Source organism: Aureimonas sp. AU20, from assembly GCF_001442755.1.
GTDB lineage: Bacteria > Pseudomonadota > Alphaproteobacteria > Rhizobiales > Rhizobiaceae > Aureimonas.
Window position 1 is genome coordinate 1,302,793 of record NZ_CP006367.1, and the last position, 57,671, is coordinate 1,360,463.

Genomic DNA, 57,671 nt, shown 5'->3' on the forward strand with positions numbered 1-57,671 from the left:
TCCTCGTAAGCGTCCGGGAAAAGAGCCTGCAGTTCGCTCAAGATACGCTGCGTGCGCCGTCTCGCTGCTTCCGTTCCCCCGCCCCAGCGTTGGTCGATCTCCGAGAGCGTCATGCCGCTGTGGCGGGCTGACAGGTCAAGGGCGAGACGGAGCAGTTCGCCAGCCTTGGCATAGCTCATGAAGGTGTCCCCCGTCCTTCAGTGATGGGACGACCATTTTCGTCGCCCCTATCCTCTATCTCTCCACTGGCGGACAATTCAGTCGGAGACAAGGTATGGAAGGGCTCTACACCAGCGGTCACGCGGCAGCACGCATGAACCAGCGGGGTATTCGCGAGGAGACCATCGAGACCCTCCTGAGCTTTGGCGAGCGAAAGCGATCGCATGGCGCCGACCTTTACTTCATGGACCGGACCGCCCGCCGGCGGGCTCGCGACGAGCTCGGCGCCAAGGTTTTTGCCCGGATCGAGAAGAGTCTCGATGCCTACGTCGTCGTCGGCGACGACGGGACGCTTGTCACTGTGGCCAAGCGCCTGCGTCGCCTACGCGACTGAGCGCATCCTCTAACCGGCGTTCCCACCACCTTAGACGGAGATTCCATGCCGCTCAGACGTCATCGTGCCCGACGTTCATTCGCTGCTTCCCTTGGCGGATTCGTCGATCTGCCGTTCGGTGCGTACGAGAAGCATGTACTGCGGAGCTATGCGCTGACGGTCTTGCGGCCCGGTCGGGGCAAGACCAAGCTCGAGATCACCGACGAGCTGATCGAATGGTACAAGTCGCACCGTCGCCTTCTCGGCTTCCGCGTGGGCCCGATCGATACCTGGATCCGGGAGGCCGAAAGCGCTCGACGTTCAAGCTTTGGCAACACCTTGCGCTTCACTCCGAGCAACCTGCCAGAACTCACGGAGGCAACGCCCAAGGTATCGGCGTTCCAGTCCCGCGTCGACTGGATCGGTCGAACGCTTATCTTGGAGCCCGCCGAAGTCTCTCTTCTGGGCGCCGTAGCGCGGCTGACGCAGGTTCCGAGGTTCCGTGAACTGATCGGCGCTGCGTCCGGATGCATGCGCGATGATGACGAGGTGCCGATCAAGAATGCCGCGCACATGGCGGGGTTGTCGGAGCGCGACACACAACTCCTCGGTGCCTGCCGGACAGCGCTTTTCCAACTCGGTCTCCTTGAGGACCGAGGCGGCTTCGACGTTGCTCTCTCTGCGCCCGTCGCGGCGATCCTTGCGAGCCGCACGACCAGCGAGGAGGCGATGAGACGCTCGCTTTTCGGCGAACTTACCCCGTCCAGCCTCAACATGTCGGACTTCAACCATCTGGGCTCCGCGCGAGAACTTTTTCTCTCCTTGCTCGACGGCGCCGTTCAGAAGCAGGTGTCGGGAGCGAGCTTTCTCTTCCATGGCGAACCGGGTACAGGAAAGACTGAATTCGCCCGTGCGGTCGCTGCCGAACTCGAGGCGCAGGTCGTCTTCATCGGCGAGGTGGGTTCCGATCGGCGCGGACCTCATCGGATGGCTGAGCCGACGCGAGCAGACCGTCTTGCCCATCTCTCCTTCGCCTCGGCTCTCGCCAAGCGTGCAGGGCGAACCATTCTTGTGATCGACGAAGCCGACGATATTTTCACCGGAGTCGATGACGAGGAGCATTCGAATCGGACCGGTTCGAAGGTCTTCATGAATCGTGTGGTCGAGACCTGTCCGGTCCCGATGATCTGGATCACCAACCATCCCGGCCGCATGGGACCAGCGGTGCTACGCCGCATGCTGACGGCCGTGGAGTTCCGCGAGGCGGACATGACGACGCGCCGGCGAATCGTCGAGCGTCACGCCCGGGCTCATGAGATCGCTTTCGCGGATCATGACATCGCCGCGCTCGCCGCTCTTCCGGCGTCACCTGCGCTGCTGCAAGCCGGCATCCGTGCAGCGTCTCTTGTGGGGAATAGCGGAGCGGCTTCTGGGGAAGCGGCCGTTGCTGTCACGCGTTCGCTCCTGCGGGTCGCCGGTCGCGACAGGCCCGCGCTCGCCATTCCCGGACCAATCGGGTTCGATGCCTCACTGACGAACGCGGACCAAGACCTTCCCGAGATCGAAAGGAGGGTCGTTCTGGTCGGACCCGGCGCGCTTTCGTTCCTATTCTCGGGCCTTCCCGGCACTGGAAAGAGCGCGTTTGCACGTCATCTCGCGGCGCGCCTCGGAATGGAGATTCTGGAGAAGCGCGCCTCCGACCTTCTCGGCATGTTTGTCGGGGAAAGCGAGAAGCAGATCGCGGACGCGTTCCGCGAGGCCGCCGACACCAGGTGCTTTCTGATCTTCGACGAGGCGGACTCGCTCTTGAGCGACCGCGCCGGCGCGCGGCACGGCTGGGAGGTCAGCCAAGTCAACGAGATGCTGACCTGGATGGAAAGCCATCCGCTGCCCTTCGCCGCGACCACCAACCTTGCGGCCCGCCTCGATCCTGCGGTTCAACGCCGCTTCCTGTTCAAGGTTCGGTTCGAGGCGATGACACCCGCCCAGATCGCCTCGACCTTCGCGCGCATTTTTGGAGCTCCGGCTCCCGCCGCTGTGGAGAGACTGCATCCCCTGACGCAGGGCGACTTTTCAATCGTCGCGCGTAAGGCCAGGGTCATGCGCGAGGGGTGCCCGGCGCTGATTGGTAAAATGCTGGCCAGCGAAGTCGAGGCCAAGTACGTCGGCTGTAGCCGCATCGGGTTTTAGGGGGGAACGGCATGACAATTTGGCGGCTTCACTTGCGTCCATGGGACCTCGATCCACGCGGAGTCGTGGAACACTGCGTCGAGAACCGGATCCTCGGCGTTGGATACCGCGGGGAGGGTCTGGTAGAATTGAAGGATGAGTCGACGGAAGACTATCTCAAGCGCCACATCGCCGACCATGACGGGAAAAAGCACTCCTCCGTCCACCTTATGATGCGCGAGGTTCGAGAGGGTGACTTCATCTGGACGCGTGACGAGAAGGGAGCTTTTCTTCTCGCTCAGGTAACGGGCTCACCTCATCGCAGATATGGCGATTGGGCAGAACTGCAGGATATGTTTCACGTTGCGCCGGTTCGTTTTGCCGTCGAGGGCAGCGGTAGGCTCGATGACGTCGAAGTTCCCGGCAAGGTGAAAGCAGCCTTCGGATCCCGCGGTCAGTCCCTGTGTCGTATATGGGAGCCGTTCGTTTCGGACTATACCTCTTGGCTGTTCGCATCGAAAACAGGCGGCGTCCAAGTTGCTCGTCCGAAGGGTAGGCTCGTCAACACGCTGAGTGCTTTTGAGCTTGAAGACCTCGTGCTCCTTTTTCTTCAGGAGCAGGGCTGGCGGGTCGTCTTGAGCAGCCATTCGCCCAACACGCCTCGTTACGAATGCAATCTCATTCGCGCCGACGGCCGAACGGCCGGCGTTCAAGTCAAGAATGGTGATACCATTCTGCCGGCCGCGCAGTATGCGTCGGATAAGCAGGTCGATACCGTTCTGCTCTTCGCCGCTTCGGAAAATTATGGAGAGGGCCCGCTGCCGCCCAATGTGCAGATTATTTCGGAGGCCGACCTCCTCGCTTTCACGCAGACTAAGCCCAACCTTCTGCCAGGCCCGATCGCAGTCTGGTCCACGCTGGAAGCACCGAAATGAACACAACTGGCGAAGTCTGGAGTTCGGAATTACGGGAGCAGACACGCAAGGCAGTCGAGGATTTCGATTTCGCGTTCCTTGGGGATTCGGTCGCGTTCAAGAATGTCGACGGGCGTTTCGGAGCGATTACGGTCAGCGATCTGCTCGGCGAGCAGTTCAAACTCACCGTCCGGCGCTCAGGAGACATCGAGACGTTTGCCGACGCGCAACAACTCATCGATGCAGGCTGGGCCATTGACTGACCGACCCCATCGCCTGTCACCAACGCTAGCCTCGGACGTTCGCCCTGGATCGGCTACGCCGATTTCCTCGTCCGGATCAACGAGCCGAGCGCGCGCTGGGCCTGGTCTTGCGAGCCGTGGGATGCGAAGCTCTCGCGTTCGGCCAAGCCGGAGCAGCTTCTTTAGATCGCGCTCTACGCCGACATGTTGGAGGACGCGCAGGGTCGCGTGGCCGAGCGGGGCGATCTTATGCTCGGTACAGGTTCGGGGGCGGAGCCCTACGCCATCGAGAGTTTCGATCTCGCACACGTTCGCCATTACGTCCGGCGAGCGGCAGGGCGCCTCAAAGCCTTTTCGTCAGCCCCTTTTCCCATCTTCACCCCCGAAGTTCAGAGACGTCGTCATGTTGTAGGAGGGAAGGTGTTTGACACGCGCGATCGGAACCGTCGCCGGCGGCTCCTTCCATCCGCATCGTCTGGTTGCTGTCGAACCCTGAACGAGATATCGCGGTGATTGGGATCGGCCACGATCACTCGGACGAAGCCCATCCGGTCGCCTCGTTCCTCCGATACGTGCAAGACGAGGAGGAGTTGAAGGCGATCGCGGCGGAGGGCAAGGCGTCCTAGGCCGCCCAAGCAGACACTTCCCCACCACACGAACCAGCGTTCACCTTAGGCCTGGCTGGGCCGAACCCCGGCAGAGCAGTGACAGCTTGTGAAGCCAGCCCTCGTATTGCATCCTTACGGTGTGGAAGAACAGTTTCGATATGACAATTTCCAGCACTTCAATGACAGGCCGATCGCTCATCAATGTTAGGCATATGGAAGCTGTGGATCAACGCCTTCGCCCGCATCGACCGGCTTACCGGGGAGGAGAGCCGCGCCTCACAGCTCTTTGCCCGTTTTGAAGAGCGCCTTCTTGCCAAGTTTTCTTTAGCGATCTCATTCCGCCGGGACAGCAACGGCGAACCCGCCGCCACCCTCCTCACCCGCATTCGCACCAAACAAGCCGTCAAGACTTATCGAACGCGGTCGCCGAAAGAAATCAAATTATGAGCGAACACAATCAAAGTGCCGAAGCTCACGTCGAAGAGGATCTCGATCGCGATCGCGTTCTTGCGATGGCCGTGCTCGACTATTTCAATGCGGCTACGGCAACTGCGGAGAGACTTCTCACGTCGGACCGTGCGGTCGGGACAGCGGTATTCGCGAATGTCCATACACTCAACCGCGAGAAGGCACTGGAGAACCTCGGCAATGTTTCCTCTGAGAAGCGCACGGCGCTCGCCGAGCAGATGAGGGAGCCTGCAATCGCACGGCTTATCACTGTCGACGAGAAGGGTAATAAGGAAGAACTCTTCATCTTCCGCGGAACGCCACATGCCGACAACATTGGTCATCGTGTCGCCAGTTATCGCTCCGTCTTTGGACGACTCGCCGCGCTCGATGTCGGAGACGAAGTTGAGCTTAAGGTCAAGCAGCGCGGCGAAAGCCAGACTCGCTACTTCGAGTCGCTCGAGAAGGCTGAGCTGCATCCTTGGAAACAGAACGGGGAATGGGATTCTAAGGATTCGGTCGTCTACAGAGTCGATGAGCGACCGTTTACCATCGTGTCGCTTCTTGACTTGCTGCGAGAGGTTGGCGTTCCCGCAGACGAGCTGGACGCGCTGGACGCGATCCTTCGCGAAGGTGCGGCATCGGACAACATCATCTCCGGGTTGCGCCGATTGGTCGTCAGCAAGATGGCGCTTCGCGACCGGCCGCTGCTCGACAAACTGCAGGATGAAATTTTCCGCCTTCCGATTCAGACCCGGATCGCATTGCTCGGACCTCCAGGCAGTGGAAAGACGACGACGCTCATCAAGCGGTTGGGTCTGAAGCTCGATACGGCCTATCTGGAAGAGGATGAGCAGCAACTGATCCAGCAGTCAGATGTCGGTCTTGCAGGACACACCAGCAGTTGGATGATGTTCACCCCCACCGAGCTGTTGAAGCTCTATGTCAAGGAAGCCTTCGCTAAAGAGGGTGTTCCAGCACCCGAGTCCCGTATGAAGACTTGGGACGATTACAGACGCACGATCGCACGGAGCAGTCTCGGCATACTGCGGAGCGGCGCATCGACTGCAGGCTCCGTTTTACGTTCGGACTTGCCGTCGCTGAACGCTGAGGCCATGGACGATGCCATCGCGTGGTATGAGGATTTCGATTTCTGGCAGCAGGTGGCGTTCTGGGAGGATCTAGAAGCCGCCGCGAAAGCGATTATGAGCTCGCCAAACCTACGGGATCAGAAGGTTGTAAGCCGCATCGCTCGATTCTTGCGGGGGAGCTCTCGCTCGCCATCGTTGCGCACGCTCGTGTCGCTGCAGCAACTCTCCGGCGATCTCGAACCTATCCTTCGCGACATCAACAGCGAGATCAATGAAACGCTAAGGCGGTCGTTTACACGTTATGTCGGTCCTGCCGTTCCCGCTCTCGACGAACTTGCGGCTTTTCTCGATACAGTCAAAAGCGATAGCAGCGATGAGAATGATGAGGTCGACATCGATGAAGACGAGGAGATTGATGTTGCTCCATCGCGCGATCGCCGCAACCAGGCGTTCGATGCCTATTTAAAGGCTATGCGGACGATCGCTCGCGCGTCCATCCGAGGTCGTAAGCCGGGGGCGAACACGAGAGCGGGCCGGATCTTGAACTGGCTCGGTGACCGAGTGCCGCCGCGAGATGAGATGCAGAAGCTTGGACAGCAGATGAACGAGCAGATTGCGATCCGGCGGTTTCGTAATCCCACTCGTCGCTACATTACGCAGATGAAGACTCGCTATAGGGGCTTCCGTTTGGCGAGGCGTACCGAAGGAAGATGGTATGCTGTCGATGGGTACCAAAACCACGAGCTCGCACCGTCCGAAGTCGACATCATCATCTTAGCGATGCTAAGAAGCGCCGGTGAGCTACTGGCGCAACCTGCCATCGCTAGCAGGCTCGACGATGACGGATTCGAGATGCTGCTTACGATGCAAGGGCTTCGCGTCAATCAGGTCGTGGTGGACGAGGCTACAGATTTTTCGCCGATTCAGCTGGCTTGCATGCGGTCACTTGTCGACGACGCCATAGGTGGTTTTGTCGCTTCTGGTGACTTCAATCAACGAATTACCAGCTGGGGAAGTCGCTCGGTCGAGCAGTTGCAATGGGCCGTTCCGGGCCTTCAGATGCGACCGATTCGCATAACCTATCGGCACAGCCGGCAGTTGAACGAACTTGCCCGTTCGCTAGCCAAGCTGTCCGGCGCTGTCGATACATCGGCCGAGCTGCCGCCGAATGTCGATAACGAGGGTGTAGCCCCCGTTTTGGGATTAGGCCTAGAGGATGCAGCGGAAATTGACTGGCTCGTGGTGAGAATAGGAGAGATCGAAGACCTTACCGGAGCGCTCCCCTCGATTGCCGTCCTCGTGGACTGCGAAGGTGAGGTTCAGCCGATGGCAGCGGCGCTAAATGGCGCTTTGCTAGACCGCAACATAAAGTGCGTTGCCTGCCCGAATGGGCTCGTAGTAGGCCAAGATAACGACGTGCGCGTATTTAGCGTAGAGCATATCAAGGGCTTGGAGTTCGAGGCAGTATTTTTCTCAAAAATCGATAGGCTTGCGAGCGCTTACCCCGGCGTTTTTGACAAACATCTATACGTAGGAGCAACTCGAGCTGCCATGTATCTAGGGATAACTTGTGAAAATGCAGAACTTCCGACCAAGCTCAGCTCGCTGAATTTAGACTTGTTTAAGGGGGATTGGAGGCATTAACGCTATGCACTTAAGCGCTAATGCAGGCAAAGAAAACGGAGGCGTGAACACCGCCGGCCGGTCGCTATCCCGCCAGAGGAGCTCAACGGTATATCTCTACAACCGAGATCCCGTCAGCTCCCCGCTTTAGAATGAACGCCTTTTGTGCGCCCGAAAACTGTGATGCCTTCATCGTCCTCTACTCCTCCCGGCCGAGGAAGCTACCGCGGAAAACTTTGGGTCAAATCAATACAATTTCGTGAGAGCAGATCACCTCGCCTTGTGCCATGCCCTTCGATCTGAATTGCCGTTGGTTCATAAACTTCCGAAAGAACCCTTCCGGTTTCATTGTTAAACGACGTAGACAAGACCGTAAGCAGGGGCATTGGAGTTACGGAGACACCTCTCCTAATCTGAGGTAGGTCACTTCGAAACCCTTCACCTGCCGGTATGCCTGAAGGCGGTTTGGCAGGCTAAAGGCGTCGTTCATCTCGAACTTTTGGAAAATGTCGAGACCGCGATCGAGACTAATCTTCCAGCCCGTGTCGCTGTTGATGTGCCGCGCGTGAATGGTGTTGGTCCCGTCGAACTCCCAGGAGAAGGTGATGCCAGCGGCTGCGCCGGCGGCCTCCACGGCTATTAGATTGGACTGCTGCTTTTCCGGATAGGTGTCGTCAAGGCAGGTCACTAGGTGAATAGCGACCTCGTCCTCGGGTGCCTTGCGCAGGGCGATCATCTCGACGAACTCCATCACGTTCCTGACCTGATGGAACATGCGGATGTACGGATCGGTGATAACGATCTTTTTTGCGCCCTCGACCCAGGGCCAGAAAAGATCCGCGAATGTCACCCCCTTTTGATTTTCGCTGAACACTCGATGCCCGTCGCGCGGGGCGGCCGGCGCAGCCTTGCCGACAAACACAGGTGACGCGATCGATGTCTCAGGCGCAATAGTCGCGGGGGACGCCCTTTCCGAGGGAGTCGGCTCGTCGTGCGCTGGGGCGCGCTTGTGATAGTGATCCGGGTATTCCGTTTCCTCCAGCGTCGTCACGCTAATTTTTCGGCCGTCACGGGCGGTGAACGAGAAATCCGTGTCCGGGTAGGTGCTGTCGATCCGGAGGAGCTGGTCTTTAACCCGCTTCCGGCCCTCCATGGCGAGATGTAGGATCTCTTCGACCTCGGCCTCGCTCGCGCCATCTGCTGGAAACAGCAGCTTCATAATGCCCGAAAAGGTCTTGTTCACCCCGTCGCGGTCGCGCGTTGAGATATCTGAGGAAAGGCTGAACAGATCTCCATAGCGGTTGGAATAGTCGTCGTTACGCATATGGCGCAGGATTTCGGCAAGGTAATCGACGACAAATCCGTAGCCGGTGGCGAACATTTCACCGCGGATGACATCGATCTCCCAGCCCGGCACATAAGTGTGGAGGCGATCGATGAACGCGGAGTCGTAATACTTATCCGGCAGCTCCTCGAACAGGTCACTGTGCTTCAGCATGTAGGGTACGGTGTGCTTGGTGTTCCCCACAAAGACCATGGATGCCTCAGCCCCGAGCGTCTCGACACCCCGGGAGAAGCTCTTGTTGGCCATGTAGTTTTTCATGATGTCGACAAGCGCCTTATCGACACGCTTCTGCCGGCCCGCGAACTCGTCGAAGGCGACGACATCCCAGTAACCGACCAAGCCGATCTTGCCTGAGCTGTTATTGACGAACAGCTTGGGCACTGTCACCTCGCCGCCGGAAATCAAGATCCCGTGCGGAGAAAACTCTGAGAAAATGTGCGACTTGCCCGTCCCCTTTGGGCCAAGCTCAATAAGGTTGTAGTTGCGCTCGACGAATGGAACGAGGCGCATCAGCTGCAACAGCTTGCTGCGGCGCCCGAACATCTCGGGATCGAATCCCACTGTTTGGAACAGCAGGTCGATCCACTCGTCCGTCGTGAATCCGGCCCGCGCCTGAAGATAAGTGTCGTAATCGAATTTGGAGAGCTGGATTGGTTTGATGCTGCCGAGAACCCAGGGCGCGACGTTCTTGTCCTCACTGTGCTCGTACTCGACATCGGCAATGCACCAGATGCCGCTGACGAGCAGCTTGGGATGGGTCTTCACCGTCCCGGAATCGATGATCACCTTCTTGATGCCGAGGTTGGAGAAGGTGGCCTCGTAAACATCCCTATCGGTGTTTAAATCGACACTGATCTTGTCGATCACCTTCCACCGGCCCTTCTCTCGGATGTTCGATCGGATCAGGCCCGCCTCGTTGCGATGAACGTAGTGCTTGCGCAGGATTTCCTTGACCGTCTCGATCCCCGACTGAATCGAGGCGTCGTCATTGGTGGCGCAATATTGGCCGAGCAGGAACTCCAGCACATAAGAAGGGACGATGGCGTTGCCCTTTACGGCCTTAACCAGGTCCTTGCGCACTACAAGTCCGGGGAAGCGTTCGTTTATCTTGTCGTCCAGCGCATTCATCGCTCTTCCCTTCAGAAGTCGAAATCGTTCGAGAAGCTGCGCTTCAGCCGATAGCGAGCAGTGCGGTACTCCCGGAAGTGAGACGTCTCGCCATGTCGCTCTTCGAGTTTCAGGATCACCTCGTGATTGTTGAACGCGTCGGCTTGACGCGACAGCAGGAACCGAACCAGAATTTCGCGCTCGCGGGGATTGTCGGAGCGGAAATCGAAGACCAAGTCATGGCGATCGGAAATCAGCTCGCCTGATTGGGCGTAGATGCCGGCTCGCAGCTGGCGCGACTGAGCTTTCTCGGTCACCGCAGTCGCTTGATAGAAGCGCACCGAGATTTGGCTCGAGGTGATCATCTGGTTCGAGCTGCCAATGATTTCGACCTCGACCGCCGAAGTGTCGCTCTGACGCTTCTTGTTGATTTTGACCACCGGGACGACGAGCTCCTGTAGCGTCGCCCCGCCATGGACGAACCGGCTCCCCGAACCTTGCCTGCGCAGCCGGTTGATCGATTTGGGGATCAGCATTTCCACCGAGCCCTGAAGATTGGCCTGCGCAGGCGTGAAGCGCCGCAGGCCATGATTGGCCTTCAAGCCATGCCCCAGGATGAACCGGCGATCCCGATACAGGATCGTGTCGCCCTCCACCTGGGCGGAGGAGAAGTCGCTCTCCTCGATCGGCCTATGCTGATAGATGAAGCCGTGGTCGGCAGTGACGATCATGTTGCCGGCATTGGCGCCGTTGAGCTTTTTCATCAGCCGCACGATCTCTTCGATCGTGTCCTCCGCAGCCTCGAAAACCCGCTCCTCCGAAACCTGCTTGTCGCCGATTGCGTCGATCAGGTTGTGATAGACAAAGATGACGTCGTGGTCCCGGACGAGCGCTCGCGCTTGATCCTTGTCCAAGCCCATCAGCTCCTCGGCTTTCAAGGCCGTGGTCCTGTCACTTGGGCGACCTTTCGCCAGGATCTTTTTCCGGTTCTCCAGTCCCTGTGAGCTCTGGCCATCTACCAGGACGGTGGCGGTGTCATTATCGGCGATTTGCAGGTCGCCGTTGGGCAGGAGCGAAGCCATGCCGAGCTGGGTGTAGCTTGGCAGACTGCCAAACACTGGCTGGATAACCGCCTCGTAGCGGTCAAGGCTCCGAATACGTCCGAGGAGCTCCTCGGCAACTTCGTAGCGGAGTGCGTCGGAGATGATGACGCAAATCTTCTGATCACGACGCCGAAACTCACCAACATGCTCGCGATAGAAGCTCCGCTGTGCCGGGATAGGTGCGGCTGACCAGGTTTCTGCCACGTCCACATGGGTCTGCCACGCCTCGTTGAGGCGCAGCAGATAACTGTTCACGTAATGGTTCTCGACCTGCTCTGAGAGTTCGCGCGTCAAAGTCGCTTGCCCGGACTTTTGCATGTGCCAGATGAATTTCCGGTAGAGCTGGTCGATCCTGAACCAGCTCTTTGCATAGCGCTGCACGCCCTCAGCCAGGCTGGTCATGCCGAGTGCTACCTGCGCCATAGCCTGCTGGAATTCGGCGGCGAAACCGATCGCCTCATAGAGATCGCGATAGGCGCCGTACCAGTGGCTTTGCCGCCGTTGGCGAACCCAGCTCAGCACGTCAGCCTGGGCAACCGTCTGGGCGCTGACCTCATGAACTAACGCACGGATAATCGCTCGATCGACCTCCTCGAAATAGTCGATCTCGATCAACGTGCGGAAATCGCGTTTGGCCAGATCCTCGGCGATGCCCAAGGCCTCGGCATAATCGGCCGACAGCTTGGCAAAGACCTCCTCGGCATTCCGGTTGTTTTTCCACCGTCGGAAAAACACCAGCGCCTCCGGCGTCAGGATCGGCTCCCCGCCGACGGAGCTCTGGTAGCAGGATTTGAATAGGGTGATCGCGAAATCGCCGATGCTGGGGCGCTCGGCGCGATAGCCAAAGACCCGCGCCATCTGCTCCCAGAGGAAGACGTCCAGTCCGACGTGCCCGATCACCCGCAGGCCGTCCTCGCGGCCCTCGGCAAGCTCCGTCAGCAGCGCTTCAACCACGGTGTCAAAGCCACCCTCCGCGCCGGCGCATATGGCCAGCATCTTCAGACGCAGGGCGAGTTTGGTGTCGTCGGCTCGGATAGCCGACCTTAACTTCTCCATCCGGCGACTGGACCGGAAGAACTCCTGATGCTCACGCACCAGATCCTCGAAGCCGACTGGCAAACCAAGGTCGCTCAGCCAGATTGCCACCTGGTCGGTCTTGAACACCACGTTGGCCAGTTCGACGTCGAGCAGCCAATTGTCGATGTCGGCCGGCCGCGGCTCGTTCCAGTAGAGTAGGAACCGATCCTTTGGGAATTCCCGAAGGACCCGGTGCTTCACGGCGAACTCCGTGTTGACCACCTCGATCTTCGTCACGCTGTTCAGCGTTAGCCCATCGAATGCGTCGCGGAACTCGCGCGCGGGATCGTACCAAAAGACGACGCGGTGCTTGTCGAAGTGGCCTTCAAGACCCTTGGCGATGCGGTCCAGCATGGTCAGTCGTCGGCGTCATTTAGGCCCTTGATGGGCTTCAGGGCTGCACCGAACCTGGGATAGTTGGCCTTCACGCCGTCATCGAGGTCGATCTCGATCTTTTGCGTGGCCAGCGGGAACAGGACGTCGCGCTCCCACGCATCGACCTCCTCGATCTGCCTACCCGTCGCCTCGATCTCTTTCAGGGCCTTCGTTTTCTGCGTGGGCGAAGCATCACTGCTGATGCTCAACGCCTCCTGCGCGCGGCGATGACCCTCTAACTTGTTGCGGAACTCGCGCAAGTAGTCGTTGAGCACCACGCTCACGGTGTCCGGCCGATAGCGGTGCATGTAAATCAGCGCGTTGAACGTGCCTTTGGGGCTGGAGAACAGCCAGTAGATCGGGCGCTTCTTATAGCGCCTGACGTGGTCGGCATAAAAATCGCGGGTGAAGTAGGACCGCAGCTTTTTGCCCAAAGCCTCCTCGATGAAGACGAGGTTCTCCTGGAAGTGCGCCTCACCGAAGGTCACGCGCAGGAACTTGCGGAAGCGTTCAGTGATGTCGTCGGGGAACCAGTCGCCGTCGAGAATGGGGATGACATTGTCGGCGTCTGGCGGGAAAGTCGGCTCCGGCACCTTGGCCAGATACTCCTCGATCCCCTTACCCTGATTGGCGAGGATCAGCCCGGGCGCATCGGGGCTGTAGCGGCCGAACATGCAGCCGACGGCATAGCTGAGGAACTCGCGCATCGTGTCGGAGCGCAGCAGGTTCCCGAGCTCGGCCTCGCTCTTGTTGCCGCCATAGCGATAGGCGGGGTTGCAGGTGAGGGTGATCTCCTCGATCGGCACCTCGGGCGTCAGCTCGTCTTGCAGCCCATAGGCGTCGATGAAGATGCGGTTGTTCTCTTCCTCCAGCCGCTGCATTTCGTCCGTCATGCCCTGCCAGTGGGCGCGCAGGCGGGCATGTGTAGCCTTGAGCGTCTCGCCACGGTGATCGGGCGAGAGCAGCGGGAGGCTGGTAAAATCCCACGAGGTTTCGTAGGCGTCCCAGTCGGATTTTGCCTGGCTGAGGCAAGTCTGAACATTCGTCCTAATGCTGTCGGAAGTATTTTGCAGCTTTGGCAGACGGATAATATCACCCGACAGGAAGTTTACAGTCTGGGAACGAAGCCTCAGGAAGAAGGGACCCAGCTTTGAGTTTAGGTAGCCGAGATACTCTGGCAGATGTCCTTGCCGCTTTGGGAAAATGCATAGAGCAGCATTGTTGGCAACTTCGGACTTCGCGAGCCTTCTGAAACCAGACTTGCCTCCCGATACTGCCGACCACGAAATGCCTTCGAGATCCCACAGTTCCTCATTCAGAACGCGAGCAATTGGATCTGTACGGTAGTGTGATATAGTTGCTCTGTCCCACTTAACTACACACTCTTGATTTCCTTCCCACTTTCGATATTCTCCGCCTTTAGGATGATCTCGCCAAGGTCCAGTGGCTGAGCGTTTACCCGCGTCCACCTCCCAGAACAGCCTAATAAACTTTTCATTGTTGCCTGTCTTCACGTAGCCGTCACAGATAAAGTCTTCCTCCAAGGTTCCTTTCGAAAAAGCGGCAATTACTCGCTCGGAAGCAGTATATACAATGGGTCTCCCCGCAATCTTCTCGAAGTCGGATTGGGCGGCTTGGTATCGTCCAACGGAATTTGACCCAGATGCTATGAACTTTAGCTTGGTTCTTTTCTCTTTTTCATTTCGCCCGTCGGTTAGATCAATAAAGTCACCGGGGTGGTTCGACGAAACAGACTTTCCAAATACGAACGCTGTCGTTGAAACGATTGCGCCGCCGATACTGTCGAACGCACGTTCCCCCAAATGCGCCATAGCCAATACTGCACCGGTTTCTGACAGCTTGGCGCGTAATAATTCAAAGGAAGAAAGGAACATCCAAGACTGCATATTGATCATCGCGACCATTCCATGTTGGTTTGCCAACCAAATTGCTCGCTCCATGAACATCGCGAAGAGATCAGATTTACTATTGGGGTAGCGCGATTTTGAGTGATTCTGAAGGTCCGCGTTAAGCCCGCTTGTTCCCGCATAGGGGGGATTGGCCACTACCACGTGATACTTCGGAGACAGCGCCTCGGCCATGCGCAGCACGGCGACGACGCGGACCTGCACCTCTTTCAGCAGCAGGTCGGAGCCGAAATCCCGCGCCTCCACCACCCGCAGCGTCTCTGCCGGATCGCGCAGCTTCGGCACGATCAGCGAGCCGAAGTTCTTCGCCTGCTCGAACTGTAGCAGCGTCTCGCGTAGCTCATCGGTGAACAGGTCGCGCCCCACCACGGCGGCCACGTCCTGCATCTCGGCCGGGGTGAAGGTCACGTTCTGCAGCACGACGATGTCGGGCTTCGCCTCCATCCGCAGGAACCGCCGCCGCCCCAGCCGCGCCGCCGCCTTCATCGCCAGTGCAAAGGCCGCTAGCGCCCCAGCTCGGTCGTCGATCTCCACCCCCGTCAGGTTATGCTGCAGGATAAGGGCGGGGATCCGGACGGGATCGTAACCCTCTTCCTCGTAGATCGCGTAGAGCAGGTCGAAGGCATAGGTCAGCATGTGCCCCGAGCCGCAGGCCGGGTCGCAGACCATGATCTCCTCGGGCTTGACGATGCGCAGGAAGTCCGTCTCAGGCTCTTCCGGCGCGATGTAGTAGTCCATCCGCTCGGCCAGCTTCGACCCCGGTCGGTTCAGCAGCCAGAGCCGCCCCAGCGAGTTCTCGACCAGGTAGCGGACGATCCAGTGCGGGGTAAAGAGCTGGGTGGCGGCCGGGATGTTCTCGGCCGTGATCTTCTGATTCTTCTTCAGCCCCGCAAAGACCTGGTCCTTCTTCTCGGATATGTAGAATTGGTACAGCCAGCCGATGATCTCCACATCCCGACAGGCTTCGTCGGTCATAGCCTCGCGAAGCCGGGCAAGGATCGAGGTCTGGCTTAGCAGATCCTTTGGCATCAGAAGTTCAGAGAAGTCGTCGATCTTCTCAAACATAAACGGCATCGTCGTGTGCCAATAATTGCAGGTGGCCACCAGCAACCGGTGATAGGCCTCACCCTGAGGATCCGGTGACGGCGTCCGGCTGTCGAGCAACGCCCGTAACTGTGCGGCCGCCGCTTCGGAAACTTCCTCACCGATGACGCCCGCCATCGCCTCCGACAGAATTTCGGGTCGCGTCTGTCCATCAGCCGGAGTCACCACCCGAACGGCCGTATAGCCATTGGCGTCCATGAAACGCAGCGCGGTGAAGCGGTTGAACCAGGTGTAAGCTACGCGTTCGATGACCTGGTCGCGCGACGTGCGCCCGATCTCGCTCTCGAGCTGCTGCACGGCCTTCGGCGCTTCGCGCCGCGCAGCGCTGTTCTCTGCCAGAACCTGGACGAGCTTCGCCGACACCTGGTCGCGCAGCGTCCGGCGGGCTTCCTGCGCGAATTTCTTGAGCGCACCGGTATCCATCGTACTGCGCTGCGGGACACTCGTCGGGGTAATCGCATCCATCAGATCGTGATCCTTTTGCCCGCGCGGATTTCCGCGATCAGCGTCTCACGCAGGGTATCGAGGTAGGCATCCACGTCCTGCTCGTCGGCAAGGAAGGGCTTGGCGTAGGCGACGCGTAGCCCAGTAGCTGCCACGTATTGGGTAGGCGGCAGAGGTGGTGGCGCGACGGGCCTTTCATCACCGGGCGCGCCCTGCTGCTCAGAGCTGGCGCCGACCCCCTCGTCGGCAGGCTGGGGGGGCGGCGTGGTGACTCGGCCAAGCAGCGCCGGAAATACGGTCGACTTGAAGCCCGTCACCCGCTCGCGGATCACAGCGATCAAGCCACTGCTCCCGATTGTCTCAAGGACGCCCGTAAACCCCGCCTCGATTTCCCGGCGCACAGGTTCGGCCAGGGTGGAATATTCCGGAAGCACCCGGAGCTTTTCTCTCAGATCTTCAATTTCAGACAGCGCCGCCTTGCGCTCCGCGACGATCCGCGCATCGACCTCGGCCTTGAGCGCATCAAGGGAGCCCTTCATCTGCTGAATGGCATTGCCCTTGAAGCAGGTTGGATTGTCCAGAACGGCTCGGATGGCGCCGGCTCGATCGTCACCGCCATAGCCGAAGTTGGCGCCCTGATCGGCAAGGTAGGTGCGCGCTTCGTCGTAGATCGCCTTCTGCGACCCGCCCATGAAGCGGCGAACCGGATCGAGGATGCTCTCCTTGAGATCGAGCAGGCGCTCCTCGTGGCGACCGAGGTCCTGCACGTACCATGCATAGGGTTTGCCGGTGACCTCGCGCACCGCCTCCTGCACCTCGGTCAAGGCGGCGAGGAACGGATAGCGCGCCGACTGGGCCTGCAGCACTGCAAGTTCATTCTTGAGCGCGGCGAACGCTTCGGCGGTTTCGAGACCCAGCGCCTTGCCTTCCGATCCCGCCGGCTGCGAGTCGAAGAACTCGCCGTAGAATTCCTTCAGCTTGCGCGTCTGCGCCGCCGTGAATTCCACCTGCAGCTCCACCACGATGTTGCCATGCGCGTGGGAGTTCTGAAGCCCGCGTTGCAAGGGCTCGCCTTCCAGCGGGCTGCCGTCCTGGCGCGCCTCGATCTTGCCGCGCCCGATCAGGCTCGCGGTCGTGGACAGGATCGCGGCGTAGGACCAGCCGTAGGGCTTGCGCTCGAACCGTTCGAGAATGGCCTTGATCGTCGTGCGAATGCCCGTGCGAGCATTGGCCTGGGCGAAGTTCAGGATCTCTTGCTCGGTCTCCGTCAGATTGACGCCATCGCCGCCGAACATGCCGTCGTTGCCATGCGTCAGGGACTTGGCAATATCGCTCTCGGAATAGGCGACGCCGCGCAACATGCCGAGATTGACATGGACCTTATCGACGAGCGTCTGGAATGCGCGTTCGATCCTCGCTTGCGGATCCTCCGACCGAATCTCGATCTCCTCGCCACGCACGAACAGCCGCGCATCCGCCAACAGTCGTTGAGCCCGCAGCGTCATATCGCGCTGGCGGCTGCTGTTCTGCTCGCCTTTTTCGCGGACGATCCGCTCGATGGACGGCTGCTGCGCCACCGCGCGAGCTTGGCGCACATATTTGTCGGTCCGCTTGAACATCATCAGGTCGCTAACGAAGCGGACATCGGCGTTCAGGACGACGGCCAACTCGTCGCGCGACATGGTGCGCATGGCAATCGCTTCAGCATTCCCGCTCTGCTCGTGGAACGGCGTGACGACGTTGATGGCCAGCTCATAATCCCGGCCCAGCAGCCGATCATCCAGATAGCGGGCGAAGCTATAGTCCTGTGACGACGCTTCGTGCCGGAGCTTCCGGCTCTTGATGACCCCATCGAAAATCAGGGTTTCCAGTTCCTTGGCGATCTCCGCCGTATCGACCTCGATCGCCTTGATCTCCTGTTCGACATCCTTTTCTTCGTCGGTCAAGAATTCGAAGAAGTCGCCGTTGCGCTGAGTGTAGGTGTTCTGTTCGAGAAGGCTTAGCGCTTCCTCCACATGCCGTTTGTGCTTGGCCAAATCGGCGTCAAATCGATCGAGCATCAAGATCGAAATGTTGCGCGCGGTCGGTTTGAAGCCCTTCACGTATTTGACGAGGAACAGCGCTTTGAGGACCCGCGTGGCGAACTCGTCGCCAAGGTTCTTTTCCGCGATCAGGATCGATTGCTGGACGTTGGACTTGAGCGCCGTTCGGATCCCCTCGAACATCTGGTCGAAGGTTGCGACACCGCCGACCGGAATGTCCGCAAGCCTGACCGCGACCTCCTGGAAGACGCCGAGCATCGACCGTTCACCAACCGAGCTGTGCTTTCCCTCGAAGGCGTTGTGCTGCGACAGGTTCTGGATCGCCTGCTGGAAGAGCGGGTATTGGTAAGGAACGAAGGGATAGCTGTGAATGAAGTGATCGCGGTCCCGAAAATTCTCGAGGCGCATTGAGCCATCCGCGAAATCGAACAGCGTCTTCAGGTTGTTGGCTTCGCGGTGATACAGGTCCGTTAGCGACAGGATTCCGGCTTCAGTCTTCTTCAGCAGGCGCTTCTGGATCACCTCCGCCACGTCCGCGCTGTTAAGCGGCATCCGGTTCGCGAAGCGCGCCTGGATCTTGGAAAAATCGTTTTCCTGCCGCTGCGTCATGTCCCCAATGACAGAGCCCATGTCCTGCTGGGCGGTCACAATGATCCACGCTCGACCGCGGCACTTGGTGTTCAGGCTCTCCGCAATGGTCTGCAGGTTGGTCATCAGCTTGACGTTATCGGCGATATATTGGCCGACCTCGTCGACGAAGAAGTTGAGCCTGAACCCCGGCTCCTGGGCATCGACGTAGGTCTTCACCTTATCGGCGAAGTCCTCGATCGATGACCGGAAATCTTGCCGGTACTGGGTCAAGATTCCCTGGGCCGTTGACGGATCGCCTCCTGTCGCCTCCGCATAGGCCTTGGCGACGTTCGCACTTTCTAGCAGGGCCTGTTCGCGCCCCCGCTCCCAGGGCTTGCCTGCGACGGCCTGGTAGGCCGTCTGGAATTTTTCGAAGACGCCGCGGCTGTCGAGATCGCGCTCGAACTGGGCGATATGCGGCTGCTTTCCATAATAGCCGCACATCTCGTCGAAGACTTTTTGGAACACCGAAAGCAGGGCGTCGATCTGTTCTTTCGAGATCACATCGGCCTTCTGGTCGATGTTGAACAGGATGCTCCGCGAGGGAACCGAGACCGCCTTGCGCAGATCGGCTGCCAGGATTTCGTTATCGGCGCACTTCTGTTTGAAAAGCTCATAGGCGGACGTTCCGTCGACGTCCCGGTTCTCCAGGAGGAGCGCCAGCATCTTCAGCAGATGCGATTTACCCGACCCGAAGAACCCTGAGATCCAGACGCCGTTGGCCGTCTCGTAATTGTTGTAGGCGTCGAGAAATTTCTCGAGCTGGCGCTCGATCTCGTTGGTGATCACATATTCTTCGAGCTCGACCCGGAGGCCGACTTCGTCATCGGCCTTGATGACCCCTTCGATCGCGCGATCGACAGGTTTCTCGAAAATGTCGCGAAGTTTGGTCATGCGCCCCTCAAATCTCGTAGTGCATGATATTGAATGCGCGGTAGTATTTGTCGTCGTGTAAAATGCCGAACAGATCGAGCGACGCCCCCGTGGCAAGTCCATGGGTGTAGGTTCCGGGGAAGAACATCACCGTCGGCTTCTCCTTGGCGGTGCTCTGCAAATTGTTCAGCACATTGTGCGACCGGATATAGGGGTAGACCTCTCCAACCCCGGACAGGAACAGAACATCGAATTCGTGCCGCGAAAGGCGTGCACGTATTTCCGGCACCAAGTGCGTCTCGGGATCAAGAACCCCCTGGAGCAACTCCTTGAGCTCGGCCTTGCTGATATCGGGCTCGGCCGCGAGGATCTCGTCCCAGATTCCCCGCTCGCGCAGCAGCGTGATGCCCACATCGTACAGGTCGATCTCGAAGGCGCGGACTCCTCGGCTTTCCAGCTGATTGATGAGGCTTGCGCGCGTCGCATCCATGGCGACGGCTTCATCGGCCGGATAGGGGCAGATGAAGAACGGCACCTCGTTGCCCAGCCCCTGCTTTTTCAGGAAGCGCTCGCTGGCAATCACCTTCAGGAGGTGATCAAACCGATCCTTCGGGGCCATGGCTCCGCCCGTTCGCGGCATCATTGATCTTCCCCCATCTGCCGTTCGGCGCCCGGGAAGAACCGAAGCTCGTCGGGATTGCCGGCGTGAATCAAAGCCAACACCCGGCGCGACAAGATCGAGCCGAGGATACGGTCATCCGGGGATACAATCTCCGCCTCTCGCATGAGACGAAAGAGAACCGCGCGCAGCTTGGCCTGCGTCGTGCTCGACAGGCTCGCCAGCTTCGGGGACCACTCCGCCTTCGACGCCAGGAGTGTGTCGAAGTCGTCATAGGTGAGGTCCGGGCGGAGAGAAAGGAAACGCTCGTTCAGCACCTCCACCGCAAACTCGCCGATGAATCTGTACGCACGGCAGGCGGCGAGCCACAGCAGCGCTGCCCGCTCGCTCCGCTCACCCTCAACGAGCACCTCGAGTTCTTCGTCAGACAGCCATCTCAATCGGTTGACGATCTCGCGAATCGAACGCTGCGCCGAACTCGCCTTCCGCACTTGGAACGCGCCGGCCTCCCTGGCAAAGGCAGCGGTGACATCCCAATCGGCTCCGCGGCGATGAAGTCGAGCAACCGCGACGCTCTCATTCACGTACAGCCCGCCGGTCCCGAAAGACATGAGATAGGAGTTGTCTTTGGCCTTACTCATTGATCACGCCGCCCACGCGGAAAGCCGCGCCCATGAATATCGAAACCGCCCTGACGGCCAAAGATTCCCTTCCAGGCCATTGCGGCCTATGCCGTTTCCCCCTGCCATACATCACGCTGCAAATTCAGCCTTCTCCAGGGCCGCCTCGGTTTCTTCCCGATTGACGACAACAATGTGCTGGCTGCGCGCGGGCTGCTTCGCCGCATCGCCCAGCAGGCCGAGCCGCTTCAATACATAAAACAGCATGGCGTAGCGCACGGTGAGGATGGCGGAGCCGCCCTCCATCCCGAAATCCTTGGCGACGACCGCCTTCTGGCTTGCGGTCAGGTCAGGATGCGGGCCGATCTCGACCTCGAACCGCTCCTGCCACAGTGCGTCCTCCAGCGCGTCCGCGCCTCCGTCGCTCATCTCGCCGACGCCGAGAATGCGTGGCAGGAGGAAGTCCTTGAACCTGTCGGTGACGTGGCAATAGGCGCGCATGTGCCAGCGAAAGCCGTCATAGCCGAAGGCATGGGGCGTGATCCGCCGCCAGATCGGATCGGGGCGACCCTTGCTCATCGACTGATAGTGGACATCGATCGAACGGTGATCACGCACCGCGCCCAGCACCGTCCTCAGCACCTTCGCATCAATATCTCGACGTGGCGTCAGCGCGATGTCGGTGTCGGGAACCTCGGTGATCCATGAGTCCGAGAGGTCGATCAGGCCCTCAGCCACCGAGCGGAGGCGGGACAGATAGCCGTAGGGATCGGGCTTCAGAAAATGGGGCTCGAACTGTAGGCTGGCGACATAGCGCTTGGCGCTCTTGTCATAGAGCGCGTTGTGCGGTGCCCGCTCCTGATAAAGCGTCAGATCCTTCGAGGCCTGTGGCACCGACACGTCGAACATGTCGATAATATCCGAGCGATTGACCCCGCCTTCCCAGAACAGGCGGAACTCGATGAACTCGAGTCGGCGCTCCACGCCCCACTTCAATGTGGTCAGGCCATCCATCAGAAATCGTCCTCTAGCGGATACAGATAAAAACTATATGGACATATCTGCAAGACGCATTCATTTTCTATTCCCATCGCGGAGTCGCGTCAAGCGGAACCGTGCCGGGCACCAGGGTGGAGCGACGCGACGATGACCAGCATGACCGACCGGCGGACCATCGTCGCCCACGGGCGCTTGGCGATGCGGGAGCTTCGCCTCGACGCCGCGCGCCATCGGCGTCACGGCCTGCAGATCATGTCGTTCGAACAGCTCGCGGTTCGCCTCGCCGGCGGCTTTGCCAGGCCGATCGACGACGAGAGCCTGCAGACCGCGATTCAGGCGGTCCTCTCCACTACGCCGCTCGGCGAGCTCGAAAGCATCAAGCTTCTGCCTGGAATGGTCGACGCCTCAGCCGACACCCTGCACAAGGCCTGGCGCGCCGGCATCGACCTCGCGTCCCGTTCGCACGAGCATCCGCGCCTCGATTCCGTTGCGCGTCTCCAGTCGGCCGTGCTGGCTCAGCTGCCGCCGGGCATGATGCGGCCCTGCGACTTGGTCACGGCCGCTTGTCAGCGCCTCGATCACGCCAAGGCCGTTCTGGGTCCGGTCGAGATTGTCGGCATCACCGAGCTGTCGCCGTGCTGGCGCCCGTTGCTTGCGGCGCTGACCGGCCACACTCCGGTGACCTGGACGGCGGGCCCCCGGCCGACGCCGCCTTGGCTCGAGGCGACCGGCATCACCATCGCCCGCGACGCGCCGCAGGTCCCGGCGGTTCGGGCGGCAAGCGCCGCTACGGCGTATCATGAGGCCATCGAGGCGATCCGCTGGGTGCGGGCGCTGTTGGTGTCCCGCGAGGCCGAGCCGGCGGACATCGCCATCGCCTCCGCCTCGACGGCGGACTATGACGACCACTTCCTGTCGCTTCGCGCCGACGCGAACCTCGACCTCAACTTCATCCACGGGATAAAGGTCACCACCACCCGCGAGGGTCAGGCGGCCGCCGCGCTCGCCGACATCCTCGTCCGCGGCATGTCGCAGACGCGAATGCGCCGTCTGGCGGCGCTCTGCGAGTCCGAGGCCGGTCCGTTCCAGACGCTGCCCGCGGGCTGGCTGCGCATTCTGCCGACCGACGCGCCGCTCGCCTCGCTTTCGGCCTGGACGCGTCTGCTCGGGCGCCTGACCGATGCGGACTGGCCCGATGGGCAAGACCACACCCCCGCCTTGCGCGGCATCGTCGAGCTTCTGGGCAAGGGCCACGACGCCGCCGAGGAGATCGGCGCGGCGCTACTCAGCGGCCGCGCCTCGGCAATCTGGCGCAAGGCGCTGCTGGCGGGGCCGACCGGGTCGCTCGACACAACGCTGGAGAATCTCAAGCAGGACGACGGCCTCGAGGCGTGCGTCTCCGTCGCCTGGATGCCCGCCAGCGCTCTGGCCGCTTCGCCGCGCCGGTTCGTCCGCTTGATCGGGCTGAACTCGTCGCGCTGGCCGCGGAGCATCTCCGAAGACCGCCTGATCTCCGACCACGTCATTCCCACTGCCGAACTCGATCCCCTGCCGGTCGCGGCGGCCGATCGCCGGGACTTCGAGACGATCCTCGCCACGACCGAACGCCAGGTGGTGCTGTCGCGCGCGCGCCGCGATAGCGAAGGACGGCTCCTCGGCCGCAGCTCGCTGCTCGGCGCCTATGGTGAGGAGATCTACGTCCGCCGCAACGCAGTCCCGGCACACGCCTTCAGCGAGACCGACCGGCTGATGGCGCGCCCGCAGGAGTTTGCCGGTGCGCCCCAGGCGGTCGCCGCCACGGCCTGCTGGCGCAACTGGCACCGCAAGGAGATCACGCCCCACGACGGCCTGGTGCGCGCCGACCATCCGCTCTTGCTGGCCATCCTCGACCGCACCCAGTCGGCGAGCTCGCTTCGCCTGCTCCTGCGCAGCCCGCTCGGCTTCGTCTGGCGCTACGCGATGCGGCTGCGGATGCCCGAGAGCGGCGCCGATCCGCTCGTTCTCGACGCCCTTGGCATGGGCGACCTCGTCCACATGACGCTCGATCTGGCGCTCCAGAAGCTGGAGGCGGGCAGCGGTCTGGCCAAGGCCGACGAGGCGCAGATCACAGCCACCGTGCAGGAGGCCGCGCGCGAGGTCGCCGGGGTCTGGGAGAGCGAACGCGCTGTGCCGCCGGAGGTGATCTGGCGCCGGACGCTCGACGACACCCGCGTCCTGACGAGCCGCGCGCTCACCTATGGCGACGAGCGGCTGCCGGACGCTCGTTCCTATGGGGAAGTGGCCTTTGGCGGCTTGGAGCCCAAGTCAGATGCCGACAGTCCTTGGGATTACACGATTCCGGTCGAAATCCCCGACGCGTGCTTCCGCATCAACGGCTACATCGACCGTCTCGACCTGTCGGGCGACGGCAAACGCGCCCTGGTCCGCGACTACAAGACCGGCCGCCCGCCCAAGGAGGACATCAGCCTCGACGGTGGCCGCGAGTTACAGCGCTGCCTTTACGCCTTCGCCGTCAAGGCGCTGCTCGGGTCCGGGGTCTCGATCAGCGCTTCGCTCCTGTTCCCGCGCGAGCAGGTCGATCTCCAACTCGCCGATCCAGAAGCCACCCTGCTCGAGATCACCGGCTATCTGCAGGCGGCGCGCGCCAACCTGACCGCCGGACACGCCTTGATCGGCCCCGATACGGGCGGAACCTATGACGACCTCGCCTTCGCCCTCCCGGCGAACGCGGGCGCCACCTACTGCAAACGCAAGTTGCCCGCCGCGACCGAGATGCTCGGCGACGCCGCGCAGGTCTGGGAGGCCCAATGATGACCGCCGCAAGCAAAGCCCTGCACGACGACAATGCCCGCCGCGCTGCCATCAGCGTCCATGACCAGTCCATCCTGGTGGAGGCGGGCGCAGGTTCGGGCAAGACCGCCGTCATGGCCGGCCGCATCGCCGCCATGCTGGCGGAAGGCGTCGCGCCCAAATCCATCGCGGCCGTGACCTTCACCGAATTGGCCGCGAGCGAACTCCTAATCCGCGTCCGCGACTTCGTCGCCGACCTTATGACGGGGACCATCCCGACCGAATTGCGCATCGCCTTTCCGGGCGGGCTGTCCGAGATCCATAAGGCCAACTTCGCGACGGCCTCGGCAGCGATCGACGAGATTACCTGCTCGACCATCCACGGCTTCTGCCAGCGTCTAATCAAACCCTATCCGGTTGAAGCCGACATCGATCCCGGCGCCGGCGTGATGGATGGTACTCAGGCCGATCTCGCCTTCATCGAGATTGTCGAGGCCTGGCTGCGCGAGCAGCTATCGGGTGGCCAGGGCGGCATTAGCGCCGAAATGGTGCTGCAAAGCCCCGGCGAAACGGTGGGCCTCATCCACAAGATCGTCGGCAACCTGCGCAAGCGGCGCACCGTGTCGGCGCCGCCGGCTACGCCGCTCGCCCCGCATCTGCGCGGCTTCCATGACGCTACCGCTGCCTTCACCGACTTCATCCGAACCTCGCCCACGGTCGAAGAGGAAACCGCGACGCTCGCGGAGCGCCTCGCCGAGATGGCGCAGGCGATGGAGGACGCAGCGACCGCCGAAACGCCGGCGGGACTCATCCGGCTGTTGGTAACGCCGCCGCACCCCGAACTCTGCACCAAGAGCGGCTCGTTCCTGGCTTACAGGAAGAAGGGCAAATGGGCTGAGGCCGCCAAGCGCGAGGGTCTGGCCAAGGCCGATGGCGAGCTGCTCAACGCGGCGGCCGAGGGCCATTATGCGGCATGCTGCCGGGCGTGGCAGCTCCTGCTGCAGAATGTCGCCAGCCGCGTCCTGTCCGATCTGATCGCCCAGGTACAGCCGCTGCTGGAGCGATTCCGGGATTACAAGCGATCCGCCGCTCTGCTCGATTTCGACGACCTGATCTTCGCTGCGCGCGATTTGCTGCGCGACCATGAAGAGGTACGCCGCGCGCTGGGTGCGCGCTTCTCCCGGGTCCTCGTCGACGAATTCCAGGACACCGATCCGCTGCAGACCGAGATCTTCTGGCGCCTGTGCGGCGAACCCCCAGCCGCCGGCGGAACCGACGATTGGGCGGCCTTCCAGATCCGCCCTGGCGCGCTGTTCCTGGTCGGCGACCCCAAACAGGCGATCTACCGCTTCCGCGGCGCCGACGTCAGCGCTTATGTTCGGGCCCGAGAAGCCTTCCTTGCCCAGGACGCTGACAGCGTCCTGTCGATCTCGACTAACTTCCGTTCCTGCGCGCCAATCCTCACTTATGTGAACGAGCGCTTTGAAGCGCTGCTGTCGAGCGAGGGGCAACCGGGCTTCACCGCCCTCGACCCGTTCCACGCCGACCGCGGCGAGGCCCCCTGCGTCGCCGCGGTCGACATCGCCGTCGCAGACGAGGACGGCAAGGCGAGCGCCGAACGGCAGCGCGATGCCGAAGCCGAAGCCGTCGCCGAGCTCTGCGCCCGTCTGATCGGCAGCGAGATGATTCTCGATCGCCGCTCCGGCGCCAGACGCGTCTGCCGTCCTGGCGACATCGCGCTGCTTGCGCCGACCGGCAGCGACCTGTGGCGCTACGAAGAAGCCCTCGAGCGGCACGGCATCCCTGTCGCCACCCAGGCCGGCAAAGGCCTGTTCCGGCGGCAGGAGATTCAGGACCTCATCGCGCTGACCCGCGTCCTGGCCGATCGCCGCGATACGCTGGCCCTGGGCGCGCTTCTGCGTGGCCCGTTGGTCGGCCTGACCGAGGAAGAGCTGCTCGACATCATCTGGGCCTTGCCGCGATCCGAAGAGCACCCCGAAGCGCTGCCGCGCCTCGACCTCGGCGTCGACGCCAGCGCCGTTGTCCACCCGCTGGCGCGCTCGGTGATCGAGCGGCTCCAGGCTCTTTATCGGCGGACCAACAGCACGACCCCGCACGATCTGCTGTCGCAAGCGGTGGATGTGATGCGCGTGCGTCCGATCCTGCTCGCGCGCCATCGCGGCCAGGCCGAGCGGGCGCTTGCCAATGTCGATCTCTATCTCAGCCTGGCCTCCGCTTTCGCGGTTCGCGGACTGCGCGCCTTCGCCGAGACGATGACCGCGGCGTGGACCGACGAAGCCCGCGCCGTCGAGGGGCGGCCCGACGCGCAGGAAGAAGCCGTCGCGCTCTACACCATGCACGCAGCCAAGGGCCTCGAGTGGCCGATCGTCGTGCCGGTCAACACGATGACCGGCATCATGCCGGCCGAGAACGCGGTGACCGATCGCTACAGCGATACGTTCTATTGCCCGGTCTTCGGGGTGAGGCCGGCCGGCTATGACGAAGTGCGCGACGCCGAAAAGGCCGAGCTCGATCGCGAGCGCGTCCGGCTCTGGTACGTCGCCGCCACCCGGGCGCGCGAGCTGCTGGTCTTGCCCCGCCTCGACGCCTCGCCGTCGAAGTCGGCCTGGATCTCGCTACTCGACCTGTCGCTCGCCGACCTTCCGGCGCTCGATATCGCTCATCTTCCGCTGGAGATGGGTGCAGCGGTGGCCGGCGAAGGCAACCAGCAGACCCGCGAGAGCTTCGCGGCGGAAGCCGCCGCCATCGCCGAGCGCCACCGACGCCTGACCTGGCTGGCGCCCAGCCGTGACGAAAGCAGCGCCGGCCCGGTGCTCACCTCGGAGGCGGTGGAGATCTGGGCGGCACGCGACGAGCGCCAGCCCGATGACGAGGCCGAACGCCCCAGCATCCAGGGCGGACGCGAGCGCGGCCTGATCCTGCACAAGCTTCTCGAAGAAGCGCTGACCGGCGAGACCGCGCAAGACAGCGCCGCGCTGACCGATCGGGCGCGATTGCTCATCGCGGCGCTCGGTCGGCCGGCGGTCGAAGACCCGTCGCAGGGCCTTTCGCCCGGGGAACTTGCTGGGTGCGTGACCCGCACGCTCGCCTTGCCCGAGATCGCCGAGCTTCGTCCGGTCCTGACCCCCGAGCTCCCGGTCTATGCCTCGGCGCTCCTCGACGAGATTGAACAGGCGACCGCCGGCGTCGCCGACGCCATCGCCCGGGGATCCGACGGGACGCCGCAGGTGGTCATTGACTGGAAGAGCGACGTCCTGCCCACCCTTGAGACGGTCGATCACTACCGCGCTCAGGTGGGGGCCTATCTGGACATGACCGGCGCCGCGCGCGGACTGATCGTGCTGGTGACGACCGGCGAGATCATCGCCGTCACGCCGTCGCCGCTCGCGGCGGTCGCGGCCTAGTCGCCGGCGGCAGGGGGGGGACCGATGCTGACCCGCGCGAACGCCACCGCCGCCAGCCAGGACGACCTCTTCAGCGAAGAGGTGTCGCTGCGGCTCCCTGCCCGGCTGGCGGTCGACGGCAAGGTTATGGGCAGCTCGACGCGTCAGCAGGCCGTGCCGGCCACCGAGGCCGTTTGCCGGCTCAAGCCCTTTACGGTTCGGCGCGTCGGCGGTTTTGAGACGATCCTGAAAAGCGGCGAGACGCTGAAGATCCTCAGCGCCAAGACGGCGACCCAGCTCGAGGCCGACCTTGTGCTGCTCGTTCCCGACGCCCTGCATCCCAAGGACATCGGCGCGGCGCTGGAGCGAGGCGAGGGCAGCTGGATCCGGCCGACGCCGCTCAATCCCGCGTCGTTGAGCGCCCCCGAGATGGCGAGCCGGCTCGAACGGGTGACCGCGTCCTGGGAAGACGCCTTCCACCTGCGCGAGGCGCACGCGGCCACCGACGTCAAACCCGCCGCGCCGGGGCTCAGACGGCCGCAGATCGGCGCGCTCCACGCCGCCCTCGCTCACGCCACGCGCTCGACCGAGCCGGCGACCATCGTCATGCCGACCGGGACCGGCAAGACCGAGACGATGCTGGCCCTGAACGCCCGCCAGCGCTTCGATCGACTGCTGGTCGTGGTCCCGACGGACGCACTTCGCGACCAGATCGCTGGCAAGTTCGAAACCTTCGGTGTCCTCAAGGGTCAGGCCTGTCTCGACGCTGCGGCGGAATATCCCTTGGTGACCCGCCTGTCGCACATTCCCTCGAGCGTCGCCGAGGTCGATCAGCTCTTCGACAGCGCCAACGTCATCGTCACCACCATGCATATCGCCGGCCGGGCCGATCCGCAGGTTCAAGAGCAGATGGCCGCCCGCGCCGCCGCCCTGTTCATCGACGAGGCCCATCACATCGGCGCGCGGACCTGGACCGAGTTTCGCGGGTTGTTTGTCGATCGGACGCCGCCGATCCCGATCGTCCAATTCACCGCCACGCCCTTCCGCGAGGACGGCCGGCGGGTGGATGGCGAGTTCATCTACACCTACCCGCTCAAGAAAGCGCAGGAAGAGGGCTATTTCAAACCGATCCGCTTCGAGGCGGTCTTCGGCCTGGACCGCCCTGACGCCGACATGGCGATCATCGAAAAGCTAGGCGACGTTCTCACCGCCGACCTCGAGGCCGGGCTCAACCACCTCGCCATGGCGCGCTGCAGCACCATCGAGCGCGCCAAGCACCTCCATCAGCTCTACACCGCGATCCATCCGGAATATCGCCCGGTCATCGTCCACAGCCAGCAGCCGCTGCGAGAACGGCGCGAAAACCTCGCGGCGCTACGGCGGTTCGAGAGCCGGATCATCGTCTGCGTCGACATGCTGGGCGAGGGGTTCGACCTCCCCGAGCTGAAGATCGCCGCCCTGCACGACCACCACAAGAGCATTGCGGTGACGATCCAGTTCGTCGGCCGCTTTACCCGGCAGGACTCGACCCTGGGCGACGCGACGGTCATCGCCAACACCGGCGTCGACGACGTCGACCGCTCGCTGGCCAAGCTCTATGCTGAGGACGCCGATTGGAACGCGCTGGTCGAAGCCCTGAGCTCGGCCAAGATCGAACGCCAGATCCGCCGCGCCGAGATGTTCAAAGGCTTCACCGGCGACCTCAACGACATCCCCTTGCAAACCCTCGAGCCGAAGATGAACGCTGTCGCCTACCGGACCGCGTGCGAGAGCTGGGATCCGTTCCAGGCCGAGGAGCTCTACGATCCCGGCTCCTATCTCGGCATGAAGATCAATCCGCACCAGCGCGTGGCGATCTTCGTCACCCGCGCGGAGGAACAGGCCCGCTGGACGACGGCGCAGCACGCCATCAACATCACCTGGGATCTGCACATGCTGCATTGGGACCAGGCCAGCGGCCTGCTCTACATCAGCAGCTCGGCAAAAGGCCCGTTCGATCGCCTGGCCAAGGCGGTGTGCGGCGATACCGCGCGCCGGATCGAAGGCGAGGATGTGTTCCGCAGCCTGCACGGCTTCAAGCGCCTGATCCTGAGCAACCTCGGCCTGATCCACCACCAGGGGCGAGGGGTGCGCTATTCCATGTATATGGGCGTCGACGTCGCCGACGGCCTGGACAGCGCCAAGTCGCAGTCGCGGATCAAGAACAACGTCTTCGCCACCGGCTTTCTCGACGGCGCGCCGGCGTCGCGCGGCTGCTCGGCCAAAGGCAAGTTCTGGTCGATGTCGCCGGTCCGCGACCTCACCGACTGGGTCGACTGGTGTCAGGACATCGGCCGCGCGGTCAACGATCCCGGCATCACCACGGACGGGGTGTTCAAGAGCGCAATGCGGCCGCGCCAGATCAGCGACCGTCCCGCCGTCCCGCCGGTGGCGATACACTGGCCGGAATCGCTCCTGATGCAGATCGAGGAGCGCGTCGAGATCACCTTTGGCGAGCACGCCGTGCCGTTCGCCGAATGCGACATCGAGCTGCTCGACAATGCGCGTTCCGGTCCCTTGCGCTTCGACGTGGTGAGCGACAATCACTCGGCCGAGTTCGAGATCGTCTTTGCCGATGGCGGCGCGCGCTATCCCCAGCGGGCCGGGTCCAAGGCCACGATCAAGATCGGCGGCAACGTGCAGACCCTCTCGGAATGTTTCGCAGACGACTCGCCGCAGATCGATTTCGGCGATGGCTCGCTGCTGATCTACAGCCACCTCTATGCGCTGCCCGAAGGCGAGACGGTCCCGCCCTATCCGCCGGAGAAGCTCGAGGTCTGGGACTGGTCCAAGACCAACATCCGCGCCGAAGCGCAAGGCTTCGAGAAGCGGGCCGATTCGGTCCAGCGGCTGGTGATCGAGACACTGCTCGCGGACCCCGAGCCCTATGACGTGATCTTCGACGACGATGGCAAGGGCGAGATCGCCGACGTGGTGGCGCTCCGCATCACCGACAGCGTCGTCTCGGTGACCCTGTTCCACTGCAAATATTCAGGCGCCTACACGCCCGGCGCTCGGCTCGGCGACCTCTACGAGGTGTGCGGCCAGGCTCAGAAATCTGCCCGCTGGCGCGATCGACCGAACCGGATGCTGCAGCACATGCTGAAGCGCGAACAGATCCGGCGCGACAAGGGCCTCAGCTCCCGCGTCGAGCGCGGATCGGCCGCCATGATCAAGAAGCTCAAGGCCGGCTGGCAGGATCATCGCTTCGAATATGACGTGCGGATTGTGCAGCCGGGGCTTTCCCGCCAAGCCATTGGCGAGGAGGGGCTTCACCTGATTGCAGGGGTCGAGACCTATCTGCTGGAGACCCGCGCCATGCGCCTGCGGGTCATCGGCAGCGCGTGAGGCACGCCTTGGTTCAATATCGGCGCGGGGCGCCCGAAGAGAGAGTCGCGGGGCCAATGTCGTCACTTGCCTGGATTGATTTCGACGAGGCCGAGCGCCAGCGCGCGCAGCGGATCATGTCGCTGTTTCAGGAACGGGAGAGCCGGGACGAACTCGGCCTCGGCGGCATCCGCGATTCCATCGCTGACCACCTGTTCCCGGGGACCAGCACGATCCAGACGCGCCTGCGCTACATGCTCTTCATCCCCTGGCTGTTCCAGATGCTGGAAGGGTCGGCGGCCGGGCCGGACCAGCTCACCGCCGAGGCGCGGGCGCTCGAAAACCGGCTCGCCAATGCGCTCAAGGCCGGCGGAGAATCGAACGGCATCATCGGCCGCAACGCCGGCGCGGCCGTGCAGCGGCTCCCCAGCTCGGTCTATTGGGCCGGGCTTTCGACGTGGGGCATCCGCCTCTTTCCCGGCTCGATCGACAGCCTCTTCTCCTCGCTGCGCCATCTTCAACGCAGCCGGCCGCGGGTCCGCGAAAGCGAAGACGCCGCGTCAGAAACGCAGTCCTTCCAGATCTGGACGTCATCGCTGCCGGCCCGACCGGCGGACCTCCTGGAGGCGGTGACCTTTCGCCTCGCGCCCGAGGAAGCCCAGTGCATCATCGACCAGCTGGTGGCGAAACAGCCCCGCAGCCTTCTGACCTTCCTCGCTCGCACCGGCGGCGGCGTGGCCGATTGCCACTACATCTGGGAGCATCCGCATCTCGCGGATTTCCCCGACGATACGCTGGCGTTGGTCGCTCATGGCGAGCTGTTTTCGAGCGTGATGCACGGCGCCTCGCTCCTCTACAATCTGCTGCTGAGCGAGCTGCGCGCCAAGCCCGAGTGGGTCGAGGACTATCAATCGCGGCTGCAGGACTGGCGCACGAGCCTGGATATGCCCGCGATCCGCGCCTGGTCGCTCGACGCCTTCTGGCAGGTCATCGATCACCCGGCCCACCGCATCCGTCCGGCGGCCAAGCGCTTTGTCGGCCAATGGCTCGAGCTGGTCCGGTCTGGCGAAATCGACGGCCGCCGCCTGGCTCCCGCCGCGCGCGTCGTCGAGGAACGCGAGCGACGGCTCAAGACCAGCCAGTCGCGCTTCGCCAACCGGACCGTGCGCGACCGCTGGACGGGCGCGTCGGGTGTCGATCGGCTCTCGTTCCGATGGGCGCAGGCCCGATCGCACCTGCGGGATCTCGCCGATGCTGAATAGGACCACCCTCGATCCCGAAACCCGCGTGCTCTACGGCGACAGCCTGCAGCCGCCGCCCGGCTATGTCTTCGACGCCGCGGTGGCGACGACCTTCTCGCTCGATTTCGAAACCGCGCTGGCGGCGCCCGTCAGTCTGGCCTTGTTCGCCGCCGAAAACCGCGAAGACATCCTCTCGCATCCCTTGGCGCTGCTCGAGGGCGCCGAACGGATCGCCGGACGGCTGGTGGTCTTTGCCGACGCCGGACATCTCCACGCCCAAGGCCGGCCGCATTCGCGGCTTTGCTCATTGCTCGAACGGATCATCGTCGAGGTCGCTGCGCCGCGCGGCGGCGCTTTTCACCCGAAGATGTGGGCTTTGCGGTATCGGCCGAGCCGGGCCGGGGATCCGACCTTGCTGCGGCTTCTCGTCCTGTCGCGAAACCTCACGCGGGACCGTTGCTGGGACATCTCGCTGCGCCTCGACGGCGAGCTGACGCGCCGCCCTGACGCTGGCAATCGCCCGTTGTTCGACCTACTCAGCCGCCTCCCCGACCTCGCCGTGGGCGGCATTATCGACGAGGCGCGGGTGCTGACCCGGGAGATCGCGCAGGACATTCGCCGCGCCCGATGGACGGCGCCCGAGCGCTTTGATGAGGTTTCCTTCGCTCTCAACGGCTTTGGCGGGAGCATCTGGCAACCGTCTAGGTGCGCGCGCCTCGGCGTCATCTCGCCGTTCTGCGATACCGACGCGCTCGACCTCCTGGCGGATCTGCCGACCGCGGAGAAGCCGATCCTCATCAGCCGGCCCGATCAACTGGTTTGCGTCGACGCCGAGACGCTCGACGCCTTCGAGCGCATCTCCGTTCTCGACGAGATGGCCGCCAGCGAAGACGGCGAGGACGTCTCGGCCAACGCGTTGCAGGGGCTTCATGCCAAGGCCTTCATCGCCGAGATCGGCTGGGATACGGTCCTAACGGTCGGCTCGGGCAACGCGACCCGGCCCGCCTTGCTCTCCGGCAACAATGTCGAGCTGTTCGCTTCGCTCAAAGGCAAGCGCTCGCGGGTCGGCACCATCGAGCAGATCATGGGCGAGAAAGGCTTCGGGCGCCTGACCCGGACCTTCGTCCCCAGCGAGCTGGAGCCGGTCGATCCAGCGGTGATCTCCGCCGAGAAGCGGCTCGATGATGCACGCCGAGCCCTGTGCCGGGGTGCGCTGCGGCTGCGTTGCGAGCGGGTCGCGGACGAGGACGCTGCGGAGCACCCGTGGCGCGTCTGGCTGACGACATCGGAGCCGCTACCGCTTAAAGGCGTGGGTGCGCTGACCGTCTGGCCAATCACCCGCGGCGATGGTCATGCCTGCGACGTCCTTTCGGCGTTGCGCTCAGGCGAGCCCGTCGACCTGGGCGTGATGCCGATGGTGGACCTGACCCGCTTCCTCGCCTTTCGCCTGGTCGAGGAGACCGAGAAGGCGTCCACGCTGTTCAGCACCGGCCTCATCATGGATGGGCTTCCTGCCGAGCGCCACGCCGCGATCCTGCGCTGGGCGATCGACAGCCGCGACGCCTTCTTCCGCTATTTGCGGCTCCTGCTCTCCGAGCTCGGCGAGCCCTTCAGCGCGGCATTGGCTGCGCAGGAAGGCGCGGGGGCCGGCTCCTGGGCGACAGCGGCCGACGACGCACCGCTGCTCGAAGACATGGTCCGCGCCCTGTGTCGCGGCGGCGAACGCCTTCGTGCGATCGAACGGCTGATGACCCGCCTGGAGGCAGGCAACGACACAGGGGCCGATCCCATCCCCGACGATTTCCGCACCTTGTGGGATGCCTTCCGCATCGCGCTCCAGGACCAGGACGCCGCTCATGGCGGATAGCCGTTTCGAGGCCGCCGCGGCCCTCACTCCGCTCAAGGCGTTCCAGCGTCGCACTGTCGACTATGTGTTTAATCGGCTTTACGCCGATCAGGATCCGGTGCGGCAGTTCCTGGTCGCCGATGAGGTCGGCCTTGGGAAAACCATGGTTGCGCGCGGCGTGATCGCGCGGACGATCGAGAAGCTCTGGGACGCGAGCGAGCGGATCGACATCCTCTACATCTGCTCCAATCAAGCGATCGCCGCGCAGAACCTGAACCGCCTGAACGTCCTCAATCGGCGCGAATTGGCGCTGCCGACGCGCATGACGCTGATCCCGCTTCAGGTCCGCGGCGACCAGGGCCTCGACGCCAACAAGGTGAACTTCATCAGCCTGACGCCGGGCACGACCTTCGACCTGCGGTCCACGACCGGAGTCACCCGCGAGCGCGCGCTGCTCCTGCGGTTGCTGGAAGACCGGGTCTCGCGGCCGCGCGGGCTGCACAACCTGCTCCAGGTCAGCGCCGGCGTCGACGGCTGGAATTATGCGGTTCGCGACCTGACGCTGGACGGCGTTGATCAGCGGATCATCGACCGCTTTCGCCGCGACGTCGAGGCCGACGCCGCGCTGTTCGAAGAACTTGAAGCGGTCTGCGACCTCTTTCCGCGCCGGCGGGACTCCTACCCTTACGAACTCGGTCACCGCCGGAACGCGCTTGTCGGCCGGTTGCGGGCCAAGCTCTCGCACGCCTGCATCGACGCGTTGAAGCCCGACCTCATCATCATGGACGAGTTTCAGCGCTTCCGCGATCTGCTCCACGGCGAGACGCCGGCGGCCGATCTCGCGCGCGAGCTGTTCGATTATACCGACGGCAACGGCCACGCGGCCCGCACGCTGCTGTTGTCGGCCACACCCTATCGGATGCTGACCCTGTCAGGCGACGAGCCCGACGACGGCGAACATTATCGGGACTTTCTGGAGACCCTGTCCTTCCTTTACGGCCGCACCAACGGGCCTCAAGTCGCCGCCACGCTCGAAGGCGAGATGCGGCGGTTCCGTGCCTTTCTCCACGCGCTTCCGGGATCCAGACCAGAGGCGATCGAGGCGCGGCGCGGCATCGAACAGCATTTGCGCAAGGTCATGTCGCGTACCGAGCGCGTGGCCATCACGATCGAGCGGGACTCGATGGTCGGGGAGACGCCGATGGCGATCTCGATCCAACCCGCTGATCTGCGCCAGGCGGCCGCCGTCTCAGAGGTCGCTCGGGCGCTCGAAGCGCCCGAGACCACCGAATACTGGAAGTCAGCGCCCTATCTGCTGAACTTCATGCGCGACTACGCCCTCAAGCGGCTCTTGCGGGATAATCTCGACCGCCCGGCCGCGCATCTGCGCGAAGCGCTCGCGCGCGCCCGTCCGGCCATGCTCGATCACGACCGTCTCGACGCCTATGAGCCGCTCGAACCGGCCAACGGCCGGATGCGGGGCGTGATGGACGACCTGTTCCGTGATGGACTGGACCAGCATCTCTGGATCCCGCCGTCGCTGCCTTATTATGGTCCTGAGCGGCAAGGCCCGCCTCTGACCAAGGCGCTGATCTTCTCCTCCTGGTCGATGGTCCCCGACGCCATCGCCGCGATCCTCTCCTACGAAGCCGAACGTCGCATGGGAGTCGGAGCCGCCGGTCAACGCTATTTCGGTCATGTCCGTCCGCGCCCCATCCAGTTCCGGCAAAACCATGGACGGCTGGTTGGTCTGCGCGCCATGCACCTGGTCTATCCGTCGCCGACGCTGGCGCGGCTTGCCGATCCCTTGGCGATCTTCGCTTCAAGCTCCCAGCCGCTCTCCGCCGATGAAATGAGAAAGGCCGTCGCCGAGCGCCTGCTGACCCGCGTGGAGGCGCTTTCGCAGAGATCCTTGGATGCAGCCGACGGCCGTGAGTGGGAATGGGCGGCCCCGGCCGTCATCGACGCAATGGCGGGCGCGCGATCCGTCGCGTGGGTGGAGTCGCCCTACGGCTTCGCCACGCTCGGCGACGAGGAAGGCTTCGAGGAGCATGTCGCCGAGCTGCGCACGGCCGCGACCGAGCGTCAGTTTGGTCCGATCGGAGAGGCGCTGATGAATCTGCTGGTCGACATATCGCTCGGCAGCCCGGCAGTGTGTGCGCTGCGCGCGCTGCGCCGCATCGCGCCCGATCTGGAATGGGATGATCCGCGGCTCTTGAAGGCGGCCAACCAGGTCGCCTGGGGGTTTCGCACCCTGTTCAACCAGCACGACGCCGTCGCGCTGCTGCGCAAGGACGATGACGATCGGTACTGGCACCGGGTGCTCACCTACGGGGTCGAGCACAACCTCCAGGCCGTGCTCGATGAATATGTCCACTATCTCGTCGACGCCGAAGGTCTCGGCGCGAAACCGTCGACCGATCGCGTGACCGGGGTCAGCAAGGCGATCTCCGACGCCCTTTCCATCCGCCCCTCACAGATCGAGGTCGATGACCCAGTCGTCGTAGGGAAGAAGCTGGCCATCAACAAGTTCCAGATGCGCGGCCGTTTTGCGATGCGGCTGGCGGACTACAAGGATGAGGAAGGCGGCGCCGCGCGTCTGGGCAGCGTGCGCGAAGCCTTCAACTCACCCTTCCGGCCGTTCGCACTTGCGACAACTTCGGTCGGCCAGGAGGGGCTCGATTTCCACCCCTATTGCTATCGCATCTACCACTGGAATTTGCCCGGTAACCCGGTCGATCTGGAACAGCGTGAGGGGCGCGTCCACCGCTTCAAAGGCCATGCGATCCGGTTAAATTTAGCGCATCGGCAGGGCCGCGTACTCCATGGGGACGATCCGATCTCGGACGATCCGTGGCAGGTCATGTTTGATGCAGCGAGGGCTGAAACCGAAATCGATTCCGACCTCATCCCCTATTGGGTTTATGAGGGCCCGGTTAAAGTCGAACGCCGCGTTCCTTCGCTGCCTTTCAGCCGAGAAATTCGCCGGCTCGACTGGCTCAAACGCAGCCTGACCGTTTATCGGCTGGCCTTCGGTCAACCTCGGCAAGAAGACTTGCTGGAGTATCTTAACCGGCTGCTTGGGTCGGATATGACCGCGGACAAACTCGCGGAACTGCAAATTCGTCTCGAACCACGATGAGCCTCAATGGCCCCATACCGGATGTTTCAGGTCAGCCAGGCGTGACGAGACCATGAGTGTCGAGCGACCGTAAGGTGCACAGGTGTGAGCTCTTCATTTCATTTCATTTTGCTGCGTTTTGCTCCATACTGATTTGAAGCGCTTTGCAGTGGATCGAAGCGTGTTGAATGGCGCAGACGACGAATTGTGCTGCGCCGACGACAATCGAACAGAGCATCGGGAGGGTGCCTTGCGGAATGAGGAACTAATGGAAGGGGCTCGGGCAATCGCGGCGGACATTGACCTGGCAAATGGGCGCCAAGTAAGGCTGGCGAAGGTGATAGATCGGCATCTCGCTTGGTTTGAAGCCGCACGCAGACGCGGCCTCGGTTGGGATGACATTATAGAAGTGTTGTTTGTTGCTGGAGTAAAACGGGCGAACGGCACACGACTTAGCCGCGGACACTTGTCATCTCTCGTATGGCGCAAGCTGAAGAAAGAGCCCGACATCTCGCCGGAAACGAACCATGGGTTCAAGCGGCGGAATTGCGCGACGGCTCGCGGACCGACACCGCCTCAATCCACATCCGTTCGCCAGACCGAATTCTTTCAAACGGAAGCGCCAAAGGTGAGCTCAAAACCGGTGCAGTTTAAGGGAAAGCCGGTAACGTCGAGGTGCCAATCCCCGTTCGTCAGAACCATCAACCATGCCATTGATGCCGTGAATGCGAAGAGCGGCGGTCCCGCAGCGGCGAACGAAGCGGCAACGCCTCCAGCCAACCCGCAGACGACCTTAGACTACATGCGACGCGCGGCTGCACTTCGCCGTAGGCGAGAGGACGAATAAAGTTACGCATAACGTCGTATGATATGTTCGGTATCGGAAGGGGACTCGATAATATTTGGGCGGGGAATAAGAAGGGCAGTGAGTGGGTAAGTCAGTAACGTGACCATAAATTCAATAATTGAGAAGACTAGGTAGGGGATTCACTCAAGCCATTGAGTGATCGTTGCGATCAGCGCGATGGCGGCGAGATAGTTGATGGCGAGGCGGTCGTAGCGGGTTGCGATGCGCTTCCAGTTCTTGAGCCTGCCGAACATGCGCTCGATGATGTTGCGACGGCGATAAGCCTTGTGGTTCAGCGGGTAGACGATGTCGCGGGCGGCCCGCCCCGGAATGACCGGCTCGATCTGATGCTCGCTGAGCCAAGTCCGTAGCTTATCGGCATCATAGGCTTTGTCTACGATCAGGCGCTTTGTCGGTCTCATAGCTTCCAAGAGCGGAAGGGCCATAGTGATGTCGGCGATGTTGCCGGGCGTCAGGGCAAGGGCGACGATCTGGCCACAAGCATCGGCCAGACAATGGATTTTTGTCGTTCGGCCGCCGCGCGATATGCCGACCGCTTGGGCAAACTCCCCGTTCTCCGGGTAGGACATCCACTGGATGTCCTACTGATCCTACGAACTCCGCCGGATGCGGAGCGGTGTGCTTTGACATGGGTGCTGTCGAAGCAGAGCTCATCGGGGACAGCGCCTGCGGCTGCGACCTTGGCAAAGATCCGCTGCCAGACGCCACGCCGTGCCCATCGAGTGTAACGGTTGTAGATCGTCTTGGCCGGTCCGTATTCGACCATAACGAAACGCGCTCTTGGCACGGCTGGCACCGTCACGTTTCGCTCGTCATGCTGGCCTTCGCCATGATGAGCGCGATCCGTCACACGGCCAACGGTGCGATACCTGCTAAAAGGGGGGTCGAAGCCCGAGCCTTGAACCGTCGCTGATCCGCTGGTCCGTGCAGGAAATCCGGCGCATCGCCTGTCGCTTGGCAAGGCGGCGCATCAACCCCGCCCACGTCATCGCGTGGTCGCTCTGGCGACGAGCCCACCAAGCCCCCGCCCGTGTCTCCCATATCAAACGAAATACGCAACTGTAATGCTAGCTTTAATTAATCTGGCAACGCCGACATTGGTCGTCGCCGATCGACATAGCGCCCCCACAGAGCATTTCATTCGAAAGGGCTTTCGAGGCAGACGCACCGGTCGTTACTCGGCAGCCTCCCGCTCAGAAGGGTCGTCACAAGTCATTGCCTTTGTTGGCGTATTCCGTGTGCATTGATTCCGTTGTGGTTGTCTTCGCATTTCGAAACCTTGTCACCGTCTCGCCAGAGCTTCGGTCAACCCGCGAGTTGTCTTATCGGCGAGACGTTCGAGCGCTCCCTGCAAGGGGCGCAGGTGTATGCATCAGGCGAAAGCAAGGAATCCATGACGGATAGCAACAGCAACGACAGAACCAAACCAGCGCATCCGCCAGCGGTAAGCGAAAGTGAACGCCGTGCCCTAAGGCGGAAGCGGCTCGAACGTTTGGCGAAACTAGGATCGGAAGCGCCGGTCGATCCCGCAACTGAGGTGCGTGTCTATTACGATCCGTCGGCTATCGACACGACCGGCTACGGTTTCCGAAGCCTTCTCATCCCAATGCCGGAAATGCGGAACCACGAAGGACGTCGCCCTTTGCGGGCGGTTGCCGAGCGTCTGCAGGTCGCGTGTTGCATACATGTGCTGCGGTGCTACGACGAGATGCGAGCTTCCGGGGTTGGTAGCGCCGAGGCGATCGAGACGGAGTTGAAGTCTGTCGTCCCGTTGTCGTTCGACAACGTTAAGCGGATTGGTAGGAAGGGGTTGGACGAGCGCAAGCTGCCGATCACTGCAGTGGATATGCTCGCGAGCCGTCTCTACGAAGGCGAACCGGATCTGATCCGCGCTCATCGTCAACTGGCGGGGTTGCTGAATACGTCTTTGACGCGGATGAACCGCATCATCGCCGCAACAGACGCGTCATGGTCGATGCCCCAAAAGGACTGGGCAGAGGCCAACTCGTTGGTCATGGAGGCGTTCAATTTCCATCCCAACAGCATGCCGAGAATTGATCTCGTTAGGATCAGCTGCGCTGCTGACATCCAGCCGTCTATTATATGGAGCAGATATCAAATCGACGCTCCAATGTACGAGGTCGCGCGCTTCGCAACGCAGTTGCTCTTCAGGGGGCTGCGGACGAGCGGCGGTCCGCCCGTCGAATTGAAGATGTCGCATTTTGCTGTTGCCGACGAGTTGCTCCATCTCAACCCCTCGGACAGGTACCACGAGATGGCGGCCGTTCAGTTGGTCAGCGATTTACTCAAAAGCGCGGATCCAGCCATGCTGCTCGATCAAGCCATCGATAAAGCGGCGATGGCGGAGAGTGACCTTTTGATCGAGTAATAACGGGGCTCGATAGCCTGGTTCAATTCCAGCCAGCAAAGGGAGCTTCGCCGCTCCCTTTGTTTTTCGATGTCTATTGGCGAAAGCGGCGTTTGCTTTTTCGGTCTCGATACGCAGCGTACGTTGGTTTCGACTGACTCGACGGTGGAGCGGCCCCTCTGCCTTCCTGAGGCGACCGAGAAGAACGGTTCACAGTAGTGGTCTCACGATGAGCGTCCTGTGGGCGTAAGTCTCTGTCAGAAATGCATAATTTACACCTCATTTATTCCGCTGACGAGTTTTCCAGCATTTGCGATGCGTGCAAACCGTTTGGAGAAGGACTGAGAGAATGGCGAAGAAGGTCGAGTCGAACGAAGCCATTGGCAACAAGCAATCGACTGAACCGGACAGGTCGGCCCGCGCGATGATGGTGCGTGGCGGCATCGGGGGGATCGGAAAAAGCAGCTTTCTCGTCAACGTTGCGGATGCTTTTTCCATCGCGTCCGTTCCGCTTGATCTGTTGCAGATCGACGACCAGACGAAGATCGAGCGGATGACCGGGCAACCGGTGACGACGATCGATGTCGCGGTGTTTCGACGCTCGCGCGAGGATGGCTGGGCGCTTCAAAGGGCGATCGCTCCCTTCTACAACGTCGTCGTAGGCATGCCGGCAACGGGTCGATGGTGCGCGATTGAGATCGCCGGAGGCTTGAGCGCCGTCGCTGATGACGCCTTTCTCAGCATCGACATGGCCGAGGAGATTGAGGAACTCCGTATCGCTGTCGACGCCCACATCGTGGTAGTCGCTAGCGAGGAGTCGGTGCGGCACGCGGCGCTAGAAGCTCAGCGGCATGCTCTGTGCTTCCCGGGCAGCCGACTGGTCTTCATCCTGAACAATCGATACGGGCCAGTCAGATCCTTTCTCAACGACGTTTCGGTTGATCTCGGTAAACCTGTGCTCAGGCTGCTGGAAGAACACGCGACCATTGTCGTCCGACGGGTCCAGCCCGAAAGCATACGTTTGTGGGAGAACCTCGGTATCCGGCCATCGCAGATCGCACGCTGGCGCGTCGAGGGCGGCTACGAGAAGGTTTGTGCCGAGACCGGGCTTGATCGCCTCGAAGCAAGACTCTTCGCGAGCGAGATTGTCGGCTGGTCGGCCGATATCCGCGAGCAGTTGATCGCGATCTATCCAGTGCTTGGCGGCTCCGATGTCTGACACCGGGAAATATAAGCGTCTCGAAGCACAGATCGTACGTGAAGGCGCAGAAGCACTTCGGGCATACATTGCCCGTTGTAAGCGGATGTCGCCGGAGAACTTCGCTCGGGAACCACGGTCTGCGACCTCGCGGCTGTCGGCTGCGAAATACGCGGAGATTGTGGTCGCCATTACGGGTATCGATTTGCCGAAGCCGATGGCCGATGCTGTCCAAGAAAAACCCGTTGCCGCGATGTCGCCGCGCCGACCGATCACCAAGTGGTGGCGTAGCCTTTCAAACGCAGAGGTCTCGGTCATCCTAGGCGGCGCAGCGGCGATCATCGCGAGCGTTGGGTTCTCCTTCGGGGCCATTGAGACGCATACGCCAGACCCAATGGTTCGGAGCCGATCGACAGGCGAATGGGGATCGTGCCGGCGTTTGTCACCCGAGGCGGACGGATGTCTGTATTCCGTGCGAACGTCCATGCCCTGGGCGAGAGCGGCTGCGCTGCTCGATCAACCTGAGGCGATGCTGCGTTTTATGAACAAGCATCTTCCCGCCGCTCACAACCTAAATCTGTACATTCCTCAAGGAACGCGCCTGATCATCTGGCGATCGACCGGAAAGCTGAAGGATTAATCGATGCTTCGGAGAACGAAACCTGCCGCCTACGAACATCGTTCCCTTGAACCAGCTGTGACCGCGGCATTGCTAGCTTGCCTCGCTGCAGCGCTTTGCAGCGCCATAATCACCTTCGTCTTGTTCGCCCCGGAAGGTTGGCGAGCGGATGGCCCATTCCGCGCTGATCTTTTCTTTGTCCTTCGACAAATAGTGAGGAACATTCAGCTAGGCGGTCTTTCTGGGAGCATTGATGATACGCTTCACGATCTTCGCGCTCGCTTTGACCTTTACAACGAGATTGCGTGGCGCATCCATGCAATTGGAGCAAGCGCTGTCGCAGCGCTTCTGTTCGTCGGCGTCCGTACTTATAGACGAACTAGATACGTCGATACTCGAACGCATCATGCTGGTCTTCAATTCTGGGCGGGTCGAGCAGGCACAAGCTCGGCCGTCGAGTTCCTTGCTTCCGAAGTCAAAGAGCATGGCACCAGCATCCGTCTCGCGCCAAAGATCTGGCTGCCTAAGATGCGCGAGTTGCGCAACCTTCTGCTGGTTGGGGCGCCGAACAGCGGAAAGACCCGAATTATTCTGTTCTGGCTGAACGAGATCCTTGGACGATTGCGCGAGCATCCGCACGAACGCCTGCTCGTTCATGACACCACGGGAGAGATCCTGCGGGGAATGCCGGTTGCGGACGACGCCATCGCAGCGTTCCACCCGACAAAGAAAGGGGGCTATGCATGGGTGCCGGGGCGAGACGTCCAATCCATGACGTCCGCCATCGCGCTTGCGACGCGTCTCGTCGCGTCGGACGGCACGACGCAGAGCGACAACCGCGTCTTCGACAAGGGCGGCGTAACGATCTTGACGGGGTGCATCGCCCAAACCCGCGCGACACGCGGTCCGAACTGGAGTTTCGCCGACCTTCTGAACACGCTGCTCGGCGATCCGGTCGCCTGGAAGGAGGGGTTCGCGCAGGTCTATCCGCCCGCTGCCGCCCTGGTTCTGATCGACGCGGACGGTACCCTCAACCGCACGACCGCGAGCTTCATCTTGTCGGTTCGGGCTCATGTCATGCAGCTTCTGGATCCGTTGGCTCGTGCCTGGGGTACCGCTCCGCCGGAACGGCAGTTCTCGTTTCTCGACTGGATTGAAGGCAAGAAGCAAGGCCAGCCCGCTATCGTCGTGTTACAACGGTCGGCCGCCAACCCCGCGCTCAGCGCGCTCTGGATCGGAGCGATCGTCGATCTTCTGGCATCGCATGCTTGCGACGAAAGCTTCAACCCCGACAAGTCGATGCGCATCCGCTTCGTGCTCGACGAGATCCACCAGCTCGGCCCGCTGCCCCGCCTGCAGGAGATCCTTGATGTCGGACGCAACAAAGGCGTCTCGGTGGTTGCTGCCTTGCAGGACATGACGCAGTTGCGGCGAACCTACGGCGCCGATGGAGCGAAGGAATTCCTTGGACGCTTCGCCACGAAGATTGTCGGCCAGGCCCAGATCGGTCCCGATGCCGACGAGTTGGCCGCTTCGTTCGTTGGAACACGCGAAATCATGCCGAAACGGGCAGCGTCAAACAACGCTACCGAATTGGATAAGGAGCCGGAGCCGAGAACGGTGGGCATCGTTCGGCCCGAGTATCTTGCATACGATCTCGGGGCGAACGACGAAGAAGTTTGCGCCATCGCCCTTGGTATCGGTGACGTCGTGGAATTGTCGTGGCCGACTACAGTGTGGGAGCCACGTCGATAGTACAGAAGGCGTGTTCGATCGCGCGTCACCATCCATTGATCGTAGCTGCCAAGTCGTTGCGTAAAATGAAGTATTCTCGCTGCTTTGATTCCGTAGCGCCTCAACGGTCCGCCAACGAATTCTGAAGGCCTCCCAACGGAGGCCTTCGTCTTTTGGTCGCATCCTTCGCCCTCATCCGCTCGTCTGCGTACTACACGCGTGCGACCTCCGCTGTTCGGTACTACGAGGCCGGCGCTGAGACTGGCGGCGTCTGGCTGCGCGGACACGCACGGCTTGGGGTAACTGCAGGCGGACCGGTGCGCGCTGCTGACTTCGATCGCGTGTGTCAGGGGCTCGATCGCGACGGGCGTCCGCTTGTGAAGCATAAAGGACCAGGTAAGCGGACGCTCGGCGTCGACATCACGCTGTCATCGCCCAAATCCTTCTCGGTCGATTGGGCGCTTGGCGACGCCGCGATGCGCGAAACGCTCGAGGCGGGCGAACGCGAGGCGATTGAATGGGTCGCAAAGTTTGTCGAGACCCAGATTCCGCTCGCACGGCGCGGACGCGCTGGCGGCCGGCGGGAGTCCGCAGCGTTCACTGTCGCTGTCTTCACCCATAGCGAAACCCGTCCCGAACGGCACGCCGACGGGACGGTAATGCCTTCCCCACACAGGCATCACCATTTGTGTTTTCCCAGCGTCGGCGAGCGCGCGGACGGCACCTGGGGGGCGCTTGATACAGTAGCTTTGCGGTCTTGGAAGAAAGCGCTCGGTGCTAAGTACCGCTTAGCGTTGGCCACGGCGCTTCAGAAGCGCGGTTTCGCGATCGAGGTGCCGGAGGGCGACTGGCGCTGGTCGGTACGCGGTGTGCCGGTGACGCTCTGCCACTTCTTCAGTGCCCGTCGCGCTGCGATCGAAGAAGAACTCGCGGAGGCCGGTGTCACGTCCAGTGCCGCGCCCGCGCTCGCCGCCGCCGTGACACTCGCCGGCCGTCGAGACAAGCAGAACATCGCCGGTCCCGACCTCACCCGGCAGTGGAAGGAAGCCGCCGCAGCGCTTGGGTATTCGGCGGAAGCAGTTCTCGCCGACGTCCGTTCAGCCGGACGGGCCGCAGAAATCGAACTGACCGCGGATGACCTCGAAGCGCACGCAGAAAGGCGTGTCGCGGCCGTGCCGGCAGCGCTTACCGACCATAGCGCGACTTTCGAACGGCGACACCTCCTTGAAGCGGTCGCCAATGCCCTCATCGGATCACGTGCTTCGCCCGACCAGGCGATCGCTATGGCGGACGCGCTCGTTGCCGATGGACACGTTGCCATGCTCGGGGAAGTCCGAGGCGAAGTCATATACTCAACGCCGACGATGATCGCGGCGGAGCGGCGACTGGTCGAGACTGCCCGGCATCTGGCAGACGAGTGCGTTAAAGCTCCCGATCCAGCTCTCGTTACGAGGCTCGTCGAAGCTCAAAACCTGAACGCCGAGCAGGAATCAGTTGCCCGTGCCGCGACTTCCGGGGGGCGCCTGACGCTGGTGCAGGGGGCTGCCGGGACGGGTAAGTCGACGACCCTGAAGGCGATCACCCGAGCCTGGCAGTTGGAAGGCTACACCGTTGTCGGTGCGTCGATCGCATGGCGCGCGGCGCATGGACTTCGGGACGATCTCGGCATCGAGTCTCGCGCGATCGACTCCTGGCTTGCCCGGAGCAAAGGCGATGCGCCGATCTTCGGCCCAAAGACCTGTTTGCTCGTAGAAGAGGGCGGACTTCAGGCCAGTCCTCAAGCCCTGCGACTGCTGTCCGAAATCAAGCGGGCCAGAGGCATCGTGGTGATCGTCGGCGACGAGAACCAACTCCGTCCGATCGGACCTGGTCACGCCATGCGGCTGATTCGGGAAGCTGTCGGTGCAAGTGAGATCGCGACCGTCGTTCGCCAGCGTGAAGCTTGGGCTCGAGAAGCCCCGCAGAGTTTTGCTCGCGGCGACGCCACCGCCGCACTCGCCGCCTTCGCCGATCGCGGTCTCGTCCGGTTTTACGACGGACCCCGCGCGACGGTCGAGGGAGTCGCCGCCGAATGGCAACGGCATCGTGACACGGCTCCGGAACAAAGCGTCCTCGTCACGGCGAAAACGAACGCCGAGGTCCGCGCGGTGTCGGATAGGATTCGACAGCTCTTGCGCGAGCGTGGAAATCTGCGCGGAGCCGACATCGCTGTGGAGGCCGCCGACGCGTCCGGCAACGGCTACTTGCTGCGTCTGGCTGAGGGCGACCGCGTCCGCTTTCTCGTCCGCCATGACGCGCTTGGCGTGATCAATGGCACGGAGGCTGAAATCGCCTCAGTGCATGAGGCCGCGGACGGCTCGGTGCGTATTGGCGCCGTGATTGGCGAGCGCCACGTCGAGTTCGCGTCCACCGACATTGCCGATGCTACGGGTCGCGTGAAGCTGGTGCATGCCTACGCTGCAACAGTGTTCCAGGCGCAAGGGATCACCGTCGACGCAGCGCTCGTCCTCGCGTCCGCGCGCTTGGATCGACACGACGCCTATGTCGCGGCCAGCCGGGCACGCGGCGACACGACGTTCTTCATCGATGGCCGAACGCTCGACCGAGAGATGGTAGCGGACACGATTGAGGCGGTCGCAGCCGGTGACGACGAGGCACGCCTCCGCTTTCTAGCCGAGCGGTTGGCGCGTGCCAATGCGAAGACCACGACGCTCGACCTTCTCGCGGCCGAGGCAAACGCGTCGAAGGTGACGAGGACGCGGGATCTCTCGAAAGTCCATGACCGTCGCCGCGAGCTCGATCATGAGCTCTGAGCCGCCCCGCCTCGGATCTGCGCCGCGCGGCAGCCGAAGCGACAGGACGCGCCGTGAGAAGCGCAAGCCTTCGGACGCCAGTAGTTCGGCTGGTGTGCAGCGCGGCCGTAGCCGCAATCCAGCCCCAAAGGCCGTTCCGCGTGACGAAGCCGTGCATTGCGCGATCGTTGATCTGCCCGACGCGCTGCCGGTGTGCACGCGAGAACTTGAGGTGCTGGAACGATATCTTGGATCGCTCATCGACCAAATCCTCGACGGTTAATGCGTCGATACGTTGGGCGGCCCAGTTCTCCACAACGATCTCGACGAAGCGGATCCTTGCCGTTGCGGCCGATCACTCGGCCTGCAAGACTCATCGGGGGTCTTTCCGTCGTCTGAACTCCGTCAGGAGCAGTGCCGTGGTCGCGTCGGACGAGACCGAGCACGGTGTATCAATAGAGTTTGCACCATGTCCTTCGCCAAGTCCTCCACGAAAGTGACGATGCCAAAGGTCTCGGCGGCGAAAGTGCGCCGTGCGGCACTCTACCTGCGCGTTTCCACCGGCAGGCAGGCGGAGGGCGATGTGTCGCTGCCGTCTCAGCGGCGTCTGACCCGCGGGCATTGCGAGCGCGAGGGCTGGATCGTCACGGATGAATATGTCGAGCCCGGCGTCAGCGCCACCGATGACCGGCGTCCCGCCTTCCAAGCGTTGATGGATCGGGCCTGCGACGCCGACAGGCCCTACGATCTCATCGTCGTCCACGCCTTCAGTCGCTTTTATCGCAACGGCGCCGAGATGGAACTTGCCATCCGGAAACTTCGCCGTCACGGCGTCGAGGTCGTTTCGATCACCCAACCAACCGGCACCGATCCGTCCGCTGAAATGATGCGACAGATCATCGGCATCTTCGACGAGTACACATCCAAAGAGAACGGTAAGCAGGTCACACGCGCCATGCGCGAGAACGCATCTCAAGGCTTCTGGAACGGCGCGACCCCGCCCCTTGGCTATGAAGCCGTCGAGGCGGAGCGGCGCGGCGCGAAGATCAAGAAGCGGCTTGCGATCGACGAAGTCGAGGCTGAGACCGTGCGTCTCATCTTCCGTCTTTATCTCGAAGGGGATTCAGCGACCGGCACGCCGCCGCTCGGCATCAAGGAAGTCGTCAAGTGGCTGAACAGCCGAGGCTTCGTCACGAAGCGTGGCGGCACCTTCGGCGTCGGCGCGATGCACCACATCCTAACCAACACCGCCTATGTCGGGCGCTGGAACTACAATGTGCGCAACAAGGCGACCGGCGAAAAGCGCAGCGAAGAAGAGATCGTCACGATCGACGTCCCCCGCATTCTTGAGGATGCAACCTTCGAGGCCGTGCAGGTCAAGCTTGCCGCCAATAACCCGCGCGTCAGCCCGGTGCGGATCGCCAGCGGTCCCATCTTGCTGACGGGGCTTGCCACCTGCGCGCATTGCGGCGGTGGCATGACGCAGCGCACCGGCACGTCGCGCTCGGGAAAGGTCTACGCCTATTACACGTGCGCAAGCCGAGCTCAACGCGGTCCGACCGTCTGCCGCGGCAACTCGATCCCGATGGCACACCTCGACGATCTGGTGCTGACGGCGCTGCAGGAGCGGCTGTTCGCTCCTGAGCGCCTTGCCGAGGTTTTATCCGCCCTTGTGGCCCGTCGTGCGGCTCGGGCGGAGGCGGTCGACGCTCGCCTCGTCGCACTTCAGACCGAGGTTGCGGCCGCAGAAGACAAACTGCGTCGCCTCTACCAGCTCGTCGAGGATGGGATGGCGGAGCTGGATGACATCCTGCGCGATCGCATCGCCGTCCTGAAAGGAGAGCGAGAGAGAGCACAGGCCGCCTTTGAGCGGGCGCGTGCGCAATCGGGTGGGCATGCTGCGATCAATCCGGAAAAGGTGGCAGCCTTCGGCAAGCTGATGCGCGAGGTTCTGTCCTCGACCGACACTCCAGCCCGCAAAGCATATCTCCGCGCCATCCTTGGTGCCGTCGAGGTCGATACGGCGACGGTGCGCATCACCGGTAGCCGCGATGTCCTGCACGCCGCAATTGCTGACACGCCAGCTGCTAGAGACGTGGTTCAGTTTACTGGACCGAAATGGCGCGCCCGAAAGGATTCGAACCTCTGACCCCCAGATTCGTAGTCTGGTGCTCTATCCAGCTGAGCTACGGGCGCCAATGAAACGGTGAGGCGTTGGCCCCGGCCGATCACGTCGTCTATGTTGTATGGCGCGCCCGAAAGGATTCGAACCTCTGACCCCCAGATTCGTAGTCTGGTGCTCTATCCAGCTGAGCTACGGGCGCCGATGAACCGGTGAGGCACTTGGCCTCGGCCGTTCGTGAGCGCTTGGTACCCCCGAGCCGGGGCGAATGCAAGCGGCTTATGGAAAGAAAATGACAGAGCCTTCGAGAGCCTGTGGGAAGGCCGATTTCGGGCCGGGGCGGCGGCGCGGGGGGAGGGGAGGCGGCCTGGTCAGGCCGACGCTCGCGGCAGGTCGATCTCGAATCGGGCACCCGCCGCCACCTCTTCGGACAGGCTGATCTGCCCGCCATGGGCCTGGACGATCTCGGCCGCGATGGCCAGGCCAAGCCCCGTGCCGCCGGCGCGTGTCGAGCCGCGAAACGCCTGGAACAGGTTTTCGCGCGCCCGTGGGCTGACGCCGGCGCCGGTGTCCTCCACCGAGATTCGGTCGCCGGCGGGCAGGGCCGAGCCCGAAACGGTGACCCGGCGCACCAGCGCCTCCACCTCGTCGCTTTCGATCGACTGGATCGCGTTGCGAACGAGATTGGAGAGGACGCGGAAGAACTGCTCGGGATCGATGTCGAGCTCCATGTCCTCCGGCACGGCGTTCACGAAGTCGATTGGCCGCTCGGGCGGAATCGACTGGCTCTCGAACACCTCGCCGACCAGCAGCCGCAGATGGACGCGCCGGCGCGTCGGCTGGCTTTCCGTTGCCCGGCCATAGGCGAGCACCGACTGCGTATAGTCGAGCGCGCGGTCGAGCGAGCGGATGAGGGCGGGGGCGAAGCGCTGCACCTGCGCGTCCGGCAGGGTGGAGAGCCGGTCGGAAATGAGCTGCGCCGAGGCGAGGATGTTGCGCAGGTCGTGATTGATCTTGGACACAGCGAGGCCGAGATCGGCCAAGTGCCGCTGCTCGCGCAGCGTGCGTGCCAGCGTCGCCTGCATGGCGGCGAGCTCGTGCTCGGCGATGCCGATCTCGTCCTCGCGCCGACGCGGCACGATCACCCGGTCCGGGTCCTCCGGCTTGCGGCCGAAGCGCTGCATGGCCGCCACCATGCGGCGGATGGGCCGAAGCAGCGAGAAGGAGAGCATGCCGAAGACCAGCGCGCCGACGAAGCTCGCGATCGACAGCGATAGAAACAGGATGTTGCGGGAATAGACCAGCATGGCGCGATGCAGCGGCTGCTCGTTGATGACGATCTCGCCCGACATCGACCCGTCGCCGATCGGCCCGATCAGCCGAATCAGCCGCTCGCCCCCGGACAGAAGCGCCTCGAAGCTCATGCCGATAGAGGACAGGAGGTGCTCGTCGCTAAGATCCACCGTGCGGCTGACGGGGCCGAGATCGGACGCGCGCGCCAGAAGGCGGGTTTCGCCGGGGCGGCGGATCGCCACCAGCCGCGCGTCGAGCGCTTCGAGAAGGTCCCCTTCCTGCTGGGGCGTAAGGAGAATGCCTTCCTCCCCGAACTGCGCCACCAGCGACGCGACGGACACGGTTTCCAGCTTGGCTTCCAGCCATTCCTGCCGGAAATGGGCGATCGAGGGCACGAAGATCAGGACTTCGGCGCCCATGACGGCCAGCGCGGTGACGGCGAACAGGCGCACCGAAAGCCGGTGGCGCCAGCGCGGGCGCGTGAGCGGCGCTTGGTCCGCTTCATCGGCGCGATCTGTCATGATCCGTTTCGATCCGCTTTTTAAGTCCTCGCGCGACCTCGCGCCGCGGTTTCTTTGCTTCGTGTAGAATGCGCCGAAGGGATTGTCACGAAACCGTGCGGAATCGGTCATCCCCGCTTATTTTCTGCCATGCCCTCACCAAATCCTTGAAGGGGTGCGGGCGAGGGCCGGATGCGAAAGCGGGGCTGGCGCGCGGTCGGCGCATTGACTTTGTGCCCCATCTGCCGCAAAAGGCCGGCCGAAGACCGAATGCTGAGCCGCGGAGGGATGCCTTCGCCGGCAGTTTCGCGCGTTCGATACAGATCTTGAACCATTGATTTTGCCAGAGGCCCGCACGGCGCGGGATTAAAGACGATGAAGCGCACGTACCAACCCTCCAAGCTCGTCCGCAAGCGCCGCCACGGCTTCCGCGCCCGTATGGCGACGGTCGGCGGCCGCAAGGTCATCCAGGCTCGTCGCGCTCGCGGCCGCAAGCGCCTTTCGGCCTGATCGGCCGCTCAGGCCTCGCGAGGGACCGTCCCATCGCCAGCCGCTTGAAGACGCGCGCCGAATTTCTAGCGGTGCGCAAGGGCCGTCGATTGAACGGCCCTTTTTTTCTGATCGAAGCTCTGGACCGGGGCGACGGCGACGAGCCGCGCTACGGCCTTACGGTGACGCGCAAGGTCGGCAATGCGGTCGAGCGCAACCGCATCCGTCGCCGCCTGCGCGAGGCGATCCGCACCTGTTGCGGGGCTGACATGGCGACGGGCTTCGATTATGTGATCGTCGCCCGCCGCGATCTTCTTTCGCTGCCCTTCGAAACGCTGACCGGCGAGCTGTCGCGTCGCGTCGCCAAGGCCAGGTCAGCGGAACGGAAGGCGCCAACGCCCCCTTCGGGAAGTGAATAATGGAAAACAGCCGCAATTTCCTGATCGCCATGGCGCTTTCGATCGCCGTTTTGATCGGGTGGCAGTTCTTCGTGATCCATCCGCGCTCGGAGGCGCAGCGTCAGCTCGAGCAGTCGCAGCAGGCGACGCTCCAGACGCCGACGACGCCGGCCGGAACCGCGCAGGACCCCGCCGTCTCGCCGGCGGGTCGCGAAAGCGTGGTGCCGACTTCGCAGACGCCGGAAGTGACCGGCCAGACGCGCGACGCCGCCCTCGCCACCAACCCCCGCATTCCGATCGACACGCCGGCCGTCTACGGCTCGATCAACCTGCAGGGCGCCCGGCTCGACGATCTGCGCCTCAAGGGCTATCACGAGACGGTGGACGACAATTCGCCCACGATCGTACTGCTCTCGCCCGAGACGATCGGCAAGGACGGCTATTTCGCCGAGTTCGGCTATAGCGGCCAGAATCTGGGAACGCTCCCCGGGCCGCAGACGCTCTGGCAGGCGGACGCCGGCCAGACGCTGACGCCCTCCACCCCCGTCACATTGACCGCCACCAACGGCCAGGGCCTGACCTTCACGCGCACTATCTCGGTGGACGACAAGTTCATGTTCACCGTGGAGGACCAGGTGTCCAACACGGGCGGCGCGGCCGCGTCCGTCGCGCCCTATGGTCGCGTCGTGCGCTTCTCCAAGCCCGAGGTCGCCTCCGCCTACGTCCTGTTCGAAGGCCTTCTCGGCGTCTTCGGAGACCAGGGCCTGCAGGAGGTCAAGTACCACAATATCGAGGAAGACAAGCTGGTCTCCCCGACGCCCTCGGCCGCCGGCTGGATCGGCATGACCGACAAGTACTGGGCGACGGCTCTCGTGCCCGCGCAGGGGCAGGGCACCTTCCAGCCCAACTTCCGCTACTCCGCCGAAGGCCGCCCCTTCTACCAGTCCGACTATCTCGCCCAGGGGCTGACGGTCGAGCCGGGCGCCACGGTCACCACCTCGTCGCGCGTCTTTGCCGGCGCCAAGGTCGTGGACGTTATCAACGGCTACGAGGACACGCTCGGCATCCACAATTTCGGCCTGCTGATCGACTGGGGCTGGTTCAAGTTCATCACCCGGCCGATGTTCTGGGCGATCGACCATCTCTATACGCTGACCGGCAATTTCGGCGTCGCCATCCTTCTGATCACGGTCATCCTCAAGCTCTTCTTCTTCCCGCTGGCGTCGAAGAGCTACAAGTCGATGGCCAAGATGAAGACCGTGCAGCCCAAGCTGACCGAGCTTCGCGAGAAATATGCCGACGACCGCGCCAAGCAGCAGCAGGAGATGATGCGGATCTACAAGGAGGAGAAGATCAATCCGGCGGCAGGCTGCTGGCCGGTCCTGGTCCAGATCCCCGTGTTCTTCGCGCTCTACAAGGTGCTCTACATCACGATCGAGATGCGGCACGCGCCCTTCTTCGGCTGGATCCACGATCTCGCCGCACCCGATCCGACGAGCCTGTTCAACCTGTTCGGCCTGATCCCGATTACCCTGCCGCATCTTCTCATGGTCGGCGTCTGGCCGCTCATGATGGGCATCACGATGTTCATCCAGATGCGCTTGAACCCGACGCCGCCTGACCCGGCGCAGCAGATGGTGTTCACCTGGATGCCGGTGATCTTCACCTTCATGATGGCCTCCTTCCCGGCCGGCCTCGTGATCTACTGGACCTGGAACAACACGCTCTCGATCACCCAGCAGACGATCATCATGAAGCGCCACGGCGCCAAGATCGAATTGTGGGACAATCTGAGAGGTATGTTCCGCAAGAGCAAGGCCTGACGCCAAGGCCGCGCTTAGCGACGATCCCCAAGCCGCCGGCCTTCGGGCCGGCGGCTTTTTCGCTGGCGCCATTGGACCGGCGACGGTTCAGCGTGTTAGGCGAGGAGCCATGCCCCTCGGTCCCGACCCTCAAGCGATCCATCCCGTGCCCGCGCACCAGCGGATCGTGTTTCTCAAGAACCTGATCGACGATCCCAAGATCGAGATCGGCGACTACACCTATTACGACGATCCCGAGAACGCGCTTCTCTTCGCCTCGCGAAACGTCCTCCACCACTACGACTTCCTGGGGGACAAGCTGCGGATCGGCCGCTTCTGCGCCATCGCGACCGGCGCCCGCTTCGTCATGAATGGCGCCAACCACGCGATGACGGGCTTCTCCACCTTCCCCTTCAACATCTTCGGGGAGGGCTGGGAGGAGGACTTTGACATGGGCTCGATCACGGCGGGCCTGCGCGGCGACACCGTGATCGGCAACGATGTCTGGATCGGCGCGGAGGCGGTGATCCTGCCCGGCGTCACGATCGGCGACGGCGCGGTGATCGGCGCCTTCAGCGTCGTGAGCCGGGACGTCGCGCCCTATGCCGTGGTGGCGGGCAATCCGGCCGTGGAGCGCCGCCGACGCTTTTCGCCCGAGATCGTTCAGCGCCTCCAGCGCATCGCCTGGTGGAACTGGCCGGTCGAGCGCATCACCAAGAACCTCGCCGCCATTCGCGGCGCCGATATCGACGCCCTGGAGCGAGCCGAATGACGAAGACCCCCGCGACCGAACCGAACGGCGCCGCCGACGAGCAGCGCCTGTTCTTCGCCCGTCCCTGGGTCTTCATCCGGGGCGTGCCGGCGATGAAGTTCCTGCCGCCGGAAGGCCCGCCCGAGGTCGCCTTCGCCGGGCGCTCCAATGTCGGCAAGTCCTCGCTCATCAACGGCATCGTCGGCCAGAACGGCTTGGCGCGCACCTCCAATACGCCGGGGCGCACCCAGGAGCTGAACTATTTCGTGCCGGACGGCTACAGCGGCGAAGGGCTCGACCTGCCCCCCGTCGCCATCGTCGACATGCCGGGCTACGGCTACGCCCAGGCGCCGAAGGAGCAGGTGGACGCCTGGACCAAGCTGGTCTTCGACTATCTCCGGGGCCGGGCGACCCTGAAGCGCGTCTTCGTGCTGATCGATTCGCGCCACGGGCTGAAGAAGAACGATCTCGACGTCATGGCGCTTCTCGACAAGGCAGCGGTCTCCTACCAGATCGTCCTCACCAAGGCCGACAAGATCTCGGCGCTCGCCTTGCCCAAGCTCGAGGCCGCGACGCGCGAGGCGATCCGCAAGCGCCCCGCCGCCTATCCCACGATCATCTCGACCTCGTCTGAGAAGGGCTTCGGGATCGAGGACGTGCAGGCCGAGATCGCCAATTTCGCGCTGGGGCGCTAAACCCCAGCGCCTGAACCTCAGTCGCGCGCGGCGGGTGTTCCCGCCAGGAGATGCGGCAGCAGCGCGTCGGGAAACAGAACCGGCTCGCCGCGAGCGAGAGCGGGAATGTCGAACCAGCGCGCGCGGCAGAGCGAGCCGTCGCCTTCGAGATAAGTCGCTTCGCCGTCCAGCGGGATGTGCCGGTCGAGAAGGCGGATGGGGGCGGCGAACAGGAACTCGTGCCGGATCTCGTCCCCCTTCCGGTAGCGGCTCTCGAACACGGTCCAGCCGCCGGTGATCTCGATCTCGGTGTCGAGCTCTTCGCGAAACTCGCGCCGCAGCGCCTCCTCTCGCGTTTCGCCGTATTCGATCGAGCCGCCGAGCGGGCGCACGCCCCGCAGCCGGCTCTCGTCGTCCGTCACCTCGAACGCGAGCAGTCGTCCCTCCTGAAAGGCGAGGCCGATGACCTTGGTCTTGATGCGCTTGCGCCGTCCCGCCACGCTCAGGCCTCCACGCCGTAGCCCGTCATGAAGAGCCAGACCGCCGATTCCACGGTGACGCGGATTTCCTCCTCCGTCGGCTCGGGCACCTGATCGTCGAAGAAGCGGCGGCGAAGATGCCCCGCCGTCGATAGTTCGATGAACTGGGAGGCGGCGAGTTCGCGGTCCGCGATGCGCAATGTTCCGGCCTCGCAGGCCTTGTCGAGATAGGCGGTGAGAAGCGCCAGCCCGCGCTTGGGGCCGTGCGTGTAGAAGTCCCGCCCGAGCTGCGGCATCCGCCCGGCGACGGCGATCACCGTGCGCTTGGCATGCATGGCCTCGGCCGACATGACCAGCTTCGCCAGTCGCTTGCCGAAGCGCGTCAGCGTGTCGGCGGGTTGCAGGGGATCGACCAGCAGCGCCTCCACCTCGGAAAAGTAGCGGTCGCGCTCCTCATCGATCAGCGCGGCGAAAAGCTCCTCCTTGGAGCGGAAATAGACATAGAGGGTCGATTTCGAGACGCCCGATTCGCGCGTCACGTCGTTCATGGAAGCGGCGTCGAAGCCCATGCGAACGAAGGCCCGGCGCGCCCCTTCCAGAATCTGGCGGCGCTTGGCCGGGTCTTCCCCCGCCGGGCAGCGGCCATCGGCTTGGGAAGGGGAGTTGTGCGCGGCAAGGCTCATGCGAGCTGTCCTTCGTCGGTTCTTAAGCGTCGCGGATTAATTTGGGCCAGAGGCCGACCCGCCGACTTGAAATGCCCATGGATCACGGTTATGTCAACGTCGAACCGAACGGTTCGGTTCGATTGGGGTTTTTCCGAATGAGCAAGTCCGCACCTGACGCGTCCGACGCGACTGAACGCGCCCCGACCGACCGGCCGGCCCGCACCGACGCTCCCAAGCTCGAGATCGTCTCCCGCAAGACCGAAAGCGCGCCCGCCAGCGCAGCGGAAGCCAAGCCGGCCGCCGCCGCGCCCAAGAAGAAGGGCGGCCTGAAGAAGCTGATCTTCGGCGCGGTGCTTCTGGCCGCGATCGGCGGCGGCGCCTGGTACGGCCATCAGTGGTGGATCGACGGGCGTTTCCTGGTCTCGACAGACGACGCCTATGTCGGAGCTGACATGGCGATCATGTCGCCCAAGGTCACCGGCTATATCCAGTCCGTTCCGGTCAAGGAGAACCAGACGGTGAAGGCGGGCGATCCGATCGTCGTGATCGATGGCGGCGACTATGCGCTGGCGCTGCGCCAGGCGGACGCCAAGATCGCGGCCGAGAACGCCACGATCGGGCGCATACGCGCCCAGCAGGCCGCCTCGGTCCAGCAGGTCGCGGAAGCCGACGCCAGCCGCGTCGCGGCGGTCGCGGCCGTCAACCAGGCCGCGCTCGATCTCGGCCGGGCCGAGAATCTCGTGCGCACCGGAACCGGGGCGCAGGCGCCGCTCGATCAGGCGCGCTCCGCCAAGGCGCAGGCCGACGCCAAGCTCGCTGGCGCCGAAGCCTCGCTCTCCGCCGCCAAGGCCAATGTCGCCGTCTTCGACGCGCAGGTCACCGAGGCGGAAGCGATGCTGCCGAGCCTTGCGGTCGCGCGCGATCAGGCGGAGCGGGACCTTTCCTTCACGACGCTCCGCGCGCCCTATGACGGCGTCGTCGGCAATCTCTCGGCCCAGCCGGGCGATCTCGTGTCGCCGGGCCGGCGCCTTGCCGCTGTGGTGCCGCTCGATCAGGTCTATGTCGACGCGAACTTCAAGGAAACCCAGCTGCACCAGATCGCGCTCGGCGAGAAGGTGCGCATCGAGGTCGACGCCATGCCCGGCGTCGAGGTCGAGGGCACGGTGGCCTCGCTGTCGCCAGCCTCCGGCTCGGTCTTCTCCTTGCTGCCGGCCGACAACGCGACCGGCAACTTCACCAAGATCGTTCAGCGCGTGCCG

35 protein-coding genes, 2 tRNA genes and 2 pseudogenes (2 of these 39 only partly in view) are annotated in these 57,671 nt (G+C 62.9%); 25 read left to right on the forward strand and 14 right to left on the reverse strand.

Annotated features, from left to right (window positions below; translation table 11 throughout):
• Nucleotides 1–179 carry the start of a helix-turn-helix transcriptional regulator gene (locus tag M673_RS05840; protein WP_061974408.1) on the reverse strand. It extends 823 nt beyond the left edge of the window, so 179 of the gene's 1,002 nt are visible here — the first part of the coding sequence; it begins with the start codon at nucleotides 177–179; its stop codon lies beyond the left edge, outside the window.
• 95 nt (nucleotides 180–274) lie between these two features.
• Between M673_RS05840 and M673_RS05845 the strand changes: the two genes are divergently transcribed.
• The 6 genes from M673_RS05845 to M673_RS05875 all read left to right on the forward strand — a co-directional run bounded on the left by M673_RS05845 (nucleotide 275) and on the right by M673_RS05875 (nucleotide 7,647).
• Nucleotides 275–553, forward strand: a complete 279-nt coding sequence (locus M673_RS05845) for a DUF4258 domain-containing protein (protein WP_061974410.1) — start codon at nucleotides 275–277, stop codon at nucleotides 551–553.
• A 45-nt stretch (nucleotides 554–598) separates the two neighbouring features.
• On the forward strand, nucleotides 599–2,722 hold the full coding sequence (locus M673_RS05850) for an AAA family ATPase (RefSeq protein WP_082639197.1): 2,124 nt from the start codon (nucleotides 599–601) through the stop codon (nucleotides 2,720–2,722).
• An 11-nt stretch (nucleotides 2,723–2,733) separates the two neighbouring features.
• Complete coding sequence (locus M673_RS24080) at nucleotides 2,734–3,636, forward strand: hypothetical protein (RefSeq protein WP_148639985.1); 903 nt, start codon at nucleotides 2,734–2,736, stop codon at nucleotides 3,634–3,636.
• Nucleotides 3,633–3,878 (forward strand): hypothetical protein, encoded by a 246-nt coding sequence (locus M673_RS05865; RefSeq protein ID WP_061974418.1) that lies wholly within the window; start codon nucleotides 3,633–3,635, stop codon nucleotides 3,876–3,878. Before M673_RS24080 ends, M673_RS05865 begins: the two co-directional genes overlap by 4 nt.
• Nucleotides 3,879–4,666: 788 nt before the next feature.
• Nucleotides 4,667–4,912, forward strand: coding sequence for a hypothetical protein (locus M673_RS05870; protein ID WP_061974420.1), 246 nt, complete (start codon nucleotides 4,667–4,669; stop codon nucleotides 4,910–4,912).
• Entirely contained in the window at nucleotides 4,909–7,647 is a 2,739-nt protein-coding gene (locus tag M673_RS05875; protein WP_061974422.1) for an ATP-binding domain-containing protein, read from the forward strand. The genes M673_RS05870 and M673_RS05875 overlap by 4 nt, the downstream gene beginning before the upstream one ends.
• A 370-nt stretch (nucleotides 7,648–8,017) precedes the next feature.
• Here M673_RS05875 and brxL read toward each other — a convergent pair whose 3' ends face one another.
• The 7 genes from brxL to M673_RS05910 form a co-directional block, all read right to left on the reverse strand.
• Nucleotides 8,018–10,099, reverse strand: coding sequence for a BREX system Lon protease-like protein BrxL (gene brxL / locus M673_RS05880; RefSeq protein WP_061974424.1), 2,082 nt, complete (start codon nucleotides 10,097–10,099; stop codon nucleotides 8,018–8,020).
• An 11-nt stretch (nucleotides 10,100–10,110) separates the two neighbouring features.
• Nucleotides 10,111–12,612, reverse strand: coding sequence for a BREX-1 system phosphatase PglZ type A (pglZ, locus tag M673_RS05885; RefSeq protein WP_061974426.1), 2,502 nt, complete (start codon nucleotides 12,610–12,612; stop codon nucleotides 10,111–10,113).
• Nucleotides 12,613–12,614: 2 nt separating this feature from the next.
• A complete protein-coding gene (pglX, locus tag M673_RS05890) occupies nucleotides 12,615–16,130 on the reverse strand; it encodes a BREX-1 system adenine-specific DNA-methyltransferase PglX (RefSeq protein ID WP_244493074.1) in 3,516 nt (1,171 codons plus the stop codon).
• Nucleotides 16,130–19,675, reverse strand: coding sequence for a BREX system P-loop protein BrxC (brxC, locus tag M673_RS05895; protein ID WP_061974428.1), 3,546 nt, complete (start codon nucleotides 19,673–19,675; stop codon nucleotides 16,130–16,132). The genes pglX and brxC overlap by 1 nt, the downstream gene beginning before the upstream one ends.
• Nucleotides 19,676–19,682: 7 nt before the next feature.
• Nucleotides 19,683–20,273: a DUF1788 domain-containing protein gene (locus tag M673_RS05900; RefSeq protein WP_148640130.1), complete on the reverse strand. Its 591-nt coding sequence runs from the start codon at nucleotides 20,271–20,273 to the stop codon at nucleotides 19,683–19,685.
• Nucleotides 20,274–20,293: 20 nt separating this feature from the next.
• Nucleotides 20,294–20,914: a DUF1819 family protein gene (locus tag M673_RS05905; protein WP_061974432.1), complete on the reverse strand. Its 621-nt coding sequence runs from the start codon at nucleotides 20,912–20,914 to the stop codon at nucleotides 20,294–20,296.
• Between the two features lie 111 nt (nucleotides 20,915–21,025).
• On the reverse strand, nucleotides 21,026–21,907 hold the full coding sequence (locus M673_RS05910) for a helix-turn-helix transcriptional regulator (RefSeq protein WP_061974434.1): 882 nt from the start codon (nucleotides 21,905–21,907) through the stop codon (nucleotides 21,026–21,028).
• A 132-nt stretch (nucleotides 21,908–22,039) separates the two neighbouring features.
• Here M673_RS05910 and M673_RS05915 point away from each other — a divergent pair, with 132 nt between their 5' ends.
• The 6 genes from M673_RS05915 to M673_RS05940 are packed head-to-tail and all read left to right on the forward strand — an operon-like array spanning nucleotide 22,040 to nucleotide 37,681.
• A complete protein-coding gene (locus M673_RS05915; RefSeq protein ID WP_187301302.1) occupies nucleotides 22,040–24,703 on the forward strand; it encodes a PD-(D/E)XK nuclease family protein in 2,664 nt (887 codons plus the stop codon).
• Complete coding sequence (locus M673_RS05920) at nucleotides 24,703–28,107, forward strand: UvrD-helicase domain-containing protein (protein ID WP_061974436.1); 3,405 nt, start codon at nucleotides 24,703–24,705, stop codon at nucleotides 28,105–28,107. The genes M673_RS05915 and M673_RS05920 overlap by 1 nt, the downstream gene beginning before the upstream one ends.
• Before the next feature lie 24 nt (nucleotides 28,108–28,131).
• Nucleotides 28,132–31,473, forward strand: coding sequence for a DEAD/DEAH box helicase (locus M673_RS05925; RefSeq protein WP_061974438.1), 3,342 nt, complete (start codon nucleotides 28,132–28,134; stop codon nucleotides 31,471–31,473).
• Between the two features lie 56 nt (nucleotides 31,474–31,529).
• Nucleotides 31,530–32,714: a DUF6361 family protein gene (locus M673_RS05930; protein WP_061974441.1), complete on the forward strand. Its 1,185-nt coding sequence runs from the start codon at nucleotides 31,530–31,532 to the stop codon at nucleotides 32,712–32,714.
• Entirely contained in the window at nucleotides 32,644–34,560 is a 1,917-nt protein-coding gene (locus tag M673_RS05935; protein WP_244493072.1) for a phospholipase D family protein, read from the forward strand. Before M673_RS05930 ends, M673_RS05935 begins: the two co-directional genes overlap by 71 nt.
• Entirely contained in the window at nucleotides 34,550–37,681 is a 3,132-nt protein-coding gene (locus M673_RS05940; RefSeq protein WP_061974443.1) for a hypothetical protein, read from the forward strand. The genes M673_RS05935 and M673_RS05940 overlap by 11 nt, the downstream gene beginning before the upstream one ends.
• Nucleotides 37,682–38,647: 966 nt before the next feature.
• Here M673_RS05940 and M673_RS05945 read toward each other — a convergent pair.
• Nucleotides 38,648–39,285, reverse strand: a pseudogene (locus M673_RS05945) (IS5 family transposase); the annotation flags it as partial.
• Between the two features lie 3 nt (nucleotides 39,286–39,288).
• Between M673_RS05945 and M673_RS24090 the strand changes: the two are divergent.
• The 7 genes and pseudogenes from M673_RS24090 to M673_RS23575 form a co-directional block, all read left to right on the forward strand.
• A pseudogene (locus M673_RS24090) lies at nucleotides 39,289–39,441 on the forward strand (IS701 family transposase); the annotation flags it as partial.
• Nucleotides 39,442–39,921: 480 nt separating this feature from the next.
• Nucleotides 39,922–40,917 (forward strand): hypothetical protein, encoded by a 996-nt coding sequence (locus M673_RS05950; protein WP_148639986.1) that lies wholly within the window; start codon nucleotides 39,922–39,924, stop codon nucleotides 40,915–40,917.
• A gap of 328 nt (nucleotides 40,918–41,245) precedes the next feature.
• Nucleotides 41,246–42,115, forward strand: a complete 870-nt coding sequence (locus M673_RS05955) for a hypothetical protein (protein WP_061974448.1) — start codon at nucleotides 41,246–41,248, stop codon at nucleotides 42,113–42,115.
• Nucleotides 42,108–42,734: a hypothetical protein gene (locus M673_RS24095; protein WP_148639987.1), complete on the forward strand. Its 627-nt coding sequence runs from the start codon at nucleotides 42,108–42,110 to the stop codon at nucleotides 42,732–42,734. Before M673_RS05955 ends, M673_RS24095 begins: the two co-directional genes overlap by 8 nt.
• 3 nt (nucleotides 42,735–42,737) lie before the next feature.
• Nucleotides 42,738–44,468: a type IV secretory system conjugative DNA transfer family protein gene (locus tag M673_RS05960; protein WP_082639199.1), complete on the forward strand. Its 1,731-nt coding sequence runs from the start codon at nucleotides 42,738–42,740 to the stop codon at nucleotides 44,466–44,468.
• A gap of 152 nt (nucleotides 44,469–44,620) precedes the next feature.
• On the forward strand, nucleotides 44,621–47,260 hold the full coding sequence (gene mobF, locus M673_RS05965; RefSeq protein WP_061974451.1) for a MobF family relaxase: 2,640 nt from the start codon (nucleotides 44,621–44,623) through the stop codon (nucleotides 47,258–47,260).
• A 448-nt stretch (nucleotides 47,261–47,708) separates the two neighbouring features.
• Nucleotides 47,709–49,388, forward strand: a complete 1,680-nt coding sequence (locus tag M673_RS23575) for a recombinase family protein (RefSeq protein ID WP_244493071.1) — start codon at nucleotides 47,709–47,711, stop codon at nucleotides 49,386–49,388.
• Here M673_RS23575 and M673_RS05975 read toward each other — a convergent pair.
• The 3 genes from M673_RS05975 to M673_RS05985 form a co-directional block, all read right to left on the reverse strand.
• A tRNA-Arg gene (locus tag M673_RS05975) sits at nucleotides 49,359–49,435 on the reverse strand. The genes M673_RS23575 and M673_RS05975 overlap by 30 nt on opposite strands.
• 51 nt (nucleotides 49,436–49,486) lie before the next feature.
• A tRNA-Arg gene (locus tag M673_RS05980) sits at nucleotides 49,487–49,563 on the reverse strand.
• Nucleotides 49,564–49,732: 169 nt separating this feature from the next.
• Nucleotides 49,733–51,175: a sensor histidine kinase gene (locus M673_RS05985; RefSeq protein WP_061974453.1), complete on the reverse strand. Its 1,443-nt coding sequence runs from the start codon at nucleotides 51,173–51,175 to the stop codon at nucleotides 49,733–49,735.
• A 354-nt stretch (nucleotides 51,176–51,529) separates the two neighbouring features.
• On the opposite strand from M673_RS05985, the gene rpmH reads away from it, so the two are divergent.
• From rpmH to yihA, 5 genes are all read left to right on the forward strand, one after another.
• Entirely contained in the window at nucleotides 51,530–51,664 is a 135-nt protein-coding gene (rpmH, locus tag M673_RS05990; RefSeq protein WP_019998352.1) for a 50S ribosomal protein L34, read from the forward strand.
• Between the two features lie 44 nt (nucleotides 51,665–51,708).
• The gene (rnpA, locus tag M673_RS05995) at nucleotides 51,709–52,062 is read left to right on the forward strand and encodes a ribonuclease P protein component (protein WP_148639988.1); all 354 of its coding nucleotides are present in this window, start codon (nucleotides 51,709–51,711) and stop codon (nucleotides 52,060–52,062) included.
• A complete protein-coding gene (yidC, locus tag M673_RS06000) occupies nucleotides 52,062–53,864 on the forward strand; it encodes a membrane protein insertase YidC (protein ID WP_061974455.1) in 1,803 nt (600 codons plus the stop codon). Before rnpA ends, yidC begins: the two co-directional genes overlap by 1 nt.
• 109 nt (nucleotides 53,865–53,973) lie before the next feature.
• Nucleotides 53,974–54,615 carry a CatB-related O-acetyltransferase gene (locus M673_RS06005; protein ID WP_061974457.1) on the forward strand — a complete coding sequence of 214 codons (642 nt, stop codon included), beginning with the start codon at nucleotides 53,974–53,976 and terminating at the stop codon, nucleotides 54,613–54,615.
• Nucleotides 54,612–55,289, forward strand: a complete 678-nt coding sequence (yihA, locus tag M673_RS06010; protein ID WP_061974459.1) for a ribosome biogenesis GTP-binding protein YihA/YsxC — start codon at nucleotides 54,612–54,614, stop codon at nucleotides 55,287–55,289. The genes M673_RS06005 and yihA overlap by 4 nt, the downstream gene beginning before the upstream one ends.
• A gap of 17 nt (nucleotides 55,290–55,306) precedes the next feature.
• Here yihA and M673_RS06015 read toward each other — a convergent pair whose 3' ends face one another.
• Nucleotides 55,307–55,768, reverse strand: a complete 462-nt coding sequence (locus M673_RS06015; RefSeq protein ID WP_244493070.1) for an NUDIX domain-containing protein — start codon at nucleotides 55,766–55,768, stop codon at nucleotides 55,307–55,309.
• A gap of 2 nt (nucleotides 55,769–55,770) precedes the next feature.
• The gene (locus M673_RS06020; RefSeq protein ID WP_061974463.1) at nucleotides 55,771–56,430 is read right to left on the reverse strand and encodes a TetR/AcrR family transcriptional regulator; all 660 of its coding nucleotides are present in this window, start codon (nucleotides 56,428–56,430) and stop codon (nucleotides 55,771–55,773) included.
• A gap of 137 nt (nucleotides 56,431–56,567) precedes the next feature.
• Between M673_RS06020 and M673_RS06025 the strand changes: the two genes are divergently transcribed.
• Nucleotides 56,568–57,671: the 5' portion of an HlyD family secretion protein gene (locus tag M673_RS06025; protein ID WP_061974465.1), read on the forward strand. It continues 120 nt past the right edge of the window; 1,104 of the gene's 1,224 nt are visible here — the first part of the coding sequence; it begins with the start codon at nucleotides 56,568–56,570; its stop codon lies beyond the right edge, outside the window.

Excerpts from the sequence above, each read along its gene's own strand:
- M673_RS06020 (WP_061974463.1), bottom strand. The coding sequence starts at position 56,430 with ATGAGCCTTGCCGCGCACAACTCCCCTTCCCAAGCCGATGGCCGCTGC.
- M673_RS06005 (WP_061974457.1), top strand. The coding sequence starts at position 53,974 with ATGCCCCTCGGTCCCGACCCTCAAGCGATCCATCCCGTGCCCGCGCAC.
- M673_RS05950 (WP_148639986.1), top strand. The coding sequence starts at position 39,922 with ATGACGGATAGCAACAGCAACGACAGAACCAAACCAGCGCATCCGCCA.
- M673_RS05845 (WP_061974410.1), top strand. The coding sequence starts at position 275 with ATGGAAGGGCTCTACACCAGCGGTCACGCGGCAGCACGCATGAACCAG.
- M673_RS05850 (WP_082639197.1), top strand. The coding sequence starts at position 599 with ATGCCGCTCAGACGTCATCGTGCCCGACGTTCATTCGCTGCTTCCCTT.
- yihA (WP_061974459.1), top strand. The coding sequence starts at position 54,612 with ATGACGAAGACCCCCGCGACCGAACCGAACGGCGCCGCCGACGAGCAG.
- M673_RS05875 (WP_061974422.1), top strand. The coding sequence starts at position 4,909 with ATGAGCGAACACAATCAAAGTGCCGAAGCTCACGTCGAAGAGGATCTC.
- M673_RS05915 (WP_187301302.1), top strand. The coding sequence starts at position 22,040 with ATGACCAGCATGACCGACCGGCGGACCATCGTCGCCCACGGGCGCTTG.
- M673_RS05920 (WP_061974436.1), top strand. The coding sequence starts at position 24,703 with ATGACCGCCGCAAGCAAAGCCCTGCACGACGACAATGCCCGCCGCGCT.
- M673_RS05865 (WP_061974418.1), top strand. The coding sequence starts at position 3,633 with ATGAACACAACTGGCGAAGTCTGGAGTTCGGAATTACGGGAGCAGACA.
- M673_RS05955 (WP_061974448.1), top strand. The coding sequence starts at position 41,246 with ATGGCGAAGAAGGTCGAGTCGAACGAAGCCATTGGCAACAAGCAATCG.
- yidC (WP_061974455.1), top strand. The coding sequence starts at position 52,062 with ATGGAAAACAGCCGCAATTTCCTGATCGCCATGGCGCTTTCGATCGCC.
- brxL (WP_061974424.1), bottom strand. The coding sequence starts at position 10,099 with ATGAATGCGCTGGACGACAAGATAAACGAACGCTTCCCCGGACTTGTA.
- pglZ (WP_061974426.1), bottom strand. The coding sequence starts at position 12,612 with ATGCTGGACCGCATCGCCAAGGGTCTTGAAGGCCACTTCGACAAGCAC.
- rpmH (WP_019998352.1), top strand. The coding sequence starts at position 51,530 with ATGAAGCGCACGTACCAACCCTCCAAGCTCGTCCGCAAGCGCCGCCAC.
- M673_RS05910 (WP_061974434.1), bottom strand. The coding sequence starts at position 21,907 with ATGGATGGCCTGACCACATTGAAGTGGGGCGTGGAGCGCCGACTCGAG.
- M673_RS05900 (WP_148640130.1), bottom strand. The coding sequence starts at position 20,273 with ATGGCCCCGAAGGATCGGTTTGATCACCTCCTGAAGGTGATTGCCAGC.
- pglX (WP_244493074.1), bottom strand. The coding sequence starts at position 16,130 with ATGGATGCGATTACCCCGACGAGTGTCCCGCAGCGCAGTACGATGGAT.
- M673_RS05925 (WP_061974438.1), top strand. The coding sequence starts at position 28,132 with ATGCTGACCCGCGCGAACGCCACCGCCGCCAGCCAGGACGACCTCTTC.
- M673_RS05870 (WP_061974420.1), top strand. The coding sequence starts at position 4,667 with ATGTTAGGCATATGGAAGCTGTGGATCAACGCCTTCGCCCGCATCGAC.
- M673_RS24080 (WP_148639985.1), top strand. The coding sequence starts at position 2,734 with ATGACAATTTGGCGGCTTCACTTGCGTCCATGGGACCTCGATCCACGC.
- brxC (WP_061974428.1), bottom strand. The coding sequence starts at position 19,675 with ATGACCAAACTTCGCGACATTTTCGAGAAACCTGTCGATCGCGCGATC.
- M673_RS05985 (WP_061974453.1), bottom strand. The coding sequence starts at position 51,175 with ATGACAGATCGCGCCGATGAAGCGGACCAAGCGCCGCTCACGCGCCCG.
- M673_RS05960 (WP_082639199.1), top strand. The coding sequence starts at position 42,738 with ATGCTTCGGAGAACGAAACCTGCCGCCTACGAACATCGTTCCCTTGAA.
- M673_RS24095 (WP_148639987.1), top strand. The coding sequence starts at position 42,108 with ATGTCTGACACCGGGAAATATAAGCGTCTCGAAGCACAGATCGTACGT.
- M673_RS23575 (WP_244493071.1), top strand. The coding sequence starts at position 47,709 with ATGTCCTTCGCCAAGTCCTCCACGAAAGTGACGATGCCAAAGGTCTCG.
- M673_RS05940 (WP_061974443.1), top strand. The coding sequence starts at position 34,550 with ATGGCGGATAGCCGTTTCGAGGCCGCCGCGGCCCTCACTCCGCTCAAG.
- M673_RS05905 (WP_061974432.1), bottom strand. The coding sequence starts at position 20,914 with ATGAGTAAGGCCAAAGACAACTCCTATCTCATGTCTTTCGGGACCGGC.
- M673_RS05930 (WP_061974441.1), top strand. The coding sequence starts at position 31,530 with ATGTCGTCACTTGCCTGGATTGATTTCGACGAGGCCGAGCGCCAGCGC.